This is a genomic window from Streptomyces sp. NPDC002838 (assembly GCF_040295365.1).
GTDB lineage: Bacteria > Actinomycetota > Actinomycetes > Streptomycetales > Streptomycetaceae > Streptomyces.
Genome location: NZ_JBEOVF010000031.1, coordinates 1 through 57,671 on the forward strand (window position 1 = coordinate 1; position 57,671 = coordinate 57,671).

Genomic DNA, 57,671 nt, shown 5'->3' on the forward strand with positions numbered 1-57,671 from the left:
GCGACAACCGCTCCCGCACAGCGACCACCGCCGCCTCCACCTCACCCACCGACAACCCGCTCAGATCCGCGAAACCGACCTCCACCTCACCAACGTCCGCCAACACCTGCTGACGCCCGTCCCCACGCACCACCGCACGCAACATGCCGTGCCGCGCCACCAAACGCCTCAGCACCGCCGACGCACGCACCGGATCGAAATCCCGCGACTCCAGCTCCAGATACACATGCGTCGACACATCACCCAACTCGAACAACCCCGACCGCCCCAACCAATACGCATGCTGCACATCAGTCAGACCGAACGGCTCACCCCACCCCGCCACATCGGAACGCAGGGTCAGTTCCCTTTCGGCCTCGGCTAACGGCGCCTCGGCGGAGGAGACGATGCAGCGGTCGACGGCCGTGGCGAGGGCGCGCAGGCTGGGCATGGCGACGAGGTCGGTGAGCGCTATGGAAACGTCCAGCTCGGCCTCGATCGTGATCTGGAGCTCGGTGGCCTGAAGGGATTCCAGGAAGACGGATTCGTCGAGGTCGGCGGGTGCCTCGTGGCCGGTGATGCGGCGGTAGCGGTCGCGCAGGTAGGCGCTGATCTCCCGCATCCGGTCAGCCGGGGGGAGAGCGAGCAGGGCGCTGCGGTCGAGGGCGCGTATGTCGACGTTGCCGTTGCTGATCGGGGGCACTGGATCCTCCTGAAGGCGATGCGGGGAACGAACGCCCAGGGCCACTCGCCGGGCCTGGGACGGCGCCCCGCGCGGCGTGCGGGCATGCGGGCATGCGGGCATGCGAATCCCGGCCAGAGTCACGCGTGGCCGAAGCCGCCCAACAGCCCTGAATGACTGCCGGGAAGGCCGGACGCCCGAGGACGCTCACCGTGCTCTTTCGAGGGGGCTAAGGGCATGGCTCTTCGGACGCGTCGTGCTGGGATTGGCCGCTCGCGGTCCCCGGGGGGACGGTGCAGGGGATTGTCCGACCCGTCGAAGGAGCGACTGTGGAAGGCCCGTCCCGCTCAACCAAACGGCAGGTGAGGCGCACCCTGTTGCGCTTGGTGCCGATACTGGCCGTGCTCGTCGCGGCCGGAGCGTTCATCGTCGCGAACCGCACCCAGGCCATCACCCCCGACGGAACGCGCGTCACGCTCGCCATGGCACTCAAGGAATACCGCGATCACCCCTCGGCCCTCCGGAACGACCTGGGCCAGATCACGCGTCCGGTCGCGCCGAGTAAGGAGGTCAAGGGGTTCGCCAAACCGAAGGCCGGCGTCTACACGTACCGGACCGACGGCTCGGACTCGATCATCTACGACGGGGACAAGTACGAGCGTCCCTTCCCGAAAGTGACCCACGCCCGGGTGCTGCATGCCTCTGGCTGCGTGTGGGAGCTGTACTTCACCCCGATCGAGGAGCACACCGACGCTCACCGGCAGTGCAGCGGCAAGGGCGAATACCTGTGTCTGGCCCATATGCAGAAGGTGAGTTTCGCCGGTATCGAGGGTGACGAGGCCCACAAGTGCAATCCGGCCATGGTCCAGGTGGGCGGTGACGCGGTGAAGCCCGGTGGCAGGGAGGAGACCATCTGCGTCGCGCACGGAAACCGGGCCGCTATCAAGATCAAATATATCGGCGACGAGACCGTCACGGTGGACGGGGAGACCCGGGAAGCCCACCATGTGAAGATCGACAGCTATGTGAAGGGTGACGGTCTCGACGGTGATGCCGTGGCAGACGTCTGGTTCGACAAGGAAGACGGCTTGTATCTGAAGGTCGTCAGGTCGGCGGATGTGAACGTGGACCGCGGCGGCGGCAACAAGGGCACATACCGGGTCGAGGCGTCGTACATGCTGGAGTCCCGGACGCCCAAGGTCTGAGCGCTCCGTTTCCTCCAGGCCGTGCCCGTGCGCACGGCCACCTCTTCCCGCACAGACCGCGGCGGGGCCACCCCGGCCAGAGGGGTGGCCCCGCTGCGGCGTTCGCCGGGTGGATCACCGTACCGGTGAGGTCGTCTCCTCCCGGATACGGTCCAGCACCGGCTCGGGGTTGTCGGCGACGAAGAAGTGACCTCCGGGCACAGTGTGCAGATCGAAGGTGCCGGTGGTGTGCAGCCTCCAGAGAGCGCACTGTTCGGTGGGCGCCCGGTCGTCGTCGACACCGGTCATGGCCACAATCCGGCAGTCCAGGGGCCGTCCGGGGGTGTAGCGGTAGGTCTCGGCCGCACGAAACTCCGCCCGCAGGCCCGGTTCGGCCGCCTCGCGCAGCTCGGCGTGGTCCAGGAGTTCCGGCGGGGTTCCACCGAGCGCGCACACCTCCGCCCAGAACTCGGCCGTGGGCAGGCCGGCCAGTTTCCGCCCCGGCGACGGCAGGTGGGGGGCGACGTGGCCGGTGGCGAACAGCACCGCCGGACCCTGGCCGCCGCGGGCGCGCAGTGCGCGGGCGGTCTCGAAGGCGACCAGCGCGCCGAGGCTGTGGCCGAGGAACAGATACGGGCGGCGCTCGGCGGCCAGGTGGTCGGCGCATGCCTCGGCCAGGGCGGTCACCGAGTCCGGCGCCGTCGGTGCCCTCCCCGGGAACCTGGCACCGCGGCCGAGAACACGCATCTCCACGGAGGTGAGCCGATCCCCCCAGGAACGGTAGGGGGAGTCGGCGCCACCGGCGTGGGGGAAGCAGTACAGAAGCATGGGGGGTTACTCCTCTGTGCGGGGCGAGCGGCGGGCCCGGCTCAGTCGCCCACCATGCGGGTGAAGGCCGGGACGACGAAGATCTGCGTGACGACGGTGAGCCCGACGAGTACCGCCAGGGCCTTCAGCAGTGCCTCCGTGACCGTGCCGCTCTCCGGCCCCGTCATCAGGGCGCGGATGCCCTCGATGACATAGGTGAACGGATTCCATGTGGTGAGCGAGGCCAGCCAGTCCTGCAGCAGGTACGGCGGGGCGGCGGCGGGGCTGGCGAACAGCAGCAGCACCGAGAGGGGGGCCATGGCGAGCGGGGCCTGCGGATTGCGGGTGCGCAGTGCCACGACGTAGAAGACGCCCCCGTACGCGACCGACCAGAACGAGGAGAGCACCAGGAGCAGGATGACACCGGCCGGGCCGGAGTCGATGCGGGCCCCGAGAAGCACGCTGACCCCGAGCACCACGAGGCCGGCCGGCACCACCCGGAGGGCGTCGAACATGAGCCTGGACAGCAGCAGTGCCAGAGGGCGCACGGGTTGCAGCCGTAGCCGGTCGAGGAATCCGCTCTGCGCGTCGAGAACCAGGGCGGTGGCCGAGTAGCCGGAGCCCATCATCCCCGTGAACAACAGCAGTCCGGGCGCCATGTAGGCGGCGTAGGGGGTGACGGGGAAGCCCGGGATGAAAGCCATGCGCTCGTAGCTGGACGCCACGAGGGTGATGAGGAACATCGGGAAGAGGACGGGGAAGACGAAGGCGATCACGGGGCTTCGCAAGCCCTCGCGGAGGTTGCGGTTGAGCAGGGTGAGGGTTCCTGAGAGAGCGGACATCAGATTCCTCCTCGGCCCGTGCCGACGGTCCTGGCGAGGGCGGCCGCGGCGACACTGCCGTCGTCTCCGGTCCTGCGTTCCAGCCCTTCACCGGTGAGACGGATGAAGACTTCTTCGATGGTCGGATCGGTCACGGTGACTCCGGCCAGGGGGATGCCCCGGTCGTGCAGCCTCCTGAGCAGGGACGGCAGGATGTCGTCGCCCGCCGGCAGGTCGATCCGGAGAACGTCGTCGGCGGACCGGCAGGCGGCCTCGCCGACGACGGAGGCGGCCAGTTCGAGGGCCTCCGGGGTGGCCGGCAGGGTGAGGACCTTGCCACCGATGCCGTTCTTGAGCTCCTGAGGGGTGTCGATCACAGCAACCGCACCCTTGTCGAGGATGGCGATGCGGTCACACAACTCGTCGGCCTCGTCGAGGTACTGGGTGGTGAGGAACACGGTGCCGCCGCTCTGCCGGTAGCTGCGGACGAAGCCCCACAGGGCCCGCCGGCTCTGCGGGTCGAGGCCCGTGGTCGGTTCGTCCAGGAAGAGCACCTCCGGACCGTGCAGCAGGGCGAGTGTCGCGTCGAGGCGACGTCGCATGCCCACCGTGTAAGTGGCGACGAGCCGATCGGCCACCTCGGTGAGTCCGAACCCGGTGAGCAGTTCCTCGACGCGCTCGGTGCGCCGGGCGGGGCGCATCCGGCGCAGGGACGCGATGAGGTGCAGATGCTCGCGGCCCGTCATGAGGGGGTCGAGCGCGGCCTGCTGGAGTGACAGACCGATACGGTCGCGCACCTGCGATCGGTGCTTGACGACATCGAGTCCCAGGACCCGAGCCTGGCCCGATGTCGCACGGGTGAGGGTGGTCAGGATACGGACCGTGGTGGTCTTGCCCGCTCCGTTGCGGCCGAGGAAACCGAACACTTCCCCCTCGGCCACCTCGAAGTCGACCCGGTCCACGGCCACTGTTCCGTCGTCGAACGCCTTGTGGAGGCTCCGCGCCTCGATGATGGACATGCCGTTCAGCGTCTTGCCTCGGGTTCCCGCTGAACAGCGCTGTTTCGGAGCGTCGTTCGTGCCCCGCGCGGCATCCGTTCTAGGTGGCCGTTCGGGCCCGTCGGGCGTGCTGTGACTCGGCCGTCCCGTTGGCCCTGGGTGCCGCTGCGGCGCTTCGGTACAACGGTGGCACCGGACCAGACCGAGGGGATGTCGTGAGCGTCTTTCCCAGCGCAGAGTGGCTGAATTCGTACGTCGGGCTCATCAATTCCTCAGAGGAGTTCGAGGAGGCGGCACGCACGTTTCAGGCCGAGATCGCCTTCGTCTTCGAAGCGGAGGAGGACCGAGGAGTGCAGGCCGACATCTGGTGCCATACAGAATTCGGCGAAGGAAAATGCAAATCCGCCATCTACGATGTGGGCCCGGACGGTGCGGGCAACACCACTTTCGTGATCAGGGCGCCCTATTCCGTGTGGAAAAGCGTCATCGAGGGCGAGACGGACCCCATCGAAGGGATGCTGGACGGCGACCTCCTGGTGACGGGCCATTTGCCCACCCTGCTGAAATACGTGCGAGCGACGGACGAACTGGTGTCACTCGCCGCCCAGGTGTCCAGCAGCTTCGTCGACGAGATGCGCTGAGCCACGGCGACCGTGGCTGAAGCCGCCCGGCCGGGTGTTCACACCGGCGGGGCGGCTTCCGCGTGTGCGGCCCTGTTGGGGGGCGGCTCCGGTGCACCGCTCGGCGCCCGGCGGGCTGCGGGGTGGTTCAGCGCGCGGTGGCGACGACGTCGAGCTCACCCGCGAGGTACCGGTCACGGCAGGTGCCGCGGCGCTTCTTGCCCGACGATGTCTTCGGCAGGGTGGTGGGGCGGACGAGGACGACTTCGGCGGGGGCGTGCTGTGCGGCCCTGCGCAGCCGCTCGAACAGGTCGTGGGCGAGCCGGTCCTGACTCGCGGCACCGCCGGTGCCCTCGGCGACCACCACCATGCGCTCCTGGTCGGGGAGGGAGAACGCGATGACGTTTCCCCCGCGCACGCCGGGGACCGCCTCGGCCACGATCTCGTAGTCCTCCGGGTAGAGGTTGCGCCCGCCCACGATGATCAGGTCCTTGGACCGGCCGCAGATGTACAGCTGGCCCTCGTGCAGGAAGCCGAGGTCACCGGTGTCCATGTGTGCGCCGGTGAGACGCCCCATGCCGTCAAGAGGCGCGTCGGGACCGGTCCAGTAGCCGTCGGTCACACCGGGGCCGGTCACGCGCACCTCGCCGATCTGTCCGTCAGGCAGGGGCTCGCCGCCAGGGCCGTGCACCGTGACTCCGGTGCCGGGCAGTGGGCTGCCGCAGGAGACCAGCGGGCGGGCCGGAAGCTCGTGGTCGCCCGACTGGCGCGGTGCCCGGTCGGGGTCGAGCACATGGACCGGGGTCGTGGCGGACGCCGCCGTCACGACGAGCGTGGTCTCGGCCATACCGTAGGTGGGGCAGAGCGCCTCGGCGGGCATGCCGCTCTTGCCGAGGACCCGGACGGTTTCCTCCACCGTGTCTGCCGTCACCGGTTCCGCGCCGTTGATGGCCACCCGCAGCCGGGACAGGTCGAGTGCCGCGGGCCGCAGCTGCTGCGCCCTGACGGCCAGCCGGTAGGCCGAGTTGGGGGCGGCGGTGATCTCGGCGCGGTGGGCGGTCACGGTCTCCAGCCAGCTCGACGGCCGGCTGAGGAAGTTCTCGGTGGGCATCACGACGGTGTGCACCCCCTGCACCAGCAGGCCGACCACCGAGACGATGCCCATGTCGTGGTAGAAGGGCAGCCAGCTGACGTAGGTGTGCCCGGGGCGCATGCCGAGTGACGCCATGCAGGCGGAGACGTTCCCGACCAGCTGACCCTGGCGTACTGGAACGGCCTTGGACGACCCGGTGGTACCCGAGGTGAACTGGAGCAGGCCGAGGGCGGAGCCGTCGGGCACCGCGGGCTCGGGCGCCTGAGGACCCGACAGTGTGGATTCGAACCCCAGCACCCGGCACCCGGAAGGCACCCGGGTGCTCAACTCGGGTGCGCGATCGGTGAGTAGGAGGTGAGCTCCCGATGTGACGATCCGGTGAGCGAGCAGCCCTCCGGTGGAGGCCGCGTCGTCCGGACGTTCGTGCGGCAGCACCACCGGCACGGCACCGAGCCGCCACAGCCCGAAGAGGTTCAAGAGCAGTCCCACAGACGTGGGCGCGAGCACGCAGACGTGCTCCCCGGGGCGGACACCCGCATGGTGCAGCCGGGCCGCTACGCCGGTCGACATGTCATCAAGTTCGGTCAGTGTCAGGCGGGTCGGCCGCATGGCCCGGTCGAGCACGGTGAGTGAGCCGCCTCGCCGCGCCGAGTGGCGCAACGCGGCCGGTATCGACAGCTGTTCGGTTCCCAGGGAGTCGGCGGTCATGGGACGTAGCCCTCTCGGGTAGCGGGAAGCACCGGCGTTGTCCCACGCTATGCGGATCACCGCCGACTCGCGTCCGTCCTTGGGAGACGCCGTCCGGGGGTGCCCGAAAGGCTAGTGGATTCACTGCCCCCGTGCCTCGACGTTGATCGCCGAAAATCGGATGGCGTGATTCATTCGGACAGATCCGGAGGCGGCAGTGGGCGGTCTTGCCCGCGCGCCAAGTCGTCATCTACTGTCTTCCCGATCTACTAGCCCAGCGTAGTAGAACACGGGGTGAAGCGTCTTCGACATCATACCGGCAGCGCTCTAAACGACGTTGAAATGCGCCAATGCCGACAGCGGTCGACGCAGGCAATCGGTCCCCTGTCCGCCGTGACCACGAACTCACGGCGCCGCCCCATTCCCGAAATTGTTCAGCGCGCGATTCCATCCAAAGGAAATCTTCCCGGCCGAGTAATCAGGAGAAAAGTCGTGACCGAGACAGCTCGCACCAGCGCCCTCGAGTACTCATCCACGACCCACGACGGGCTGGACATCGCTCTTTTCGTTCCGAACGAAGTGGCGAGGTTCGGCCTGCGCACCATGCTGGCCTCGATCAGGGTGCGACATCTGATCGAGGCCACCTCGTTCGAGGAACTCTCGGAGCACCTGCAACGAGCGCCCGTCGATGTCCTGATCATGTCCTGTCCGGGTCAGGACGTCACCCAGCAGGAAGAGCCCCTCCGTGAGATCTCCGCGATGAACGTCAAGGTACTGTTCCTGCTGGAGAGCGCATCGGAGCGCATGATCATACAGGCGGCCTCGCTGCCCGTCGACGGCTTTCTCGTGCAGTCCGAGCTGACCAGGAACGCCCTGGCCGACGCGCTGCGCCGGATCAGCAACGGCGAGCTGTCCATGCCCTCGACCCTCGCGCGCGAGCTGCTGTCCCAGGTACGCGAGCGAAACGGCGCCAAGGCGCCGCGTCCGGTGTCCCTGACTCCGCGGGAGCAGCAGGTGCTCTCGCTGGTCGGGGACGGTCTGAGCAACAAGCAGATCGCTCGCCGACTCAGCATCTCCGAGCACGGCGCCAAGCGGCATGTGGCGAACGTCCTGGCAAAGTTGAACAGCCCCAACCGAACCCTGGCCGTGGTGACCGCGCTCAAGGAGGGGCTGCTTCCACCTCAGGCCTGAGCGGTGGCCCGCCGCGTCACCGCGCAACGGACACGGCCGCCCAGCGAACAGCAGACCGGATCATGGCACCCGCGCACCGGGCGTCCCGGCGGGGCGCCATGACCGCAGCCGCAGGCTGTTGCCGACGACCAGCAGTGAGCTCCCCGACATGGCGACTGCGGCAATCATCGGGTTGAGCATGCCGGCGGCCGCGATCGGGATGAGAAGAATGTTGTACGTGAATGCCCAGGTCAGGTTGGAGCCGATGGTCCCCATGGTTCGCTTGGCCAACTCCAGGGCGTCCACGACCGCCAGCGCGTCCCTCCGCATCAACGTCACCGACGCGGCTCCGACGGCCACGTCCGTACCGGTCCCTACGGCCATGCCGAGTTCGCACCCCGCCAGCGCGGCCGCGTCGTTCACGCCGTCACCCACGACCGCCAGAACGCGGCCCGTGGCCTGCAGGCGCGCCACGACCTCGGCCTTGTCCTCCGGCGACGCGGAGTGCCGTACCTTCTCGATGCCCAGCTCATCGGCAACCGCACGGGCCGGCCCCGGGCCGTCCCCGGTCAGCATCATGACCTCTACGCCCAGCCTCCGCAGCCGCGCCACCAGTTCGACGCTGCCCTGCCGCAGCGTGTCCCCGAGTGTCAGCACGGCCACGCACGCGCCGTCGATCTCCACCAGGACCGCTGTGCGGCCTGCGGCGTCGGCCCGGTCCCTGGCGTCCCGCAGCACGTCCGGCAGCCGGGTACCGGAGGATATCCGTCGCACGCACAGGGCGTGACCCTCCACGGTTCCGCGCACCCCTGTGCCGGCCATGGCGGTGAACTCCGAGACGGCGCTGGGAGCGCGGCCCGCCACAGGCGCAGCGGCGGCGATGGCACGACCGACGGGATGCTCGGACAACTGCTCCACGGCCGCCGCCAGTCGCAGAACGGCGGCGGCCGACCAGCCGTCGACGGTCACCGTGTCCAGAAGGCACATCTTGCCCGAGGTGAGTGTTCCAGTCTTGTCCAGCACCACGGTGTCGACGGCCCGTAGTCTCTCCAGCACCTCGGGGCCCTTGAACAACACGCCGAACTGCGCGCCACGTCCCGTGGCCGCGAGCAGCGCGGTGGGGGTGGCCAGCCCGAGCGCGCAGGGGCAGGCCACCACCAGCACGGCGACGGCGGTGGTGACAGCACCCTGCGAACTGGCGCCGGCGCCCAGCCAGAAACCCAGGACGGATGCCGCGAGCGCGAGCACCACAGGCACGAACACCCCCGCGACACGGTCCGCGAGCCGCTGTATCCGGGCCTTGCCCGCCTGGGCCTCCCACACCAGTTGGGTTATCCGGGCGAGCCGGGTGTCGGCCCCCACCTCGGTCGCCCGTACGACGAGGCTCCCGCCGGCGTCCAGTGTTCCGCCGGTGACCCGGTCGCCCGGTCCGACCTCTCGGGGCACGCTTTCGCCGGTCAACAGGGACAGGTCGATCGCGGCGCTGCCGCTGACGACCACGCCGTCGGTGGCCACCCGCTCCCCCGGCCTGACGAGAAACCGCTGCCCCGGCACCAACTGAGCAACAGGAACGCGCCGTTCGACCGGCGGTTCGCCGGGCGACCCGTCATCGAGGACCGTGACATCCTTCACCACGAGCTCGGCGAGGGCGTGCAGCGCGGAGCCCGTCCGGCGCCGCACCCGATCCTCCATCAGTCTGCCGCACAGGACGAACAGGGGGATGCCGACGGTCGCCTCCAGATAGACGTGGTCGTGTCCACCGTCCGTACTCAGGGAGAACGGCATGACCAGCCCCGGCGTGCCGGCGGTGCCCAGGAACAACGCGTAGCACGACCACAGGTACGAGGCGGCGATGCCCAGACTGACCAACGTGTCCATGGTCGCGGTCGAGTGCCGCAGGGCACGCAGCGCCCGGCGGTGGAACACCTCGGCGCCCCACAGGGCCACCGGGGTGGCCAGCAGGAAGCAGACCCACTGCCAGTTGCGGAACTGCAGCGCGGGGACCATGGACACGAGCAGTACGGGCAGGGCCAGAACCGCGATCAGCACCACCTTGACGCAGTCCTCGTCGCGGCACCCGGTCGCAGGGGGCTCGGGTGCGCCTTCGTCCGTGATCCGGTCGGCCGTGTATCCGGCGCGCCGCACGGCATCGAGGAGGTCCCCCACGGGTACCCCGGCCGGGTGGACGACTCGGGCTCGGCCAGTGGCGAGGTTGACGCCACAGGTGACGCCCTCGATGCGGTTGAGCCGCTTCTCGACGCGGGCCGCACAGGAGGCACACGTCATTCCGCCGACGGCGAGATCGGTCGTGAGCAGCGAGCCGTCGCCTCGGGTGGTCACCTGGCCTTGCCCGGCGTCCGTCGGCGCCGCGGGGTACATCCCGGATCCGGTGCTCATCGGGTGTGCTCCGCGGAGTGCGATACCTCGTCCCGGGGGTAGTGCCACCCCGGACGCACCTCCGGTGGCACCGGCCCAACCGCGCGCCCGACCATGTAGAACACGGCACACAGCGTCCCCAGGACCAGTACGAATCCGATCGGTCTGCCATAAGCGAAGGAAGATCGCAGTCGCTGTTCTGCATCCATGGCCAGCTAGTCGCGTCCACGGGGCGTGGGGTTCCCGCACATCCCGGATCGCTCCGGCGTGCGTTCCTGTGATCCAGAACGTCCCGTAGGCGCCCCATTGGCGTCAGGCTGTACTCCTGGACGCCTCGACGCCTCGACGAGCACGCCCGCTGCGAGACGGTAGGAGCCCACTCGGGTCATGGCCCGCGGAGTGGTGCAGTCGCCTCACTCCTCGCGGGTTCGCAGGTCGAGGCGGTGATCGGCCTGGCACCCGGCGCCGAGCGGCCAGCCCCTTCCCGGAACGAAGTCGCCCAGGATGCGCACCCGTTCGGCAGGCGCCTCGCTGCGCGCCGTCGGGCGGGCCAGGCGGCTGTGCCCGCGCCCCGAGCCGCATTCCCTGGGCATGCGGCGGTTGCCACCACTCAACAGCCGACGCACGTGTCACCACCCCCCGTGTCCGGGGCCATCGCGTCGCCGCCGCTGACGGCAGCCAGCGGCGGCACATTCTTCACCGGTCAGCGGGCCGGTCCGCGGCCGACCCGCGAGTTCCGCTCCGGGTCAGGCGACGCGGCCGGCCTTGAGTGCGGCCGCGATCTCGACGGCACGGCGCGCCTGGTGGCGGGCCGCCTGCAAAGGAACCTCGCCGGGCGCGCCGTCGCCGGCCACGTGGGAGGTGCCGTAGGGGTTGCCCAACTGGTTCATGATCGGGTCGGTGTAACCGGGGGGCACGATGACGCCACCCCAGTGGTAGAACGTGTTCGCCAGCGCCAGGAGAGTGGACTCCTGACCGCCGTGCGCGGTGCCGGAGGAGGTGAAGGCCGAGTACACCTTGCCCGCGAGCTTGCCCTGTCCCCACAGCGGACCAGTGGTTTCGATGAACGCCCGCAGCTGGCTGGCCGGGTTGCCGAAGCGGGTCGGGGTACCGAAGAGCACCGCGTCGGCCCAGTCCAGGTCATCGTGGCTCGCCAGGGCCACATCGGCGGTGTCCTGAAGGTGCTGGGCCCACTCCGCCCTCGAGTTGACCGCCTCCTCCGGGGCCGTTTCCGCAACCTTGCGCAGTCGCACCTGCGCGCCGGTCTTCTCCGCACCCTCGACGAACGCCTGCGCCAAGGCGTGCACGTTGCCCGTGGCGCTGTAGTAAATGATCGACACATTCACGGATTCCGACATCGGTTCCCTTCCTTCTTCACCGGGATACTGTTCCGTTCACCAGTTACGACGACGCAGCCCCGCGCAATGTGAGGCGACCCGCCCACCTCACATTTCACTGCGATGTCTCGTCGAACTGAACGGGGACACAACGACCGAGGGAGTCGGCGACACCATGACCAACCCGCCCGAGTCCGAGCACGGCCCGGCCGATCCGGGCCTGAGCGCGATCATCAGCGAGCGGCACCAGCTGATCAATCTCACGTACCGGCTCCTCGGCTCGCTGACCGAAGCCGAGGATGTCGTACAGGAGACCTACACCCGCTGGTACGCCATGTCTCCGCAGCAGCGGGAGGCCATCGAGTCCCCCGGTGGCTGGCTGACGACCGTCGCCAGTCGCATCTGCCTCGACCTGCTCGGCTCGGCACGGGCCAGGCGGGAGCGCTACGTGGGCGAATGGGTCCCGGAGCCACTGCCCGCGGCTACGGAGTGGATCAGCGGGCGGTGGGGCGGCGGCACCACGGCCGACCCGGCCGACCGGGTCACCCTCGACGAGTCGATCACCATGGCCTTCCTCGTCGTGCTCGAGTCGATGACGCCGGCGGAACGCGTCGCGTTCGTCCTGCACGATGTCTTCCGCTACTCCTTCGCCGAAGTGGCCGATATCGTCGGCCGGACGCCAGGGGCATGCCGCCAGTTGGCCTCGTCGGCCCGCCGCCGCATACGCGGGTCGCAGCCCGCCGCAGCGCCGGCAGCCCGGCGCGCCGACATCGTCAGGACCTTCAAGGAGGCCTGGGAGGCCAAGGACATCGACGCCCTCATCCGCCTGCTGGCCCCCGACGCCACGGCGACGGGCGACGGTGGTGGACTCGTGCCGGCCGCGATCCGCCCGGTCGAAGGCGCCGAGCAGATCGCGCGCTTCTTCGCCGGCCGGATGGACGCGGTGACCGACCTGACGCTCGTGGAGAGTACGGTCAACGGTCAGCCCGGCCTGGTCGCTCAGGTGGACGGCGTCCCCGTCTCGGTGCTGGCGTTCGACGTCGCGGAGGACCGGATCAAGCAGATCTGGTCGGTACTCAACCCCGACAAACTCCGGCTCTGGAGGACGGGCTGACCCGCACCCGGGCACCCTGGTGGCGAGGCCGGCTGACGATCGAGGGCGGCCGGCCTCACTTCTGAGCCATCAGCAGATACTCGTGCGAACGGTTCGTCCGCATCGGGTCGTCCTCGTCCTTGGCCGGCCAGTCGTAGAGGTGGACGCGCTCGTCCCCCAGGGTCAGATGGCGGCCGAGCACGCGCGCGGCGTCCCAGGCCAGCGGGACGAAGCGGTCCGCGACACGACGGTTCTGGACGGCGACGACGGCGTAGGCGCCCGGCCGCATCACCCGTGCGATGGCCGCGAAGGCCTCGTCGAGCGCCGCCAGATAGGCGTCGTAGTCGCGCAACGCGTACATCTGGCCCGGGTCGGGCGATTCGAGGTCCAGATTGGTGCCGAAGTACGGCAGGTCGCACAGGACCAGGTCCACGGTGCCGGGGTCGAGTGGAGGCGTGCGGGCGTCGCCGCAGAGCATGCGCTGCTCCGGGTAGCGCGCGACGCGCTGCCGTGCTTCCTGCGCTCGGGACGGGTTGATTTCGATGCCGACCCCAAGCCGTCCCTCGGCCGCGCAGGCCACCAGTGTGGTGCCCCAGCCGGCGAAGGGATCGAACACCAAGTCGCCGGGCTTGCTCAACTCCGCGATCAACGGCCGCAACTGGCTGACGAGACCGCTCTGTCCCGCGGCCTCCTCCAGGGCGAACTCCGGGTCCTCGTCGCCGAGCACGCGCCAACTGGACATCCCCATGAGGGTCACGCAACCTTTCTGGTGGAGCCGGTTCGGGAGACGGCCGGTTCGGCCTCGGGCAGCACCGGATGCACCGATGCCGGAGGCAGCCCGCGTTCGAGGCGCAGCACGCCCAGCGCGGAGCCTGCCGTGGCCACCGCGAGAAGCAGCCACATCCCGGTGGCCGACACCGACAGCAGCGCCGTGAACACGGTCGGCGCGAGCGCGATGGGCACCGCCCACGACAGCTGGTAGACCGCGAGATGGCGGCCACGGGTCTCTTCCGGCGCGGCCTGGGCCACCAGCGCGGAGGCCGTGGCGCCGTGCAGCAGTTCGCCCGCGGTGAACGCCGCGGTCGCCGCGAACACACCGGCGATCAGTACGGCCCCGGTCGACAGGTTGCCGAGCACCGCGAAGGTGACGAAGGACAGCGCGAAGATGCCCGCGCCGAGAGCCACCGCACGCGTTCTGCGGTACTTGACCAGGACCCGGGTGACCGGAATCTGCAGCACCGCGATGCCGACCGTGTTGACCGCGTACAGGACGCCCACCAGCGATACGGAGGCGTCCAGTTCACGGGTGAGATACACCGGGAGGGCCACGGGCAGCACCATGTACCCGAAGGCCGTTGGGATGTTCAGGAGCGTAAGGCCCAGGAACGGACGGTTGCGTGCCACCATCCGGTAGCCGCCCTTGCGGGAGACCCGGCCGCCCCCGGGCCGTGTCGACGTGCCGGTGCGGATCGTGCTGAGCAGCCCGGCAGACAGCAGATAGCCGGCGGCTGCCCCGAGCACGACGAAGTAGAACCCGGACTCGTCGAGGGCGAGGGCCGCGCCCGCGAGGAGTCCGCCCACGCCCATCCCGGCGTTGCGCAGGCTGCGCTGCAGGGCGAGCAGCTTGTCCCGCTCGGTGCCTTGCACGATCTCCGCCACGAAGGACTGGATGGCCGGCGGATAGGAGGTGTCGCCGAGGGCGACCGGCAGCATCACCGCGAACATGGCCACGCCGTTGTCGACCAGGGGATAGGTGCAGAACGCCGAGGCCCGCAGCACATACCCGCCCACCAGCACGGTGCGGGCGCTGAAGCGGTCGATGAGGACGCCGGCGATCGGGTTGCTCACCAGGCCGATCACCGCTGCCGTGGTCACGATGGCACCGACCTGGGTGAGCGGCAGACCGGTGACGTGGTGGAAGTAGAGGAGCGACAGCGGCAGGTACATGCCGCTGCCGGTCGCGTCGACGACCATGCCCAGCATGTACTTGAAGCGGACGGACGACAGCTTCCGCATCATGATGCCTCCGCCGGCTCGGCGCCGTTCCCGGGCTGTGCCGGGGTGGCGTCCTCGGACAGCGCCACGATCTTTGTCTCGGCGATGACCCGGGCACCGAGGGCGCGTAGCCGGCGCTCGCACTCGACGCGGGTCGGGGCCGAACCCACCGCCGCCGTGAGGAAGTCCGCTGAGCCCGCGGCCGGGGCGATCACCTGGCCCTCCTCGGCGAAGAGCCAGAAGCCCTTCACCCACTCCTCGTCGGGGACGGCGGGGAGCGAGCGCACCAGGCCGGGCCGCTTCATGGTGAGCACTTGTCCCGACATGCAGCGCGGTCGCAGCGGCGCCCCGTCGCCGGCGGCGCCCTCGATCACGGGCAGCGAAAGACCGGCCTCCGCACGGGTCACCTGCACGGCGAGCTGGATTCCGAAGAGGGTCTCGAAGACCTCCCGGATCTTCGCACCGCCCGACCGGCCCGCGATCTCGCACAGCACCAGACGGTCGTCGGGCGTGTGGAAGACCTCCGCGTGGAAGGCGTGGGTGCGCAGCCGGGAGCCCTCGGGCTTCAGGGCTGCCAGGGTCTGCTCGATCAGCGCGAGCAGCCGGGGGGTGAGCGGATCGTCCACGTCCAGGGTCAGGTCGACGCGCGGCCCGGGGTCGGCCCCGAACGAGGCCAGGTCGTACTGGTACTGGGAAGGCCAGGCAGCCACGGTGCGGCCCTGCACCACCAGCCCGTCGACGTGGCACATCCGCCCGGGCACGTAGGCCTCGATGAGCAGGTCGTCCCGCGAGCCGTCCCGGTAGGCCCGCGCCAGCCGCAGCTCCAGCTCGTCCCGGTCGGCGACGATGCTCAGGCCGATGGAGTTGTAGCCCGCCCGGTTCTTCAGCACCACGGGGAAGCCGTGCAGCCCGGCGAAGTCGCGGGCCTGCCGGGCGGTGCCCGGCACGGTGTGCGGGGCGACCTCGATGCCGGCCTGCCGGGCCAGCCGCTTCATCAGGGCCTTGTCGCGGAACGGTGCGATGTCGGCGCTCCACGCCCCGTCGAGGCCGAGGCGCTCGCGCAGCTGGGCGGCCAGGGCCACGTCCGCCTCGTGGTGGGCGATGACGTGGGTGATCCGGTACTCCTCGGCAAGGGCGAGCGCGCGGGCCGGCACCGCCTCGTCGTCGAGGGTGCCGAAGAGTTCGAGGTGGGTGAAGTCGTGATCGGCGGCTCCCGGAGTCTTCTCGCCTGCCAGCTCGATCTTGTCGCGGGCGGCGAGGACGACGATGTCGCCGGGATATGTGCGGCCGTCGAGGCCGGGGGCGTTGCCGTCCAGCCACTGGCGGTAGGGGAAGGCGGCGAAGGGGTTGCGGTGCAGGATGAGGACGCTCATGACCAGATCACCGTCCGGTCGCTCACCGGGGCGACTTCGGCCAGGCCCGGCCGGCCGTAGGGATCCCTCACCCGGACCTTCACCAGGTCGCCGATGAGTTCGGCGCCGCGCCGGATCGCCGCGGTGGTGTCCTCGCCGGTCACGGCGACCAGGCCGAGTCGGTCCCAGTTGTCCCGCAGGGGACGTACCGTCTCCCCGGGCTTGGCACTGATGCGCACCGCCAGCACATCGGCGAGAGCCTGTGCCTCGGTCACGCCGTCCACCGACTCCACGATGTCGCCCGGCCGGCCCACCACCGACCGCACGGCGGCCCCGCCGCGCGCCTCGGGCCGGTCGGGGAGTTCCTCGGCCAGGCCGAACAGCGCGGCGAGGGCGAGCTTGACGGTGTCGATGCCGTAGACGCTGTGCACCAGGTCGGTGATGGCGTCACCGGCGACCCGGTTGTGGCTCTCGATGACGCGGGGGCCGCGGGCGCCGATCCGGATCTCGGTGTGGCAGACGCCGTCCTTGACGCCGAGCCGGTCCAGGAACCCGATGACGGCCGCACGTACCCGCTCGTCGACCGCCGCACCGAGCCGGGCGGGGACCGCGTGCCCCAGTTCGGCGAAGTGCGCGGGGTCGGTGAACTTCTCGGTGATGGCGATGACCACATGGCGTCCGGCGGAGCTGAAGGACTCCACGCTGTACTCGGGGCCCTCGAGGTACTCCTCCATCAGGAAGTCCTGAAGCAGCAACAGCGTCGAGACCCGGTCCGTCCTAGTGCCGGACAGCCGCCGCACCTCGGCCCAGACCCGCTCGGCGTCGGCAGGTCCGTCGAGGCGGTGCACGCCGATGCCGGCGGTGGCGTCGGTCGGCTTCACGATGAAGGGGTAGCCGTGCCGCTCCCCGAAGGCGTCCAGGTCCTCGCGCACGCGCAGCGGCTCGGCGCGGACCGCGTCGGGGTCGAGCCCGGCCAGGTGCTCACGCATGACCACCTTGTCGCGGAAGCGCCGGGTCACCTCGTGGCCGGTGCCGCCCAGGGCGAACAGGTCGTTGACGCGGGCCGCGTTCTCCAGACCCGGCTCGGTGATCGAGATGGCGGCGGCGAAGCCGGGGGAGTCCCGGAGCCGCTTGGCTATCGGCTCGACCAGGTCCCAGCGGGTGTAGTCGACGACCTCCACATGGTCGGCGAGGCGCTCCTGCTCGGCGGTGACCTTGGTGGGGTGCTGCAGCAGCAGGACGTACAGGCCCAGTTGCTTGGCCTTGGCCACTGTTTCGTCGGTGGCGCCGACGAGCAGCAGTGAACGCTCAGGATTCATGTGTCGGTTGCGCTCCGTTCCTGTGTACGGGCTGGCGTCCGTGCGCGGGCTCTCCGCGGGTGGCGGGATGGGCAGGTGGCCGACCCGCACCCGGTGCGCTGCCGCACGCGGGCGGATCCCCAGGGTCCGCCGGCATCGCGAGGGCGAGGCGTGCACCCGGTTCATCCGGCCCGCCGCGCAGCGGTGCCGCCCGTGGCACGGGGGCGCGCCTCGGGGACCGCCTGGGCCTCGGACCACCAGCTGAGGTAGCGCTCTCCGGTGTCCGGGAAGACGGTGACGACCGTGGCACCGGCCAGGTCGTGCCGGCGCGCGAGTTCCACGCAGCCGTACGCGGCGGCGCCCGACGAGACGCCGGCCAGCAGTCCGGTGGAGGCGGCGATGGCGCGGGTGGTGGCCGCGGCGTCCTCGTCCTCGACGGCGATCACCTCGTCGATGACCGTGACATCGGTGACCGGGCTGGTGAATCCGCCATTCAGGCCGGGGATGCGGTGCGGTCCCGGCTCGCCGCCGGACAGCAGGGGCGAGCCCGCGGGTTCGACGGCCACGACCTTCAGCTCCGGGTTGTGCTCCCGAAGACAGCGGGCGACACCGGTCAGGGTGCCGCCGGTGCCGACACCACACACCAGATAGTCGACTCGGCCGCCGGTGTCCCGCCAGATCTCCGGGCCTGTCGTCTCGTAGTGGGCCCGTACGTTGTCGGCGTTCCGGTGCTGGGCGGCATACCAGGAGCCGGGGGTCGCGGCGTGCAACTCCTCGGCACGTTCCACGCAGCCGGCGAAGCCGAGGGTGTGGTCGGTGAGTTCCACCTCGGCGCCCAGCACGCGCAGAGTCAGCAGGCGCTCCCGCGAGGCGTTGTCGGGAAGCACGATCCGGCAGCCGTAGCCGCGGGCGGTGGCCAGCGCGGCCAGGGCGATGCCGGTGTTGCCCGAGGTGGACTCGATGATCGTCGCACCAGGCCGCAGTGTCCCCGCCTCCTCGGCGGCGCGCAGCATGAACAGGGCGGCGCGGTCCTTGATGCTGGACAGCGGATTCGCCGCCTCCAGTTTGGCCAGCACATGTGCTCCGACGGGCAGCCCGGCGAGTCTCAGCCGCAGCATCGGGGTGTCGCCCACAAGTTCCTCGAGTGAGCCGACGACACTGCCGGTGGATAGTTCGGTCACAGGGCCCTCCGGATCAGTTCTGCTCGACACGTGCCGCGGGTTCGGTGCGCCCCCGTGGGCACATGCTGGTCCAGAATCTGCCGCTCCCTGTGCGGGATGACCACGCGGCCCATGGTTCGGGTTGCCGCACTGCATTGATTGCGGGGGTCACCCGCGGAGCCGCACGTGACTCGAATCCGTACGTTCGAGCCGGAGGTCGAAGACCTATCCGAGTACGGGGGTACGTTGATGAAGAGACAGGACACCGGCGAGACATGTCTGTCCGATCTGCTGAATGCCCAGGCTCGTGCCCGTCCCGGCGACATCGCCGTCATCCACGAAGGCGAGTCGCTCACCTTCCGCGAACTGGCCGACCAGGCCGATGACGTGGCTCGGTACCTGCGCCACCTCGGCGTCGGCGCCGATGACTGCGTGGGGCTGTTCGTCGAGCCCTCACTGGATCTGATGATCGGCGCCTGGGGCATTCTGCGCTCGGGCGGAGCCTGTCTTCCGCTCTCGCCCGATTATCCGGAGGAGCGCATTCGCCATATCGCGCAGGATGCCCGCATGGCCGTCGTCCTCACTCAGGGCTTCCTGCGGAACCGGCTCGCGGAGTTCCTCGCCGCAGATACCGTCGTCATCACCCTCGAAGACGTCGTGGAGTTCATGAAGGGCCGGTCCGGCGCGGATGCGGCCGAGCTGCCCGACGGTCCGCGCACCACGGACCTGGCGTACATCATCTACACCTCGGGCAGCACCGGGAAACCCAAGGGCGTGGCGATCGAGCACCGCTCCATCGTTCACCAGATGCGCTGGCTCGCCGACGCCTTCGCGCTCGACGCGGCCAAGACCGTTCTGCAGAAGACCCCGATCAGTTTCGACGCCGCCCAGTGGGAGATCCTGGCCTCCGCCTGCGGAAGCCGGGTCGTGGTCGGGTCCGGCGGCATCCACCGGGACCCCATGCGCCTCATCGAGACCGTCACCCGCCATGCCATCACGACCTTGCAGTGTGTGCCGACGCTCCTTCAGGCCCTCGTCGACACCGACGAACTCGACCGCTGCACATCGCTCACCCACCTCTTCAGCGGCGGCGAGGCGCTGTCCCGGGCGCTGGCGAGGAAATTGACCCAGGCGCTGCCAGGGACCACCCTGGTCAATCTCTACGGCCCCACCGAGTGCACCATCAACACCTCGGCCCACATCGTCGCCCCCGCCGCCCTCGGCGAGGGCCCCGAGACCCTTCCGATCGGCACGCCCGTGCCCGGCCTGCGCTATCACATCCTGGACGCCGAGGGCCGTCCTGTGGCGGCCGGCGAGACGGGCGAACTGCACATCAGCGGCGTCCAGTTGGCGCGCGGTTATCTGCACCGGCCCGAGCTCACCGCCGATCGCTTCCGGCCGGTCCCGGCACTGCGGCCGGGACCGTCTGGCGATGAGCCCGGTCACGACCGGCTGTTCAGCACCGGTGATCTGGCCTACTGGAACCCCGACGGCACCGCCCAGTTCACGGGCCGGGCAGACAACCAGGTCAAGCTGCGTGGCTTCCGGATCGAGCTGGACGAGATACGCCTGGCCATCGAGGCCCACGACTGGGTGAAGAACGCCGCCGTGCTCCTGCGCACCGATCCGCTCACCGAAGTGCAGAACCTCGTGGCGTGCATCGAACTCAGCCCCCGGGAGGCCGTGTTGATGGACCAGGGGGAGTTCGGTGAACACCATGTGTCGAAGTCGTCCAAGCTCCAGGTCAAGGCACAGCTGTCGGACCCGGGCGTGCGGGACGCGGCCGATCTGTCCGGGCGGCCCACCTCACGTCTGCCCGGCGCCACCGCCAGCCCCGAGCAGCGGCGCCGGGCCTTCGCCCGCAAGACCTACCGCTTCTACGAGGGCGGCCGGCTCAGGGTCGCGGACGTGCTGGCGGCGATCGGGCGGCGGACCGAGGGTGCCGGATCGCGTCGCCCCGAAGAGCTGACCTTGCACGAACTAGGCGTGATACTCCGCGACTTCGGGCAGCACCACAGCGACGAGCGGCTGCTGCCGAAGTACGCGTACGCCTCTCCCGGATCCCTCTACGCGACACAGCTGTACCTGGAGCTCGCCGGGATCGCTGGCCTGGCGGCGGGTTGCTACTACTACCACCCGGTCCATCACGAGCTGGTGCTGATCCACCGCATCGAGGCAGCGGCCCGCCCCGGGGTGCGCGCACACTTCATCGGCCGCAGATCGGCGATCGAGCCGGTGTACAAGAAGAACATCCATGAAGTCCTGGAGATTGAGGCCGGGCACATGGCCGGCCTGTTCGACGAGGTGCTGCCCATCCACGGCCTCGCCCTCGCCGAGGCGACGTACGACAACGGTTTGACCCAGCTCCTGGGCTGCGGCGAGGACGACCACTACCTGGGTTCCTTCGAGCTGGTGCCCTGGACGGCGGCCCACGCGCAGGCACCCGCGCAGCGCTCCCTCGACATCTACGTGCAGTTCCATCCTGGCAGCGACGCCGGGCTGCCCAGCGGCCAGTACCTGTACCGGGAAGGCCGACTGCACTGGATCAGCCGCGAGCTGGTCTCCAAACGGCATGTGGTCGCCATCAACCAGGCCGTGTACGACCGGTCCGGGTTTGGCATCACCCTCGTCAGCCGCGCCGCCGAGCAAGGCAGGGAGCGGCTGAGCTATCTGGACCTGGGCCGCGAGGTGCAGCACCTGATGATGAACACCGGCAACCTGGGCCTCATGCCCGCGGGGTACAGCTCGCGCGCCGGAGATGACCTGCCCGCCGCCAGGCGCATGACGGCAATCCTTCGGGAGACTCCGCAGCCCACCGGGCCTTCGTACTTCTGCGTCGGCGGCAAGGTCAGCGAGGAGCAGCTCCGCCACGAAGGCATGTACGAGGACCAGGTGCACATGAAGGGACCGGAGGAGCTGATCAGGGATGATCTGGCCTCGTCCCTGCCCGAGTTCATGCTCCCGAGCCGGATTCTGGTACTGCCCGAGCTGCCGCACACCCCCAACGGCAAGCTCGACACCAAAGCCCTCGAAGGGCACGTCGACGAGGCGGCGGCCCGTGCCCATCCGGTGGTGGAGCCGCGCAATCAGATCGAGGCGCGGCTGTGCGGTCTGTGGAGGACGGCCTTGAAGCGGGACTTCGTCTCCGTGCACGACGACTTCTTCCAGCTCGGCGGGAATTCGCTGATCGCGGTCGCCTTGGTCAAGCGGATCAACGAGGCATTCGGCTGCAACATGCCCCTCCAACTGCTGTTCAAGGCGACCACGGTGGCGAAGCTGGCCGAGGCGGTGAGCACCAGAGCCGCCGTCGCCGCCTCCCGGGTCACCCCGCTGCGGTCCGAGGGCAGCGAGCCGTCCGTGTTCTGCTGGCCGGGGCTCGGCGGTGTCACGATGAACCTGCGGCTGCTCGCGGCCCGTGCGCCCGGGGACCGGCCGGTCTACGGCATCCAGTCGCACGGCATCAACGAGGGCGAGACGCCGCTCGCGTCCATCGAGGAGATGGCTGCCGACGATGTGGCGGCGCTGCGGCGCGTCCAGCCGGAGGGGCCCTACACGCTGTGGGGCTACTCCTTCGGCGCGCGGGTCGCCTTCGAGGCGGCGTGGCAGCTGGAGCAGTCGGGCGAGCGGGTGGAGCAACTGTTTCTGCTGGCACCGGGATCGCCGCGGGTGGCCGGCGCCCCGCAGGCGGCACCGGGCACGGCCGTGGCCGACTTCGCCGATCCCGTCTTCACCACCATCCTCTTCTCCGTCTTCGCCGGCACGGTCCGCAGCCCGGCCCTCGACGAGTGCCTGCGCCGGTCCACCGACGCGGAGAGCTTCGCGCAATTCATCGACCGCCAGTTCCCGCAGCTGGATCCCGGGCTGATCCGCCGCGTGGTGGCCGTGGTCTGCCGTACCTACGGATTCACCTACGACCACGTCGACCCGGCCACACGCCGGGTCTCTGCGCCCGTCACGGTGTTCCGGGCACGTGACGACGCACCCTCCTTCATCGAACACGCACTGGGCCACACGACGCCACCGCCCACCATTGTCCAGCTGGAGACCGACCACTACGGGGCGCTGCGCGACCCGGGCGTCGGCGAGCTGGTCAAGGCGCTCCAGCGCGCCACGCCACGACCGACATCACGCCCGGCAACGCGGACAAGGATGCTCTGATGCCTCACGTGACCATTCAGCACTTCCCGAAGTCCCTCACCGCCGAGCAGCGGTCGCGCCTGGTGGAGCAGGTGACGGCCGCCGTGCAGGAGGCGTTCGAGGTAGAGGAGCGGGTGATCTCCCTCGCTCTCGTGCCCATCGCACCGGAGGACTGGGACGCACATGTCTACCAGCCCGAGATTGTCGCGCACCGCGAGCGGTTGGCGAAGGCGCCGGGCTACTGAGCGGGGCCCGCTCGACATGCCTGACTCCTCACGGCCGGGCCGCCCCGGCAGCATGCCGGTACAACACCGACCTGACGCGGCGCCACTAGAGTATCGAGCCAGGATCACTGGGGTGACCGGGAATTGGGGTTGCGACTTCCGGGGCGTTCACCAAGGATCTGAGGGCGGTAACTGCCGGCACGGTGCGGACCACCTGTGGCCGGCTGCCGCACTGGGGGCCGGTCATGAGGGGGCCGGGGGTTCGAGAAACGGGGGAACCGTATGCGCGTGCGCCGCTGCAGGCTGGAACCAAGGCTTCGTGCAAGACCGTCGGAATCCGATGAGCAAGTGGATCTCCGTCGGCGGTTGTCTCCAACCGGCGGTCAAGAAGGCGATCGCGGGCACGGGCCACGAGCGGTCGCAGAACAACCGTGGACCGACGGCGCTCCCGGTGGCCGAGAGCGGACCGTTGACCGCCGGATGTCCGAGGGCTGCGGACGAGGCGGCGCTGAGTTCGCCGCTGGTCGCGCTCATCGCCCCCGCAGACTTCCTGGCTCCGGTCCGCGCCGGGATCGGCGAGGCAGGAGAGCCCCCCGCACGGCACGCGACGTCTCTTCGGTCGTACCGCACAAACACACCCTCCGTCCTGACCACTCCCACCAGGTCCGCGGCCCCGGACCTGCCCGCCCCGGCGGGCGCCCTCAGCCGCGCGCTGGTCACCATGGGCCATCGCCCGGCCGGGGCCCGGCATCGCACGGAGCAGACGCGGCGTGAGTGGGAGCGGCTGACCGGCGGCTCTCCACCCGGCGTCGGCCTCGCCCATGGCCCCATCGTCGCCCCCGGCCGGGTGACCACCCACCCGGCACTCGCCGGTGTCCGGATCGTCGTTGAGCGGGTCGCCGCCGTCCGCGGCTTCCGCCGTAGGAGGGCCACCGCGCGACGTCCCACTCTCCATGCTGGTCGGCGCCTCCGGCACTCCTGCGGTCGGCATGGCCGGGTCGAGCGCGCTGGTCGCGGCGCGGCTCTGCCAGAGCGCTTATGTCCTGCTGCTCCCGGGCACGGCCCCGCTCCGACCACGCAGCCGCCCCCGGTCGCCCCGCGCAGGCCGGAAGAGCGTAAGGTGCCCTCCCTTGCGCCCAGCTCGATATCGGCCAAGGTTGCGGGCGCCCGTGGCCCTGGCTTCGTGTCCAGGTTGAGTCCACGGAAAGGATGACGTCATGAGCGCAGGCAGCGGACAGACGCGGGAGGCCCTGTCCCCCGCCGACTCACCGCTGGAGTCCCTGCTGCGGATCGCCGACACTCTCAGCAGCCTCGAACGGTACGCCACCGAAACCGCGGGTCAACTGCTCCTTGCTGAGGGCACTGACACCGAGGGTCCGGGGCGGATCCGATACGTGGAGGGCCCGGGAACCGTCCAGGAGGCGATCAGCGACGCGCTGTGGCGGGCGAAGCGCGAGATCCTCACGGCCCAACCTGACGAACCAGGCCCCGGAGCCACGCTGGACTGGGGCTATGCGGCGGTCCGCGACCCTCTGACACGCCAAGTCGCCATGCGGACGCTGTTCCAGCACAGTGCCCGGTTCTCCGAGCCCACGAAGAAATACGTGCAGAAGGTCATGGAACACGGGAGCGTGGAGGTGCGCACGCTCCCGGAGTTCTTCGACCGGCTGATCGTCGTCGACGGCGAGGTCGCCTTCATCCCCGGCGCCGAACGCCCCCACAGCGCGGCGATGATCCGGGACGGCGCCGTCATCGCGTTCCTCAGGGGCGTCTTCGAGAAGGCCTGGGTACGGGCCGAGCGGTTCCCTTTCCGTCCGGTGCGGGCGGCGGATGCCGCCCGCGAGGTGGTACCCGATGTGCGTCAGGCCATCAAGGCCCTGCTGGTCGAGGGCCGCTCCGACAAGGCGATCGCGCGCCGCCTCGGCATGAGTCTGCGGTCCGTGCAGGGGCACATCGCCTCTCTGCGCGAGCAGTACGGCGCCCAGCACCGCTTTCAGCTCGGCTACCGGATGGCACGCGGCGAGTACGCCGTCGCGCACACCGCCCTGGCCGAGTCCGCCCCGGATCCCGCCCCCGCCATGAACGTTCCCGCCCATGGAGAGGCCTCCTGACATGACTGCCATCAACTCCTCTGCCCACTCGAGGAGTTACTTCGGCGGGTTGCTTGCTGGTCTGCCCAGCGTCGCGTGGGAGCGGCTCAGCACCTCGCGGGTGTCGGCGGGGTCGATGACGTTGTCGGCGAGGCCTCGCTCGGCCCGTAGCGGGCGTACGGCAGCTTCGAGCCGTGCCGGATCTGCCTGCGACGCCTGAATTCATCCCGAGGCGAAGTGACACACACCCCGAGGTCTCCGCGTGGGCATCCGCGCCTGCTCACCTGCTCGAACTCCAGGAAGAATCCCGGGTCCACGAGCAGCTCGATGCGCTCCCGGGCCGTCAGGTTGCCCATGGCGTACTACGCCACGGTCGCCTTCTCGCTGGGACCGGCAGACGAGGCTCCCGCGCAATTATCGGCACCCTTCGCCCAGCCGGTTCGGCATCGTATGACCAGGAAATGGGTGTAAGCCCGACACTCCGAGGCTCAACCTTGACAGCAATCTTTCCGATAAACATACTCGAGAATGCATGGGGGCCGACGGGGTTCGCGATTGCCTTCGCACCGCCGGGGGGACGTTCGTGAACCGTGATGACTGTGTTCATTTAGTCCATCTGCACAGACGTCCCGGTGCCGCCTTTTTCGCTCGCTGGTGGTACCGGAGACATGGTTTTCAGCGCCGAAACACAGCTGCTCAGGGCAGCACCTGGGGCAGGCGCCATACAGCCTCCCGCGCGTCGCCCGCCGGGAGTTCACAGATTTCGCCGCCGGTGTCGTCCTGTCGCACCAGACAGCCATCGGCACGGGACAGATGGAGGATCAATGTCCGAGACCGCTGAGTCGGCAGATCTTCGCTCAGCCGTCGAGGAGTCATCTCATCGCGGGGCGTACCGCACTCGCGTGACAAGGTCCGGTCTGTCCGGACCGCGCAGGAGGATGAACTCCCGGACAGGGAAGTTAATTTCAGCGTGGGGACAAGCCGGCACGACAAGGGAGACCTCGACTGGCGCTTCACAGTCTTGAGGGCTGCCGATCCGTTTCCCAATGTGTCGACCACGCTGTCCATGCCACGCGGCCTGGCAGACTCCTTCATTGTCTTCGCCCGGCACGGGAGACTGAGACGTCCGCCGAGGAGGGACTTGTTCCTGCGAGCGGAGTGAACACTCTCCGCCCAGGGCGACCCTCCCTCACGACACACCCGCCCACCGCAGTCTGCTAAGAGGGACTCGACGAACTACGGGGGAAAGAAAATGAAGATTCAGGTACTGGGTACGTTAAGTGCCGAGGTCAACGAGGAATCGATTGTCCCAACGGCCGGTAAACCGCGGCAGATTCTGTCCCTGCTCGCCCTCTCTCCCGGACGAGTGGTGCCCGTTCCCACACTCATGGAGGAACTCTGGGGAACCAAGCCGCCGCAGAGCGCGCTGGCCACCCTCCAGACCTACATCCTTCAGTTGCGCCGACGCCTCGGCAGCGCCATGGGGCCTGACGCCCCCGGCACGGCCAAGGAGGTCCTCGCCACCCGGCACGGCGGCTACGTGATGGAGATACCCGCCGAGAGCGTCGACGTGCACGCTTACGAACGCATGGTCGCGGAGGGCCGGTCGGCCTTCGATGCCGGCGACGACGCCATCGCAGCCGACCGCTTCCGGCAGGCGCTGACGCTGTGGCAGGGACCGGCACTGGTCGACGTGCGGACCGGGCCCGTCCTCAAGATAGAGGTCATGCGCCTGGAGGAGAGCCGCCTGGGTACCGTCGAGCGGAGGATCGACGCCGATCTGCGGCTCGGTCGGCACTCCGAACTCCTGCCGGAACTCACGGAGCTGACAGCGCGTTACCCACAGCACGAGGGTCTGCACTCGCAGGCCATGCTCGCGCTGTACCGGTCAGGCCGGCAGGCGTCGGCCCTCGATGTCTACCACAAGCTGCGCATCCGGCTGATCGAGGGGCTGGGCGTCGAGCCCTCGCCGCAGGTGCAGCGGCTGCACCAGGCAATGCTGGTCGTCGACCCCCAACTGGACGTCGTCGCCGGACCGCGGCGTAGCTCGACGTTCGACCTCTACGCCGCCTGAGGCCCACAACACGGCCGACGGCTCCCAAGGGAGGCCGGCCCTCCGGCGGGACCTTTGTCCTTGCTCGGCATGCGCCGCAGCACGGTCGCTGCGGCCTGCGGTGCCTGCCGGGTCGGTGGATTTGACGGTTGCCATGAGCAGGGAGTTGGGCGCATGTGCGTGCCGTGCTCCACCGGGCAGGGGGCGGATCCCCCGCCGCGTGGCGCCCTGCGGAGTCGAACGCGAGCGCCCCCGGGACCGAGGGCCGTTCGCCCCGCCGTCGACCGTGGGCAAGCCGCACGGCGTCCTCGCCTTGTGGGGTGCTGATCGCCGCATGGCGACGATCCGTCCACAGCCTGAACGGCAACGAGTGCCGACACGACGCCGCGCCTGAACTCCCTCGCGCAACGGGCCGCCAGGCATGTACGTGGTCACGAGCTGCCTCAGCGATCTCGCGCGGCTCACCCGGCCGCCGCGACCGCTGCTGTCAGAGGGCGAGACCGCGACCGCGCCCGAGGCCGGCCGCGGAAGGCCCCCGGGCAGCTCAGTCCCGCTTGGTCGCGCAGATGACGACGCGGTTGATGATGGCGTCCGCTGGAACGTCGGTGGGATCCTTGGCGCTCACCTTCGTGATCTCGAACCCGCTCTCCTCCAGCCAACTCCGGTATGTGGACAGCTTCTGCAATCCGCCACGTCCCACCACGCAGCCGAGGATGTAGGCAGGGAAGAAGTCGGCCTGGTAGTCGTCGGTGTCCCTGATGTCCTCGGGGTACACGGGCGCGAGGACGACGATCTGCCCGCCGGGCTCCAGCGCCCGGTGGGCGTTCTTGAAGATGGTGAGGACCTCGTCCTTGTCGTACATGTCCACGAAGTGCTTGAGCAGCATCACGTCGAAACCACCCGGAAGGCACTCCAGGACGTCACCGCCCACGAACGAGCAGTGCTCCGCCACACCTTGCGCCTCGAAGTTCCGCAGGCACTCGGCCTCCAGGGCGGGCCGGTCGAAGGTGGTCACCCGCAGACCGGGCGACCCCTTCAACTGATAGGTCATGATCGCCCCCAGCCCGTTGCCACCCCTCACGTCGAGCACCCGCGCCCCGGCCGGGACGTCGAAGCTGCGGAAGAACCAGGGATAGACGCTGGCGGTCTCGTTCTGAGCCAGCGGCCCCCACGCGGCGCGCACCTCCTCGACCTCGGCCGCCGCCTCGAACATCGTGCCCTCGAAGCCGTAGAGCTCCTTCAGACCGACCACGCTGCCGGTCGACACACTGTCGGCGAGGTAGTACAACTGGCGCAGCATGCCTGTCTTGATCATGCCCATAAAGGTCAGGACGCGCTGGAGGTCTGTCTCGGCGACGTCTGCGAGCGCACCGAGGGTGTAGCCGCCGGTGGCCTCGTCCCGGGCGACGAAACCCTCCTTCACCAGCAGATACAGCAACTGCTCCACAGCGTCGGGCTTCGCGCCCACGGCCGCGCCGATTTCGGCCGCGGTCAGGCCGGCCTCCTTGCGCAGCGCCTCCACCATGCCGAGCTCGAAGCAGGCGTAGAGGTTCATAAACCGTGTGGGTCCCACCATGTACTCGCGCATCCGGGCGAGTACGGCGTCAGGGTTGGACACAGGAATCCCTTCGCATCGACATCCGGGGCGGCTCCCGCCCCAATGCTCCCAGCGAGTATCGGCAGCGTTACTGGAGCACCGGTAGAGCGGCACTGTGGCGCGGCCCGGTATCCGGCAGTTCGCGCTGTCTCTGCCGAAGTCGGTTCGCCCGCCGGACGTTTCACCAGGGCGGGCCAGGCCTTGGGCGCGAGCACCGGCAACCGTAGGACGGCACACCCGGCGTCACATCACCTGCCGTAGCGCCGGTTGCGGGCGGCATACGGACGCAGCGCGCAGCAGGACGCTGCTCGTGCGGCCCGGACCTTGGCGGGCCAGGCCCTTTCCGGCGGCTCCTGGACGTACATCGCTGTGAGCGCCGGGTGGGGCCGGGAGTCGCGGCGGGGTCGCGCGCGTTCGCGCACGACGCAGAAGAACGCCGCTGCCGGGGCTCGTAGCGGTACTTCGGGGTGGAGGGTGATGTGTTCCCGGACGGGCGCGGGACGCCGGAGCGCCGCCGTGACCACGCCCGGGCGGGCCGAGCCCTCACGTGTCCGGGACCGATGTGCTGGTGGGGTGGCCTGCGAGCGCCGGCCGGCGGATCCGGTGGGTGACGCGCGCAGTGCCCCCGGGGCGCCGGGGAAGGTGCCGGACTCAGGCTTTGCGGTAGGCGACTCGCATGGCCATGTCCGCCAGTTCGCTGCGCCAAACCTGATCGATGGGCGCGTCGGCGATGGCCTTGCAGCCCCGCTCGACGAGGCCGGCGATGTGCCTTTCGACGTCGGCGGGAACACCTGTGTCCACAAGGCGGCGGCGTACTTCGTCGGGTGTGTGGCCCGGCTCTGTGATCAGGCTGTGGATGCGCTCGTCGCGCTGCATCGCCCAGCCCAGCAGCAGCGTCATCTTGTGCTGGGTGAAGTCGAGTCCGGTGGGCTTGCCGGTGTCCGTGGAGTCACCGAAGGCGTCCAGCAGGTCGTCACGGAGCTGGAACGCCTCGCCCACCGCCTCGCCGTACTCCTCGAAGGCAGGGGCGAGCTCGTTGCGGCCCGCCACGTTCGCGCCCACTACGAGGGGCCGGTGGATGGTGTACCGGCCGGACTTGATCCTGGCGATCAGGCGGGAGCTATGGGGGGCGGCCGAGAACTCGGCGGCCGCGTGGACGTCCAGGTACTGGCCGATCATCACTTCGGAGCGCAACCGGTTCCACTCCGGGACCACCGACCTCGGCGCCTCGGCCATCAACTCGTCGGAGTAGACGAGCGCGAGGTCGCCGACAAGTATGGCCACACCCTCGCCATACCGGCGTGGCTCACCTCGCCATCCGCGGCTGTCGTGCAGTGCCGCGTGCTTCGTGTGGACGGTCGGCAGTCCGCGCCGTTGGCTGGAATCGTCCAGAACGTCGTCGTGGACGAGGGCGGACAGGTGCAGCATCTCCAGGGCCGCGCCGGCTGCCACGATCCCGGGGTCGTCGGGGTCACCGCCGGCGGCGAGATAGCCGGTGACGCAGAAGGCCGGCCGGATGCGCTTGCCGCCCGACGTGATCAGCTCGGACAGCGCATTGATGGGGACGACCGCCCGTGGGTGCACCCCGGCCCACACATCACGCTCGGCCGCGAGGAGGGAGTTCAGCCTGTCCTCGATGCGGCGAAGCAGGTCGGTGCTGGTGCGGCGAATGTGGCCGACGGCCTCCTGGCCGGTGTCGATGGTCACATCGGAAGTCAAAGGTATCTCCTCGGGTTCGGATGGTGGGGCTCTTGAGCGGGAGCGCGGTGCCCTCCGACCAGGCCGCCGCGGCTCGGCCGAGTGCACGCCTGACCTTGGTGACGACGCCTGCACTGGGTGAATCTGGAGTTCCCCTGTAGCGGCGATCGACTGCGAATGCAGAACGTTGACACCCTGAACTGCACCATGGAAATCTCCCTGTGCGTCCGGGTCGGAATCAAGTCTTCTGCCGCGACCTCTCGCTCGTCCCATGGGCCATCGAATCGACTGCGACTGTGCAATCCACATGGGCAGCTCACGACATCCGTGATGGTCGCCGGGCAAGCCACCTCAGAATGGAGATCGAATTGGAGTTACACGCCTGCCCCGAAACTCCGACTCAGGGACCCGGCGAGGCGACCGAATCCACCCTCTGCGCCTCGCGCATCCTGCAACTGGAGAGCAACCTGCGCGCGCTTCCCGGTCTCTACCAGGAGAGTCTGCACCACGTCTCACCCATATCCAGGCGAATGCACCACACGCGAGTGTCCGGAAGCCGGAGCACGGATCACCTGAACATGTCCGCGCTCGACGCCCGGCACAACATCCTCGCCATTCTCGAGTCGTGGGCCGAGTTCGTTGCCGACACGCTCGGTGGAATCGCCCCCACACGCTCGGTTCCACACATGGCACATTTCCTGCTGCGCAACCTGGAGTGGCTCACCGAACAGCCGCCCGCGACTGATTTCGCAGAGGAAATCGAGGGTCTCCGTCTGGAACTGCTGCGCACCATCGACCCGGAACCCAGTGAACCTCACGTGTTCACCTGGGAGTGTGTGGTGACCGACTGCGCCGGAAAGATCACCACGTCGTCGCAGCACGTGGGGACCGCGGACGGGACAAGCATCCGGTGTTCGTCGGGACACACCTGGGAATTGCACGAATGGGTCACTCTGCGGCCGCTCGTTGAGCGGCGGCGGAAGGCTGTCGGCACATGAGGAAACCACCGCACCACCGGCTGGTGCCCACCAAGGTGGCCGCACTCGCCGCGGGTGTGTCCGAAGCGACGATCCGCAAGTGGGTGAGCCGCGGCAAGCTCACCCGCTACGGCACACCGGGCCGGTCCGCGTTCGACATAGACGAACTCACGCAGATCGCCATACGACGACGGCGTTAGACAACAGGCGCACATCGTGGCCGCCCCAGGCGTCCACCGCCTTCGTCAGGACCTCTTACCGCCCGCCCGTGGAGGGCATGACCGGGACAGCGCGCGGTCTGTCAGCGGGCCCGCGGCCCCGGTGTAGGCCTCCGGCTCGAACAGGTCGGTCAGCCGGGCGTCGGCGAGAACGGCCGACGCCGGGCTGTCCTGCCGCAGAACATCGGCCAGCGGCTCTCCGGTGCGCGCCGAGCGGGCGGACGCCTCGTTCAGCAGGTCGCGTGCCTGGGCCTTGCCGAGCAACGGGGCGAGCACGACGGCGATCCGCTCGGAGACGATCTGTCCCCCGGTGATCCGGGTGTTGGCGCGCATCCGCCACGGATCCACCGACAGCTGGGAGACGAGTTCCACCGCCTGGTGCGCCGCGCCCCCGGCCAGCCGCAGCAGGGCGCGCAGGGGCTCCCATTCGGCGTGCCAGGCGCCGGGGGACCGCTCGTCCTCGCTCAGCAGACAGCCCAGCACCGTGGCGGCGAGCTGCGGAGCTTGCAGAGCGGCGGATCTGATGGCCGTCGCCAGCACGGGGTTGCGCTTGTGCGGCATCGCCGAGGACGCGCCCCGACCGCTGGGCGCCGGCTCGTGCAGCTCGCCGACCTCGGTCCGGGTCAGGGACAGCACGTCGACGGCGATCTTGCCGAGGGCTCCGCACAGGAACGCGGCAGCCGTGGCCGCATCCACCACGGGCGTGCGCAGCACGTGCCACGGCACGAGGGCCGCGGACAGCCCCAGTTCGGCCGCGAACGCGTCCGTGAGCTCCCGGACGTAGACGGCCGGCTCGGCTTCCGGCGCGTGGGCGAGGTATCCGGCCAAGGTCCCGGCGGCGCCGCCGAGTTGGACGGGAAGCCCTTCGGCGCTCAGTGCGTCGAGCTTGTGCACCGCGTCCAGGACGAGATGGCGCCAGCCCGCGGCTTTGAGCCCGAAGGTCGTCGGCACCGCGTGCAGGGCCAGGGTCCGGCCCGCGATCAGGGTGTCCCGGTGTTCCCGGGCGAGTACGGCCAGCTCCTCCTCGACGCGTTCGAGGCCGGCGCGGATCAGCCGCAGGACCCGGTCGACAACCAGGACGGTCGCCGTGTCGAGGATGTCCTGACTGGTCGAACCCCGGTGCACATACCGGGCCGCGTCCGGGTCCCGGTCCGCCACCAGCGCGGTGAACTCCCGCACCAGCGCCACCACCGGATTGGCGGACTCGCGCACCTGCCGGGCCAGAGCGACCAGGTCGAGCCGGTCGGCCCGCGCGGCCTCGGTGATGACCTGCGCGGCGGTCGCGGGCACTGTGCCCAGCCGGGCCTGCGCCCGGCTCAGTGCCGCCTCGGCGTCCAGCATGGCCTGAAGCCACGCCCCGTCGGATACCGCGGCCGTGACGGGAGTGGCCGCCCAGACGGGGGACAGCAGACCGGGGTCCGCCGGCACCGGCGCCAAGCCGGCCTTCCCCGCCTCCGCAGTGAGGCTGGTGTCAGTGAGCATGGGTGAGTCCCTGTCCTGTGTGAGATTCCTGTCCGCCCTCGCCGCGACAGGCGAGGGCCGCGCGGGCGAGGGCGTCGGAGTCCGTGAGTGTCACTGAGTTGACGCCCGGCCGGATGCCGGCAGCCGTCACCCAGTGCACCGACTCCGTGGGCACGCCGAACGCGAAGCGGCGTGGATGCGGCTCGCCCGCCGCGTCGATCAGGTGGAACGGCCGCCCGGTGACGGCCAGTCCGTCGCTCTCGTACGCGCCGCCGGAGCGCGTGCGGACGCGGTAGGTGGTGCACTGCCCGGTGGCCAGCAGATGGCGCAGCAGCGGATCGTCCGTGCGGCTCAGTGTGATGTCGGGCAGGCGTGCCTCGACAAGTGCGTCCACGCGGAGCTCCGAACCGGGCACGAGCGGCGAACCGGCCGTGTACCCGTTGTTGTCGACTGTCACCCGCAGGCCCGGCCCGACCACCTTCAGCACCCCGGCCTCGATCAGGGCGATCATCTGCTCGACGCGCTGTGCGGGCGGTCCGATCGACAGAAACGCGTTGAGGGGGGTGTACCAGTCGTCCAGGTCGGTGCGGTACGAATCGCCGTGCAGGGCCCCGTGGTCGACGGCGAGGCGGACCTCGTTGCGCAGGTCCCGCAGGACGTCGAGGGCGGCCTTCAGCGGGCCGCTGACGTTGCCGCACCTGGCTTCCGAGACGTCCCTGCGCAAGTAGTCGAGGAGCCAGTCGGTGAAGTCGCCCGGGCTGGCGAACTCCTTGTCCCGGTACGGGCGGGCGATCAGTTCCCAGTCCCACCGGTACTTCTCGCCGATGCCGTACGCCGAGAGGACGGCGTCCTTCTCCCGCTCCCCCGGTCCGGCCGCCAGGAAGTCGTCCTGGAGCTGCCGCGCTCTGGCAATGTGCCCGCGGGATGTGAACAGCGTCCGGTAGTAGACGGCCTCGACCTCCCGGGAGATCAGCGGCCACAGATCCTTCCTGAAGTCGAGGCCGGAGTGCTCGTGGGTGCGGCGGAGCTCCGCGATCCGGTCGGCTGTGAACAGCAGCGGCTCGTGCCGGCCGTGCGGGCCCTTCTCGTTGTCGCCCCGGGCCTGGTACGGGACGCCGCGCCGGGACCCGGCGTAAAGGTACGGCTCGCGCCCGCTGGGGTGGTAGACGAGCCGACCGGCGGCCCGCGAGAAGGAACCGCCGCGACCGGTGGTGAGCTCGGCCATGTAGTCGAAGAAGTTCAGCCCGAGTCCGCGCAGCAGCACCTTGGTTCCCGGGGACAGCACGTCGAGGTCGACGTCTGCCGGGTTGGCCGGCGGGATGCGGACCAGTCCCGCCCCCCGTACCCGGGAGGCGAACTCCCGCTCGGCGGTGTCTTCGCGGGCAGGCAGGTGCCCTTGACACAGGATCACGGCGTGCAGTCCCGCAAGCACTGTTCCGTCGCGGAGCACCACCCGCTGCAGGGATCCGTCCTCGGCGTCCGGATCGTCGTCAAGGGCTACCGCGAGGGAGGCGTGCGCGGTGACGGTCAGCCCCGGGGGCGCGCCCTCGACGGTACGCTGATACGCCCATTGCAGGTACCAGCCGTAGAACGCGCGGGTCGGGTAGGTGTCGGGTCCCAGCGCGCGGGCTTCATCGAGGACGTGGGCCGGATGGCCGTCGCCGAACTGGCCCGCGACGAGCGCCACGGCCCATTCGTACAGGCTCGGCCCCGGTTCCAGGGGACCCCGCATGTCCACGGAGACATCGGTGAACACCGATATCTGTCCGGCCACGGTGTTCATGAGCAAGTGAGGGGACTGATCGGTGCGCCACACCTTGCCGGGGCCGGGCGGGTAGGGGTCGACCACGTGGACGTGGACAGTGCTGCCCTCGGGCTGCGACCGGGCGTTGGCGCAGAGCCGTTCGAACACCGAGAGCCCGCGCGGGCCGCTGCCTATCAGGCCCACGGTGCAATGTCTCGTTGTCATGGTTCCTGCTTCTGCCGATGTCTGGAAACACTTCGCGGACCGCGGCCCTGCGCCGGGCGGCCGACAAGGCGCCGAGCGGGCGCCGACTTCACCACTCGACCAGCGCGAATCCCGCCGCCATGCCCCCGCCGAAACCGGCCAGGAGGACCAGGTCACCCGGTCGGAAGGCTCCCGTGCGGGCGGCTTCTGCCAGAGTGATCGGGATGGAGGCGGCTCCCGTATTGCCGTAGCGCGTCAGCGTGAGGTGCATGGTGGCCCTGGGCAGGGCCAGTTCCGCGAAGAGGGAGTCGAGCATGACGCCGTTGGCCTGGTGCGGGACGAAGTGGCCGATGTCGTCGGGGCCGACTCCGCTCTCGTGGAGGAACTGCTTGGTCAGCAGCGGCAAGCGTTCCTCGACGAAGCTGCGCACCGCCCGGCCGTCCATCGTGAAGTACTGGAGGCCGGCGTCCAGGGCGGCACGGTCGGCGGGCAGTCGGCTACCGCCGGCCGGTACCTCGATCAGGCCCGACAACTCGCCGAAAGTGTGCGCGCTGATACTGCGGATGCGTGCTCCCCGTCCCAGGCCCAGAACCATCGCACCGGCACCGTCACCGAACAGAACGACCGTCCTGCGGTCGGCCGGGTTCAGGATGCGCGAGTACACGTCGGCGCCGATGACCAGCGCGTGTCCGCCCCGCCTGGTGAGGATCCCCTCGGCTGCAGCCAGCGCGAACACCTCGCCGGAGCACACGGCGTTGATGTCGAACGCGGCCGCGTCGACGGCCCCGAGCAGGTGCTGAACGTAGGCGGCGGTGGGCGGCTGGGGCCGGTCGGGTGTGGAGGTGGCGACGACGATCACGGACAGCTGGCCGGCGGTGATACCGGCCGACCGCAGCGCGGCCCGCCCCGCCGATGCGGCGAGGTCCGAAGTGGCCTGCTCGGGGGCGGCCCAGCGGCGTTCCCGGATCGCGGTCTTGCGGATGACCCAGGCGTCATCGACCCCCGCCGCCGCTCCGGCCTCGTCATTGGAGACAACTCGATCCGGCACATGAGCACCGGTACCGAGGACCCCGACTTCGGTCATGCGCCCGTCTTCCCCTCAGGTGGTCTTGGATGGGCTGTGTGCACGGCCCCGCGGAGACGCGGCCGTCGCCGGAGCCGGTACGTCGAGGCACTGGCCCCGCGAGCAGGCACGTGTGTGGAAGGGCGTTCGGCTGATCCTCGTCGCAGCGCTCGACCCCGTCGGCCTGTGCCTGCCGGTGGCGTGCGGGCGGTGACCTGCACGTACCCGATGTGCATGGGTCAGCGTGTCTCGTACATGCGCTTGTGGCCGCGCAGGGCCGCCAGCCGGAAGGGGCCCGTTGTCTCCGCCGGAGTGCGGTGGTCTGCGCCGTCGGCCGGGAAGGAGTGCTCGTGCAGCCTGCGGTAGCGGGCGTATTCGACGGGCTTGCGCCGGTCGATCGCCGCGCGGTGCGCTTCGGAGCGCAGGTGTTCCCGGTAGCCGCAGACGACGGAGCCGGCGAAGAACTCGGCGACGCTGCCCGACCCGTAGCTGAGGAATCCGATGGCCTGCCCGGTCAGGTCGTCCGCCTGGTCGAGCAACGCCGCCAGAGCCAGGTACACCGAAGCGGTGTAGCTGTTGCCGATGACGTTGTTATAGGCCGTGGTCAGCCCGAGGTCTCGGGTGACGCGGTCCTCGTCGATGCCGTACCCGCAGTAGTTCAGCAGCTGACGGTGGGCCTTGTAGGCCATCTTCGTGAACGGCTGGTGGTAGCAGAACGCGGCGAACTCGTCGAGTGCGCGCCCGCCCTGCTCCGTGTAGTCCTTCCAGCTGCCCTCCACCGCCAGCAGATACGCGCTGATGGACTCCTGCCCGTCGACCAGCGCGGCCTCACGGTAGTTCGGCCGCCAAAAGTCCATGACGTCGGCGGTGAACACGCCCGACGGCTCCTCGATGCGCACCAGCGCGGGATCGGCGCCGACCAGCATGGCCACGGCGGCGGCGCCCTGAGTGGCCTCGCCCGGACTGTCGAGCTCGTACTTCGAAATGTCGCCGGCGACCACGAGAACCCGTTGCGCCGGGTCACGGCGCACCAGGCCGATGGCGAACTGAAGGGCCGCCGTCGCCCCGTAGCAGGCCTGCTTGAGTTCGACGACCCGGGTGGCGGAGGGCAGTCCGAGCAGCGAGTGGACGTATATGCCGGCCGACTTCGCCTGGTCGATGGAGGACTCCGTAGCGAAGATGATCGTCCGGATCCCGTCACTGCCGTGCCGCTCGATGATGGGCGCGGCAGCGGCCGCGCCCATGGTCACGATGTCCTCGTCAGCGGCGGGCACGCTCATCGACCGCTGGCCGATGCCTTTGTGGTACTTGTCGACGTCGGTGCCGTTGTGCTGGGAAAGGACCGCGTGCGGCAGGACGAACTCGGTTGTTGCGAACGACAGATCGTGAATTCCTATGGCTGAATCGTTGGCCATTTCCCCTAGACACCGGCCTTTGCTGTGTTGTGGTCGCGTTCCAGCTGGACGTGTGCACGCATGAGTTCACCCGGATTCGTCTGGGCCGCGAGGAGTGAGAGTTCACCGCACAACACCGTCGCCGCCGCGATGACGGCCAGCCGGCGCGCGTTCTCCCCGGGACCGCGCTCGGCCCGGCAGCCGAGCCGGGTCAGGTTCGACTCCACGAAGTCGAGCCCCTTGCCGTTTCCGACGGAGCCCACGATCAGGTTGGGCAGCGTGCAGGCGAAGTAGAGGTCCCCGTCCCGGTCCTCGGCCATGACAACGCCCTGCGAGCCTTCGACGATGTTGGCCGCGTCCTGGCCGGTGGCCAGGTAGAAACCGAGAAGCATGTTCGCGAAGTGGGCGTTCGCCGAGCGGATGCCACCGGCGAGCAGGGTTCCGAGCATGTTCTTCCGGATGTTCAGCTCGACGATCCCGGCGGCCGTTGTGTGCAGGACGTCCTCGACCACGTCACGCGGCACGAGCAGCTCGGTGACCACGTTCTTGCCGCGGCCGAGGATGCCGTTGATCGCGGTCGCCTTCTTGTCCGTGCAGTAGTTCCCGGAGATCGATCCGTAGGAGATGCCCGGAATCGTCTCCAGCAGGTGCCCCAGAAGCACGTCGGAAGCGAGCGTGGCCATGTTGTGGCCGGAGGCGTCGCCCGTGCTGAACTCGAACCGGATGAACAGCAGGTTGGCGTTGATCTCGTGGCGTATGCCGATCAGCTCGGCGAACCGGCTGCACGTGCGCACGACCTCGCGCAGCTCGCCGATGCGCGCGTCGATGGTCCGCGCGGCCGTCAGCGCGGTCTGCGCGTCCACCGCCTCCACGAGTACCGACCGGGTCATCCGCTCGTCCACGAGGGTGGCGACGATGCCCCGCTCGGACAGCATGGATACCTTCGCGCCCCGGCCCACAGAGGGCCACAGCGGCGACTCGTAGGTGGCGAGCGGGACCGGGGTTTCGGTGGTGGCCACGTTCCCCGAGATACGCAGGGGGCCCACCCACCGCATCGGAACCCCGGCGATCGCGTTGTCGGTCATCGTGTGTTTCCCGTCATTTCGTGAGGGACGTCAAGGCCGCTGGAACGGCGGGCGAACGGCCGGGGGTCGATCCCCCGGTCGGCGCAGAAGTCGCGCAGCTCCCCGTGGATCAGCAGATCGCAGTGCGTCAGGTCGGCGGGGGTGCGCGCGCCGAGCACGGTCAGGAGTGCGGCCAGTTGGTCGAGCCACGTCGCTATCCGCGCGATCAGCGCCTCCACACCGCCGTCGAGCAGCGTGCGCAGGAATGTGCCGGAGACGCCGACGCCGGATGCCCCGAGCGCCAGCGCACGGGCCACGTCGAGCGGGTTGCGCACGCCACCGGAGGCGAGGACGGGAATCGGGGCGTCCTGCGTGTCCAGGAGGCAGGCGATGGTGGACTGTCCCCAGCCGGTGAGGTAGGCGTAGTCGGCGAGTTCGCGCCGGCCGTTCTCGATGCGGGCGAAGTCGGTGCCGCCCCGGCCGCCGAGGTCGGCGACCTGCACGCCCAGGCTCTCCAGCAGTCGGACGGTCTCGCGGCTCAGCCCGAAGCCGACCTCCTTCACGATCACCGGGACGTCGACGCCGGCCACGATCTTCTCGATCTGCGGGGCCCAGGACGAGAACGACCGGTCACCCTCCGGCATCACCGTTTCCTGCACGGTGTTGACGTGGATCTGGAGGGCGTCCGCCTGGAGCAGGTCGACGGCCCTCAGCGCCTTGTCGACGGAGGCCGTCGCGTTGACATTGGCGATGACGAACCCGTCCGGGTTCTCCTTGCGCAGCACGCTGAACGTCTCGGCGCTGTCCGGGTCCTTGAAGTAGGCGCTCATGGACCCGGACGCGATGGGCACGCCGGTCTCGCGGGCGGCGATGCCCAGGTCCCGGTTGATGACGCCGGTCCGCTCGCTGCCGCCGGTCATCGCGTTGATGTACAGCGGCACCTGCCAGGAAATGCCGGCGAAGGTGGTGGCCAGTGAGATGTCCGGCCGGTCGAGGCCGGCCAGGGCGTGGTGAATGAACGACACCTCGTCGAACTGGTTGCGTCCGCAGTGCTGCTGCTGTTGCTCGACAGCGAGCCGGACGTGGTCGTCCTTGCGTTGAGCGATCATCCTTCGTTCCCTTCCGCGGCGGGACGGACCGGCAGGGGCACCACCCCGGCCGAGGCCCACCGTTCGTGCAATCGGGCTATGTCCCGCGGGGCTCCGGCGTCCAGCAGCGCGATGCCGCAGTCGCCGCCGCCCGCCCCGGAAGGCTTGGCCGCGCCTCCGACGGCTTCGGCGGCCTCGCACAGCGCCGTCAGCCGGGGCGTGAAGACACCCAGAGCGACCTCGTCATCCAGTAGCGCCAGCTCCCGCCGGGCCCGCCGGATCTGCTCCAGCAGCCGTCGGCCGTCGCCTCGCTCCAGTGCGTCGATCGCCGTGCGCACGCAGTCGGTGGTCGTGCGAATGAACCTTTGGTGGGCGGCGGTGCCGCGCCAGGGCCGCCGGTGCAGGTCGGACACCAGGGCCGCGGTGGAGGCCGGGGTTCCGGTCCAGCCGACCTCCAGCGAGAGGCTCTCGGGCACCGGCAGGCGACGCACGTCGAAACCGGGCCAGGGCGCGCGAAGCGCCTCCCCTGCACCACGCCTGCGGGCAAGGGCCAGTACGGCGGCCCGGTCGGGCGCCCGGTAGGCGATCCAGCCGCCCCAGGTGCTGGCGGCCAGGTCGCCGCCGGAGCCCTTGGGGTCGATCTCGGCGGTGGCGAGCAGGGCAAGCCGGAACCGCTCCTCGTCGGACAGCGTGAGGCCGCAGAACGCCGCGACGGCGGCCACGGTCGCCACGGTCACCGCGCCACTGGAACCCAGGCCGTACTTGGTGCCGTTGTCGTGCAGGCCGCTTTCGACCGACACATTGAACACCGGAGCGGGAAAGCCGCGTTCGGCCAGCAGCCGGGCCACGGTCTCGATCGCGGATGTCACGTGGGCGAGTTCCGCGCGCGCATCCTGCTCGTCGTCCGTGCCGTACGGGCTGAGCCGACCGTCCCGCCACTGCCGGCGCTCGCCGCGCGGGCCGAGATCGGAGGAGATCTCGACGCCCCCCTCGGCTGGGCCGGTCACGGTGACGGTGACGTAGCGGTCGACCGCGACGAGAATCGCCGGATTGCCGGGCTCGACCACCGCGTACTCCCCCGCGACGAACAGCTTGCCCGGCGCGCGGCGGACGACGGTTCGCTGACGGGTCATCGGCCGTCCCCGCGCAGCAGGCGGGCGCCCGGCCCCGGCTTGGCGACGAGCACCGAGCCGTCCGGGACGGTTTCGCTCATCGTCTCGGCGACCCGGTCGGCGTCCGTACGGCGGCACAGCACCTTGACGTTGGGTCCGGCGTCCATGGTGGCGTAGGCAGGGATGCCCTCGCGTCGGAGCCGGAGCACGCTGTCGAGGACGGTGAGCGTGGCCGGCGACAGGTAGCGCACGGCCGGCCGTGCCGCGAGCATGGTCGCGTGCATGCCGAGCGCATTGCGCTCCGCGATCTCCCCGACCGCCTCGATGTCTCCGGCGAGCAGTGCCGCCCGCATCTCGGTCAGGTCCCCCTTGCTGGAGACGGCCCACGGCTCGTACAGCGGGGAGGTGTCGACGGTCCGCCGCATGGCCTCCCGGCTGGACACGGCCTTGGGGCCCGCGTTGACCACGGCGATGACCAGTGCCGGATCGAGGTCTCCCGCAGGCACAGGCTCGGCGTGGGAGCTGAGGTCGGCTTCCGTCGCCGTGCCGGAGTCCAGGCCGGCGTGCCACATGGCGAAATCGCCGAAGATCGACCGGGACGCCGACCCGGAGCCGCGCCGGGCCAGCCGAGACAGGGCAGTGGCGTCCAGGTCGAGCCCGTACGAGGCCGCTGCGGCGACGGCGAGGGCGGCGAAGCCGCTCGCGGACGATGCGAGGCCCGCCCCGGTGGGGACGGTGTTCTCGCTGTCCACAACGGCCCTGTGCGCGCTCCCGGCCCGTTCCCTCACCAGGTCCAGGAAAGCGACGACGCGGCGCAGTGCCTCGCCCTCGGCGGGCCGGCCGTTGAGGGTCACCTTGTCGTGCCCGGCCCCGGGGGCGAGGCGGACGCAGGTGGTCGTCGGAAAGACGTCCAGGGTCATCGACAGGCTGTCGACACGGGGCAGGATCAGGTGTTCGTCTCGCTTGCCCCAGTACTTGATCAGCGCGATGTTCGGATGCGCGACGGCGGTGGCACGTCCGGCGGTGCCCCGCTCCTGCGCGCGGACGAGGGTGGTCGGGCTTTCAGAGTGCATTCTCGGCAAGCCCTCTCAGCGGCACGACCCAGCTCTGCACGGCGCCCGCTGCGTGAAGCTGCTGGGTGACCTCGCCGGCCTGCTCCGGCCGGGCCAGGGCGATGACGCAGCCGCCCAGGCCACCGCCGGTGATCTTGGCTCCGAGGCTGCCCGCCGTGAGCGCGGCTTCGACGAGGGCGTCGATGCCATGGGTGCTGAGCCCGGCCGCCCGCAGCAGATCGTGGTAGTCCGTCAGCCGCGAGCCGAGTTCCTCCGGCCTGCCGCCGGCGAGGGCGTGCCGGGCCTCTTCGGTCAGCCGCGATGCGCGGTGCACGAATCTCTCCTTTGCTCCGTCGTGCTGCTGGAATCCTTCGCGCAGCAGCTCGACCGCGTCCCTGGTGCGGCCCACGACGCCGCTGTCCGCGATGACGAACAGGCCCTGGCAGCCGATGCTCAGTTCCCGGGCCTCGCCCCGCTGGAACAGCAGTGGGGCGGACGCGCCGACGGCCCGTGCGTCGACGCCGCTGGAGCGGCCGTGCGCCATGTTCTCGGCCGTCTGCACCAGGTCGAACACTTCGGTCTCGGTAACCTCGCGGCCGTAGAGATCGGCGAGGGCATGGACGACCGCACGTGCACAGGCCGCGCTGGAGCCGAGCCCCCGGCCGTGTGGAATCGCGCAGTCGATGATCACGTCGAGGTGCGGGCTGTCGTCCACGCCCATGGCCGCCGTGAACTCGGTGATCAGCCGACGAAGGCCGTCGGATGCCTGCGTCACCATCGGCCGCGACGGGGAACCGGTCATCGTGAAGGACACGTTGCCCGCTCCGTCGGTCCCGCGGCAGGACCAGCGGGCGCTGGCCGTGACCGTCAGCTGCGGAATGGGAAGAGCGAGCGCCGGAGCCCCGTACACGACGGCATGCTCCCCGAGCAGAATGGCTTTGGCGTGGGCGCGACCGATACCGACGGAACAAGCCCGGCGGTCTTTTGACACTCCCTCCGCTGAGGTCGGCAGCGTCAAAGCACTCAACTCCCCTTGTCGTTTCTGCGGTGAGATCGCATCATCCAGCGGTTCAGGAGAACATCAGAAGAACTGCCGCCGTCCTTGCGGCCGGCGGCAGCACCGTCGGCATGGGGTGAGCGACGGTCGAGCGGGCGCTCTCGGCGGTGTGAGCGCCGGTGCGGCGGGGCGTGGTCCCTGAGGACCGGGCGCAGGTGCCGCGGAGTCCGCCCCTCACTGGTCAGCGCAGCTGGGGGACCATGAGAAGGCGACGGGGATGAAGCGTGGTCTCCGGCGCTGTGCGGACATGACGGTCGGACTCGGTGGTCAGCTTCCATTCCTGCGTCACCACATCGAGGATGACTTCGAGTTCCTGCCAGGCGAACAGCTCCCCGACGCACCCCTTCGATCCGATTCCGAAGGGGATGTAAGAGGCGTCCACCTTGCTGGGACGAATGGAGAGCCACCGGTCGGGATCGAACCGATGCGGATCCGGATAGCATTCGGGGTCCCGGTGCAGCAGGTAGGAACTGAATACTACATTCGTTCCCGCAGGCAGCGAGTAGTCGCCGAGCATGACATCCGAAAGTGCCTTCCGGCAGGAAATCCATACCGGGGGATAGAGTCGCAGAATCTCCATCAGGAACCGGAGAGTGTAGCTGGACGCACCATGGTCGTGCACGGCGCTTCCGCTTCGCCTCTGCATCAGGTCCTTGAGGAGCCTTTCCTCGGCCGAAGGATTTCTGGAGAGCACGTACAGAGCCCATGACATGACGGAGGCCGTGGTGACCGTGGCCGCAGTCAGCATCATGGCCGCCTCTTCGCACACCTCCTCCGCCGTCAGGACACGGTTCCCCTTGTCGTCGGAGTCCGCCAGGAGCGCCGAGAGGTAGCCGACCGTCGATTCCGGAGAAGCCATGAGGTCGGCGATGCATTCCGCGAGCAGTTCCCGAAATTCCTTGCGCGCCTGGGACAACCTCCTGGACGCGCCTGGCCGCGCCGCTCGGGCTGCTGACTTCCCATAGAGCGGCTTCCTGATCATTTCCCAGGCCAAACAGGCGAGACGCTCGCTCAACGCCTTCGTCGTCTCGGGCGGCAACCCGGCGATGAGCGTGCCCACAGCGATCGCACAGGTGATCCGGCACATCTCGGACTGGATGTCCACAGCGTCCCCGGCTCGCCACGAGGACACGATGTCACGAACGATGTCACGCATGGTCGGAACATATTCGTCGACCTTCGTCGACCGCAGATAGGGATTCGCCAGACGCCGGTAGTGCCGGTGCATGGTCTCGTCTTCCGAGAGCATTCCCACCCTGCTGAGGTTTCTGGCCTTCCGAAAGAGTTCACCCTTGCCGTAGTTCTTGCTCTCGCTCACCAGTATCCTGCGAACCAGGACTGGGTCCCTGACGAACACGGCGTCGAGGCCGTCCACTGTCAGGCGGCGGAGCCGGTGTCTTCGAAGGAGACTCTCCATTCGGCTGAATTCGAACACGGGACTCCCGTGTTCGCCCGGATCGTCCGCGCTTAAGTTTGCCGAGTTAGCCCGACTCATTATTGCACTCACCTCTCGTACGCAATTCTGCGTGCGGTCCGTGACTGACTTGAACTGTGGTATCGACGGACACGGAGCGCGGCGCGCGGCCGGCTCGGGTCGCGCGGGGTGTCGTGGTGCGGGCGGGCAGGACGCTGCACAGCAACCGCCGATGCGGCGGAGTTACAGACCGAGTACGCACCTGACCGCCGAACCGCCTCGCCGCGTGAGCAGTTCACAACAGGGAATCCCGCGACGAGCAGGAGTCCCTGAGGATCGGCCGCCGCCCGGCGGGTGAACCGCTTCCGGGATTATGCGGATTCCTTGTCACGAGCGGCGATGTAAGCGGCGTTCAGCCGGCTGACGGAGCGCCAGCGATAGTACGACTGGAGTTTGTAGTACTCCTCGCCGGCGGACGTCACGGCTGCGTAGACCATCTTGGGGTCGTCGACACCGTACGGAACGCTCTTCACGAAGTGCTCGATCTTGGTGCCCAGCCGGGCGAAGTACGCCATCGGAGTCTGTGTCTTCACACCGTAGGAGATCCGCTCGATTTCCATGGAATCCCAGTTCTGGGTGGTGTAGAGCCCGAACGACTTCTCGCAGAAGTTGAACATCTGCTCGCTCGGGCTCGGCAGCCCGATGTCTTCGTGCATCGCCAGGACGGTCTCCCTCTCGAAGCATTCCGCAGGTGCCGCGAGGTACACGTTCATCGTTCGGCTGCGGTAGTCGATCCCGATCACATCCACTTTCTCAGCCAGGCCGTAGCGGGTGAAGAAATCGACGTTCTCAGCCAGACTCCGCGGCATCGACTCCAGTTCGGTGAGCCGGGCCAGAGTCTCATGCTCTCCCGCTGGAAAGTACACCCAGATCTTCTTGAACCCGGAAGTGACTCCGAAGTCGATGCCGTAACTGTCGATGGGGCAGAGCTGCTGGATGTCCGAGAGCAGGTTGCCGATGGGGTGGCCCGTTTTCGCGATCAGGCCCTTCGACAGGGCGACGGCGTACGGGTCCGCCTCCTTGGGAAGGGTGAAGCGAGCGTCGAAATCTCCTTCATGCTGCGCGTTGGTGGCCACCCTGAAGGCGATCACGGCCTGGGGAAGCGCGTCCTCGAACGCGGTCAGGATGGGCCAGACAATGTCACGCGAAGCAGTCACGTCCAGCAGGTCGGCTGACTTCTCAATGGCTGAGTAGACACTCGCCACATCGACATCGACGGTACTCGGCATCATTACTCCCAAGAGTTAATCTCGGTCCCTGTTTTGCATTACTCACGTTGGGCTCGTGAGCCGTACGGGGTGCCTTCGGTCATCCCGTACAGCTTCGGATCCTGTCGATCAGGCCGAGTTCCAAGCTGGATGGCAAGGTCATGAACCGCCAGGAACCCACCCCTTTCGAGCGGATGGTTTTCCACCGCCGTGGCGGCCTGCTGGGAATGGATCACTCCCGGTCCTTGAGTTCGTCCTTGAGCCGGTCGGCCAGCGCGAGGCGCTGCACCTTGAGCGTGCCGGTGCGCGGCAGTTCGGCCTCGGGGATCTGGACCGGGTCGGCCAATTGGGGAAAGTCGGCGACGGCCGCACGCCAACGGTCCAGGTCCAGCGGCTGGTCACCGTGGGTGCAGAGCACCGGGACGGCCTCGGAGTGCGGGCCGTGGACCACGACCAGCTCGCTCAGCTCACGCAGCTTGGCGAGGACCAGGTCCTCGACCTCGAGGGAGCTGCGGACCCCGGGGATCATGTCGACCTCGCGGTCGAGCATGTGCAGGCAGCCGAACCTCGTGAAGTAGCCGACGTCTCCGGTACCCCACCAGTCGCCGTCCCGGTTGCTGACGTAGCGCTCCTGCTCACCGAAGTACGTCTTGGCCAGACCGGGCCAGGAGACCTGGATGCGGCCGGGGTTTTGCTCCGTTGGCCGTTTTCCGTCGCGGCTGACGACGCGGACCTTCGCCGAGCCCACGGGCATCTGCCAGCCGACGCAACGGCCGTTGGCCTTGTGGGCGGAGTGGCGGAAGTAGGCGCGGCCGACGGCGGGTCCGACCTCGCTCTGCCCGTAGATCTGGAAGAACAGAGCGCCCCTCCGCTCGGACGACTTGAGCAGCCGGCTCATCGTCCCGGGATGGATCGCGTCGAAGGTGCTGCTGAAGTACTTCACCGAGGCGAACGGCTTGCGCGGGTCCTCGGCCAAGCCCTCCCACGCCATCAGTGAGTTGGGCAGCGCCTCGACGAGCCCGGGCCGGTTCTCGAGGAGCAGCTCGGCGACCGTCTCAGGGTCCGACTCGTTCATGAGCAGCACCGGCATCTCCTTCAGGAGTGCCAGGGCCATCGCCGCGACGTTCCGCGAGTGCACGAAGGGGATGTGGATCGCGACTTTCTCCCGCTTCCGCATGAGGGAGAGCAGCCGCCACTGCGGCTTGAGCCGGATGCCCTGGGTGCGGGGCGTGTGCACGACCAACTTGGGCACCCCGGTGGTGCCGGACGTGTGGGTGATCACGGCGGCCTGGTCGATGGGCCGCACCACGGGCGCGACCCGCGGCGACCCGGCAAGAGCACCCAGCGACACGGTCTGCGGCCGCTCACCGGACACGATGATCACCTGCCGGGTCAGATCCGCCAGAGGCAACTCGGCCAGTACATCGAGCTTGGGTTCATCGGTGAGCAGGTTCGGCCGGTCGACCCGCTTGAGCAGGGCACCGACAGTCACCGCGTCCAGGCTGGGCGAGAGCAGCACGGGCACCGCGCCGATCCGGGACGCGGCGCAGGCCAGCACCCACACATCGGCGTTCGCCTGCTTGTGGAGCACGACGTGCTCGTCGGGCCGCACACCGGCGGCCCACAGGCGCGCCGCCAGGTCATCGACCAGCTCGGCGAGCCGGGAGACCGTCAGGTGCCTGCCCACCTCGGGAAGAACGTCCAGATCGTGGTCGAGAGTGATCGGCGTCGCCCCGTTGACGGCCGCGGCCATGGCCGGCAGCAGGCCGATGTGAAGACCGCGCTTCTGTATCGATTGATAGGCCACGGAGCCTTTCATGGGGCTGTCTCCTTTACAGGGATCGATGGACATGCGGGCTGTCGCCGGCTCGGTGCGGGTAGCCGGGGCACATGCGGCGAGCGCCGCGGCCCACGGCTGCGTACCGCCCGGGGTACCGAAGTCCGTGACGGCGCTCGACTCGTCAGAAGTAGGGACCGAAGCGGCCCCACGCCACCGTGACAGCCAGGGCCCTTCTGATGGATCTCCGCGGGAGAAGGAGCGGCGTTCGGTGCGTGCGATCGGCGTGCGGTGCGGAGGGTCATGTGGCGGAGCCACCTGGCCCTCCGCACCGTGCGGCGAGCGTGTGTGCCGGGCGTCGCGACGCTGCGGAGATCCATCAGAAGGGCCCTAGGGCCGGCAGGCCCACGTTCACCGCGATCGACCGGGCTTCCTCGCTGCTGATGTGCGTGAAGGCCGGTGCTTCGTCTCCCGCCTACCGGGCGATGACCAAGGTGGCGGGCGGCGCGGAGTGGAACGAGACATTCGTGAAACCGGCCTTGACGAGCCAGTCGTGGTAGTCGGACCGCCGCCAGGTGCTGCCCTGCTTGCTCTTGAGCAGCATCTCGGAGGCGAACAGCAGCGGGAAGGCCGGTCCGCTGCGATCGTCGTCGACGACGTAGTCGTTGACCACCAGAGTGCCGCCGGGCTTGAGGGCCTGCCGGAGCCTGGTGAAGACCTCCACGTTGCTCTCCGGTCCCTCCTGGTGAGCGATGTGGGAGTACACCGCGACGTCGTACGCGGCGGTGCCGAATTCGGTGGTGTGGAAGTCACCGTCGATGGTGGTGAACCGATCGGCCACGCCGCGTTCCGTCAGCAGCCGACGGGCGATCGCGTTGATCGGCTCCCAGTCGAGCTGGGTGGAGCGAGCGGCAGGGTTGGCCTCCAGCCAGATACCCGAGTAGATGCCTGAACCACCGCCCACGTCGAAGATGGAGATCTCGCCGGCCTCGGCCAGCCCGAGCACGTCGGCGGCGATCGTCGCGGCAGGCACCGACTGCGCGGCGATGCCCTTGACGATCCCCTCCCAGTGCGGGTTGTTGGCCACCTCCACCACCGGGTTCGCCACCGGCCCCCCGACGCGGACCACCTCGGCCAGGTCGGCCAGACTGCCCATGTGGGTCAGCTTGAGCTTGGCAAAGCTGCTCAGCGAGCCGGGCTTGTCGTCGACCAGGTAGGCGGACGCCTCGGCGCTGTTGCGGTAGCGGCCGTCGTGCAGCTCGACCAGACCGACGCTGACGAGTCCATCGAGGAGGGTTTGCGCGCCCCGTTCGGAGATCTGGGCCCGGTCGGCCAGCTCGACGGCGGCGCCCGCTCCGTCCTCCAGATGGGTGAACAGCGAGTGGGTGGCCGAGGCGGCGAGGATGCCGGTGGCCCAGTAGCCGTTGATCAGCCGCATGACGGTGTCGGGCGACGGCTGATTGTTCGTCATGCTGCCCCTCCTGGGGACCGGGTGGACGCCGAGTGGGTCCGAACGGCGCTGCGCAGGGCATCCGCGACCCGTTCGACCTGGTTCGAAGTGAGTTCCGCGTGCATGGGTACGGCGAGGTTGCGCGCGAAGAGGTCCGCCGAGACCGGGCACTTCTGCTGCGACTGAAACACCGGCTGCACGTGGGTCGCCCACGCGCCCTGTCCGCAGCCGATCCCCTGACCACGCAGCTCGGCGGCGACCGCCGAGCGGTCCACGCTCGCGCCCAGCGTCACGATGTAGGACTGCCAGGCGTGGGTACGGTCCTCCGGCACGAACGGCACCGTCAGGAGTTCCTCGTCGCCGAGGAGCTCGGCGTACTGCGCGGCGACGACGTTGCGGCGGGCCAGCAGCTCGTCGATCCTGCCCAGCTGCACCTGCAGGATCGCCGCGGCGATGTCGGACAGCTTGTAGTTGTAGCCGATCTCGGTGAATTCCGGGATGGGCAGGCCGACGACCTTGCCCATGTCGAAGATGCTGCCGATGCCGAAGGAGGAGCGCAGCCGCGCGTCCGCCCCGATCTTCGGGTCGCGCGCGAGCAGCGCACCTCCCTCACCGCTGGTGGCTCCCTTGCGCCCGTGGAAGGACAGGCAGCTCACCTCGGCGAGGGCGCCCGCCTGGCGGCCCTGATAGGTGGCGCCGACCGCGCAAGCGGCGTCCTCGACGAGGAACAGGCCGTGGCGGTCGGCGATCGCCTGCAGTTCCGCGTAGTCGGCGGGGATGCCGAGCGTGTCCACCGCGATCACGCCGACGGTGCGGGGGGTGATCAGGTCGGCCACCGCCTGCGGGTCGACGGTGCCGGTGTCGGCACGCACGTCGGCGAAGACGGGTACGGCGTCGACGTAGCGCACGGCCTGGGCGGGAGCCGGGAAGGTGTAGTCGGCGACGATCACCTCGTCGTTGGGTTTGACGCCGAGAGCGAGCAGGGCCAGGTGGAGCGCGGCACCGCAGTTGCTCGCCGCGACGGCGTCACCGACCCCGTACTTCTCGGCCAGCTGGGCCTCCAGAGCCTTGCCCTTCGGGCCCTGGCCGGCCGGCCAGCCGGAGGCGAACACCTCGGCGACGGCAGCCAGTTCCTGCTCTCCCAGGCTTGCGTGGACCAGAGGAATCGTCTCCATCGCGGTCATCTCTCGCTCCGCTTCGCGTTGGTTTCCTGGCGGGGAATCCCGGCGTTCGGCGGCGGCTCGAAGCTCAGCGGCGTGATCTGGCTGACGTCGTACCGCCGGCGCATCGCCTCCACGGCCGCAGGGTCCACCGCGGTACCGCGCGACCAGATCTCGGCGATCTCCTCGAAGTAGGCCTCGTGATCGGGCGAGGGATAGCTCTGGAAGAGCATCTTCACCGGCTTGTCCGTGGCGTTCCGGAACGCGTGCGGGGTACCGGGGGGTACGAACATGCAGCTGCCCTCACCGGCGCGGACGACACGGTCACCCTTGGGGGACTTCCAGTGGTGCCAGGTGTCCGCCGTGCGCTCGGTCGGCTCGAAGCACAACAGGTCCAACTCGCCCTCCAGGACGTAGAAGAACTCCTGGGAGTGGCTGTGGACATGCGCGCCGACATCGAATCCGGGCGGAACGATCACCTCGAAGATCGATATGGAGGATCCCATCTCCTTCGTGGCCTTGAAGGTCACCTCCTGTGCCGGGGTGGCCAGCTTTCGCCCGCCACCGGGCGGGATGATGAGGTCGGTCATATGCTCCGCTTTCTTTGTTCGCGCGTGGGCTCAGGCGAAGGTCCGCGGGACGCCGTCGGCCGCCCAGGTTCCGAGCACCATCTCGGCGGTGATGCCTGGACCGAAGCCCGCGATCAGGCCGGTCGCACCGGGCGCCGGTGTGTCGTCCTCGAACAGCCTGCGGGCGGCTTCGAGTACGACGGCGCTGGCGATGTTGCCGTACTCGTTGAGGGTCGACCAGCTGTGCCGGAACACATCGCGGTCGACTTCGAGGAACTTCGCGAGGTCGTCGAGGATGCGCGGACCGCCGGCGTGAATGATGTAGAAGTCGAGCTTGCCGACGTCCCAGCTGTGGTCCTTGGCCAGCTCGCGCAGGACCGGGGCGAGCGGCTCCATCGTGCCGGGCACACGGCGGTCCAGCTGGAAGTGGAAGCCGGTGTCCTTGACGGCGTAGGAGATCCAGTCCTCGGTGCCCGGGATGAGGTAGGAGGCGTTGCGCTCCAGGTCGATGCCGACGCCCCCTTCGCCTCGTACGACAGCGGCGGCGACCGCGTCGCCGAACAGGCCGTCCGAGAGCAGCGAGCCGATGTCGTCCGCGTCGGGCTGGTAGCAGAGCGAGCACAGTTCGCAGGAGACAATCAGGACGTTGCTGCCGGGGTGGGCCGCGCAGAAGTCGTGGGCGCGGTTGATCGCCGCTCCGCCCGCCGCGCAGCCCAGCTGGGCGATGGGTATCTGCCGTGTGTCGGAGCGGAAGCCCAGGTTATTGATCAGCCAGGCCGTCAAGGACGGCATCAGGAACCCGGTGCACGACACGTAGATGATCGCATCGATGTCACGGACTTTCAGTTCGGCGTTGGCCAGGGCCTGCTCAATGACCTGGGGCGTGCGCTTCTTGGACTCGACCTCGTAGATGCGGTTGCGCTCCTCGAAGCCCGGATGGTGGAGCGTCTTCTCGATGGGCTGGACGATGTGCCGCTTCTTGACACCGGTGTTACGGATCAGACGGAGCGCCAGAGCGAGTTGTGGCTTGCCGGCATGGGCTCTCGCGGCGAACTGCAGAGTCTCTTCCAGTGTGATGACGTGTTCAGGCGCATTCATCGCCGGCTTGCATAGCCTCGGCATATCTGGGATCCACTTCCTAAGAGTCTCGACAGCAAGGGCAGTGGGGCGTTGCGCTGATGGCAGATCGTTTCGCCGCCATCCTTGGTGTGGTCGTTGACAGGTGCTGCACGGCGGCCCGCCAGCCCCGTGGTGAGTCGGGCGGGCAGACACAACTCCCGGTCGAACGCCGCACGGCCCTGACGGGCGGTCTCATCGACCCTCGGCACCGCAGGCTTCTTCGCTGGTTGACGCGCTGCCGGACAGCACCGGCCACACGGCCGCGTCCGCATCGCGTCGACACGCCTTGCGCAGCTGCGGAGGGGGTGGGCCGGGTCGCCGTCGGGCGGACTACGGGACGAAGCGTTCGCTGTGTCGGCCGGTCGGACGAGAGCGTCGACGGCGGACCTGCGTCTGTCCTTTGAGGGAAGGGACTTCAGCTGCCCGAACAGTGCAACCGACGGCTGTGGATCACAGGGGGATTGGTCTCGCCTGCAGAGATTGACGGGGCGTCAGTCAATCCACTGCCTTGCGGCTGTTTTCGGGCAGGGGAGGCGTGCGGAAATCGTGACACGGGGGGACCCTCCGCGCCAAGAACACCATCGCGTGACACAGGTCACACTGCCGGCTGACTCTCTCACTGCGCCACGCGGCGAGGGGTTGAGTCCTGAGAAGTGGTGTACGGGCTCCCACCTGATCCGGGCGTTTGCCCCGGCGTCGGAGTGAGTGGCCGGATACAAGAACGGCCACCGGCTGATCTTCGAGATGTCGAAGCTCGAAGGAGATCAGCACGATGACGCACCCGACAGTGTGCCCCTGCATGCCCTCGCCGAAGACAACCTCGCCGCGGCGAGTCCCGATCTGCTGCGTGCGATGGTCAAAACGCTCGCCGACGCCCTCAGGTCCGCCGAGGCCGACGCCCTGTCGGGCTCCTCGAACGCCGCCGCAGGACCGAGCAGGCCCTCATCAGCGTGGTCGCCACCGCTTACCCGTTGGGCGTCTCCACCCGCCGCGTCGAGAAGCTCGCCGAGTCCCTCGGTTTCACGCAGCTGTTAAAGCCCAGGTCTCGGCCATGCCCCGACACTTGGACGAGCAGGTTGCCGCGGTCCGCAACCGGCCCCTGGATGCCGGCCCGTATGCGTTCGTCTGGTGCTGTATCCGAAGGCGAGGGTCTGGGTCCTCGTGCCGTTCCTGATCTTCCTGCCGCTGCGACTGCCGGCCTGGCTGGTGCTGGGCTTCTGGTTCGCGCTCCAGGCGGTGTACTCGTCCGGCGAGGGCGTGTCCGACGCCGGGACGGTGGCGTACGCGGAACGTCGTCGGCTTCCTCGCCGGCATGCTGATCGCCTGGCGCCGCTGCGCCCCGGCACACCGCCGCCACCGGAGCCGCGCGGCCTGCTGTTCGGCAGGCGGGCACGGCCCCGGCACACCTGGTGAAGGGCGTGACTCAGCGAGCGGTCTGCGTGTGCACGTACTCCACGAGCCGGGTCAGCGCGTCCGGGTCGGTGGACGGCATGACGCCGTGGCCGAGGTTGAAGACATGGCCCTCCAGGCCCGCCGCCGCGTCGAGAACCTCCCGGGTCTTCGCCTCGACCGCCTCCCGGGTGGCGAACAGCACGGTCGGGTCGAGGTTGCCCTGGAGCGCCTTGCCGGGGCCGACGCGGCGGGCGGCCTCGTCCAGCGGGACGCGCCAGTCCACGCCGACGACGTCCGCGCCGGCCTCGCCCATCAGCTTCAGCAGCTCACCGGTGCCGACGCCGAAGTGGATGCGCGGGACGCCGTACCCCGCGACGGCCTCGAAGACCTTCGACGAGGCGGGCATCACCGAGCGCCGGTAGTCGGCCGGGGCGAGGGCGCCGACCCACGAGTCGAACAACTGGACGGCGCTGGCGCCCGCCTCGATCTGCACCTTCAGGAACGCGGCCGTGATCTCCGCGAGACGGTCCAGCAGGTCGGCCCACAGCTCGGGGTCGCCGTACATCATCGCCTTGGCGTTCTCGTACGTGCGGGACGGGCCGCCCTCGACGAGGTAGCTCGCGAGGGTGAACGGCGCGCCCGCGAAGCCGATGAGCGGGGTCGGGCCGAGCTCGCGGGTCAGCAGGCCGATGGCCTCGGTGACGTAGGAGACGTCCTCGGGGGTCAGGTCGCGCAGCTGGGCCAGGTCGGCGCGGGTGCGGATCGGGCGCTCGACGACCGGGCCGACGCCGGGCTTGATGTCGAGGTCGATGCCGATGGCCTTGAGCGGGACGACGATGTCGCTGAAGTAGATCGCCGCGTCCACGTTGTGCCGACGGACCGGCTGGAGCGTGATCTCGGTGACCAGCTCGGGACGCATGCAGGACTCGAGCATCGGGATGCCCTCGCGCACCTTGCGGTACTCCGGCAGCGAGCGCCCGGCCTGCCGCATGAACCACACCGGGGTGTGCGGCACGGGTTCGCGCCTGCACGCCTTCAGGAAGGCTGACTCGTACGTCGCTGTCGGCTGCTGGCCCGTGGGGCTTCCGTTGGCACTCACGACGGAAAGTCTCGCACGGGCACGGGAGAACGACGGCCCGGGTGTCCGCTCGCGGCGTACGCCGACGCGGGTGTCCCTCCCTGCGCTGGGGCCCCGTTCCGCTTAATCTTCCCCGCATGGCTGCGGCTCAGGGACGACTGTCGGACGGCGCTGGCGGAATGGACGAAGCGAAGGACGCGGAGGAGGGCGCGGAGCATGCGAGCAGTACGGCTCCCCCGCCCTTCCGGGCGGCCGTCGACGCGCTGAGAGCCGCGCGGCCGCGGCCTCAGGTCGAGGTGGAGCCGACCCGGCCGCCGCAGCGACTCGCCCCCTTCTCGTACGCCCTGGAGGCCGCGGTCGTCGACGGCGAGGAGGACCTGGCCGACGGCCGGCTGGTGCTGCTGCACGACCCTGCCGGGCACGACGCCTGGCGGGGCACTTTTCGGCTGGTGACACTGGTGCGCGCGGAGCTGGAGCCGGAGATGGCGACCGACCCACTGCTGCCCGACGTGTGCTGGTCGTGGCTCACCGGCGCGCTCACCGCGCGCGGCCTGGCGTTCGGCGAGCCGAGCGGCACCGTCACGCGCGCGAGCTCCCACTACTTCGGCGGCCTGTCCGAACGCCCGCCCGCCTCGCAGATCGAGATCCGTGCGTCCTGGACGCCCGGGGAGGGCCTGGGCGGCGTCCCGGACACGGCGGCGCACCTGGCCTCCTGGTGCGATCTGCTCGCCCAGGTCGCGGGCCTGCCGCCGGCCGGGCCGGGGGACGCGTCGGTGGTGACACTGCCGCAGCGGCGGGGGCCGCAGTCACGCTGAGCCTGTCGGATCCCTTTGTCGATACGGCCACTTTCGGCCGCATACCGAAGCAGACCGAAACCGTTCGATCTTCGAATGATCGATCGCGTGTCCGAATTGCACGAATTGTTACTCACCAGATCGTGATCATTCCCTAAAGACGGACGCCTCTGGTGCCGAAGACGTCTGTGACCTTGAAAGCACCATTCGTCCCGGCTTCATCCCCAAAAGCCGACCCCGTCCCCCACCCAGGAGGCCTGGTGTCCGTTCTCCTCGAGCAGCCCGCAAGCCTGGTCGCCTACCGCCCGAACAAGCCGACCGCCATGGTGGTCGTGGCCGACCCCCGCGTCCGTTCCACCGTCACCCGCCACCTGTGGGCGCTCGGTGTACGCGACGTCATCGAGGCCTCGTCCGTCGCGGAGGCTCGTCCCCGCATCGGCAACCCCCGCGACATCTGCGTCGCCGACGTCCACCTACCCGACGGCTCCGGCCTGACCCTTCTGTCGGAGACCCGCGCCGCGGGCTGGCCCAACGGGCTCGCCCTGTCCGCCGCCGACGACATCGGCGCCGTGCGCAACGCCCTCGCCGGCGGCGTCAAGGGATACGTCGTCACAGGCACCCGTACGAACATCGGGCTCCCCACCCGACCGGGTGCCGCTCCCATCGGAGCCGCCGCCGCCCGTATGCACCGCCGCCCCCCGGGTGCCCCGAGTCACCCGGGTGGCTACCGTGAGCTGTCCGGCCGCGAGGTCGAGGTGCTGCGACTGGTCGCGGAGGGCCAGTCGAACAAGGCGATCGGCGTCTCGATGGGCCTGTCCGCCCTGACCGTCAAGAGCCACCTCGCCCGCATCGCCCGCAAGCTGGGCACCGGTGACCGCGCCGGCATGGTCGCGGTGGCCCTGCGCACCGGGATCATCCACTGACGCCCGTTCTTCACACACGTGGACCGGATCGGCCGCTGATCCTGGTTCACGTGTCCCATCCCGTCGTGAACCGGATCTTTCACCGAGCTGACTGGTTTGCGACCCTCAGGCGCCCGTCGACGGAACGTTCCGTCGGCGGGCGCTGTCCATACACAGATACCCTTGACATGTGACCGACGCCCAAGAGACCGCAGCAGACAGCTCACTGCGAACCACCGGAGGCGCCCCTCCGGACGACGGCGGATCTTCTGTTACGGGGGCGCCTGATTCCGAGCCCGGCCCTGAACCCATCCCTTTGCTGGAGCCGCGCGAGGGCATTCCGTCCGTGGTCGCCGACGAAGAGGCGCTCGCCGAGGTGATCGCCGCCTTCGCGGCCGGCTCCGGACCCGTCGCCGTCGACGCCGAGCGGGCGTCCGGCTACCGCTACGGCCAGCGCGCCTACCTGGTGCAGCTGCGTCGCGAGGGCGCCGGGACCGCGCTGATCGATCCCGTCGCCTGCCCCGATCTGTCGGGGTTCGGCGAGGCGCTGTCCGGTGTGGAGTGGGTGCTGCACGCCGCCACCCAGGACCTGCCGTGTCTGCGCGAGATAGGCATGATGCCCACGCACCTGTTCGACACCGAGCTCGCCGGCCGGCTCGCCGGGTTTCCGCGGGTGGGCCTCGGCGCGATGGTCGAGGGCGTCCTGGGCTTCGTCCTGGAGAAGGGGCATTCGGCCGTCGACTGGTCGACCCGGCCGCTGCCCGAGCCCTGGCTGCGATATGCGGCGCTGGACGTGGAGCTGCTCGTCGACCTGCGGGACGCGCTGGAGAAGGAGCTGGACCGGCAGGGCAAGCTGGAGTGGGCGCAGCAGGAGTTCGACGCGATCGCCTCGGCTCCGCCGCCGGAGCCTCGTAAGGATCCGTGGCGGCGTACGTCGGGAATGCACAAGGTGCGCAGGCGGCGGCAGCTCGCTGTCGTGCGCGAGCTGTGGCAGACCCGGGACCGGATCGCTCAGCGGCGGGACGTGTCGCCGGGCAAGGTGCTGTCGGACGCGGCCATCGTGGAGGCCGCGCTCTCCCTTCCGGCCAACGTGCACGCGCTGGCCGCGTTGAACGGGTTCGGGCATCGGATGGGTCGGCGGCAGCTGGAGCAGTGGCAGGCCGCCGTCGATCGGGCCAAGGTGCTGCCCGACACGCAGTTGCCGCAGCCGGGGCAGCCGGTGACCGGGCCACCGCCGCCGAGGGCCTGGGCCGACAAGGATCCCGCGGCCGCGGCTCGGCTGTCGGCTGCGCGTGCGGGGGTGTCCGCGTTGGCCGAGCGGCTCAATATGCCGCAGGAGAATCTGATCACGCCGGATACCGTGCGGCGGGTTTGCTGGGAGCCGCCCAACGTTGTCAGTGCGGAGTCGGTGGGGGCGGCTCTTGAGGGGTATGGGGCTCGGCCTTGGCAGGTGGGGCTGGTGACTTCGGTGCTTGTCGCTGCGCTGGCCGCGTAGCTGACGCCTGGCATACAGCCCCGCGCCCCTGGAGCCACCTCACCTGGTCGCGCCTCTCATGAAGCCGTTGTAGATGAAGCGTTGCAGGCTCAGGAACACGATCAGCGTCGGCAGGATCACCAGGATCGCTCCCGCCGAGATGATCTCCCAGTGGGCGCCGTACGGGCCGCGGAAGCGGAACAGGGACGTCGAGATCACGCCAAGATCCTCGGAGGGCATGTAGAGGAAGGGGATGTAGAAGTCGTTGTAGACGGTGATCCCCTTCACGATGACGACCGTCGCGATCGCCGGTTTGAGGAGCGGGAAGATGATCTTCCGGTAGATCGTGAAGGCGTTGGCGCCGTCCAGGCGGGCGGACTCGTCCAGGG

Annotated in this window: 46 protein-coding genes and 2 pseudogenes (1 of these 48 running past the window's edge); 15 read left to right on the forward strand and 33 right to left on the reverse strand. The window is 69.3% G+C overall.

The annotated features are described in order from the left end of the window. Positions 1-682, reverse strand: a 682-nt coding sequence (locus ABT063_RS32265; protein WP_351063231.1) for a phosphopantetheine-binding protein, incomplete at its 3' end; no start/stop codon positions are given. Between the two features lie 362 nt (positions 683-1,044). On the opposite strand from ABT063_RS32265, the gene ABT063_RS32270 reads away from it, so the two are divergent. Further along, entirely contained in the window at positions 1,045-1,866 is an 822-nt protein-coding gene (locus tag ABT063_RS32270; protein ID WP_351063233.1) for a hypothetical protein, read from the forward strand. Positions 1,867-1,980: 114 nt separating this feature from the next. On the opposite strand, the gene ABT063_RS32275 is transcribed toward ABT063_RS32270, so the two are convergent. The 3 genes from ABT063_RS32275 to ABT063_RS32285 are packed head-to-tail and all read right to left on the reverse strand — an operon-like array spanning position 1,981 to position 4,492. Then, complete coding sequence (locus ABT063_RS32275; RefSeq protein WP_351063235.1) at positions 1,981-2,673, reverse strand: thioesterase II family protein; 693 nt, start codon at positions 2,671-2,673, stop codon at positions 1,981-1,983. Between the two features lie 41 nt (positions 2,674-2,714). Then, on the reverse strand, positions 2,715-3,494 hold the full coding sequence (locus ABT063_RS32280; protein WP_351063237.1) for an ABC transporter permease: 780 nt from the start codon (positions 3,492-3,494) through the stop codon (positions 2,715-2,717). Beyond that, positions 3,494-4,492 (reverse strand): ATP-binding cassette domain-containing protein, encoded by a 999-nt coding sequence (locus tag ABT063_RS32285; protein ID WP_351063238.1) that lies wholly within the window; start codon positions 4,490-4,492, stop codon positions 3,494-3,496. Before ABT063_RS32285 ends, ABT063_RS32280 begins: the two co-directional genes overlap by 1 nt. A 194-nt stretch (positions 4,493-4,686) precedes the next feature. On the opposite strand from ABT063_RS32285, the gene ABT063_RS32290 reads away from it, so the two are divergent. After that, positions 4,687-5,112, forward strand: coding sequence for an SCP2 sterol-binding domain-containing protein (locus tag ABT063_RS32290; protein ID WP_351063240.1), 426 nt, complete (start codon positions 4,687-4,689; stop codon positions 5,110-5,112). A gap of 127 nt (positions 5,113-5,239) precedes the next feature. Here the strand turns inward: ABT063_RS32290 and ABT063_RS32295 are convergent, their stop codons facing one another. Beyond that, positions 5,240-6,892: an AMP-binding protein gene (locus tag ABT063_RS32295; RefSeq protein ID WP_351063242.1), complete on the reverse strand. Its 1,653-nt coding sequence runs from the start codon at positions 6,890-6,892 to the stop codon at positions 5,240-5,242. Positions 6,893-7,264: 372 nt separating this feature from the next. Between ABT063_RS32295 and ABT063_RS32300 the strand changes: the two genes are divergently transcribed. After that, positions 7,265-8,062 carry a response regulator transcription factor gene (locus ABT063_RS32300; RefSeq protein WP_351063244.1) on the forward strand — a complete coding sequence of 266 codons (798 nt, stop codon included), beginning with the start codon at positions 7,265-7,267 and terminating at the stop codon, positions 8,060-8,062. Positions 8,063-8,122: 60 nt separating this feature from the next. Here the strand turns inward: ABT063_RS32300 and ABT063_RS32305 are convergent, their stop codons facing one another. From ABT063_RS32305 to wrbA, 3 genes are all read right to left on the reverse strand, one after another. Continuing rightward, on the reverse strand, positions 8,123-10,438 hold the full coding sequence (locus ABT063_RS32305; RefSeq protein ID WP_351063246.1) for a heavy metal translocating P-type ATPase: 2,316 nt from the start codon (positions 10,436-10,438) through the stop codon (positions 8,123-8,125). Between the two features lie 392 nt (positions 10,439-10,830). Continuing rightward, positions 10,831-11,010 carry a hypothetical protein gene (locus ABT063_RS32310; RefSeq protein WP_351063248.1) on the reverse strand — a complete coding sequence of 60 codons (180 nt, stop codon included), beginning with the start codon at positions 11,008-11,010 and terminating at the stop codon, positions 10,831-10,833. Positions 11,011-11,163: 153 nt separating this feature from the next. Then, entirely contained in the window at positions 11,164-11,775 is a 612-nt protein-coding gene (wrbA, locus tag ABT063_RS32315) for an NAD(P)H:quinone oxidoreductase (protein ID WP_351063250.1), read from the reverse strand. 154 nt (positions 11,776-11,929) lie between these two features. On the opposite strand from wrbA, the gene sigJ reads away from it, so the two are divergent. Next, positions 11,930-12,868 (forward strand): RNA polymerase sigma factor SigJ, encoded by a 939-nt coding sequence (gene sigJ / locus ABT063_RS32320; protein WP_351063252.1) that lies wholly within the window; start codon positions 11,930-11,932, stop codon positions 12,866-12,868. Between the two features lie 55 nt (positions 12,869-12,923). Here sigJ and ABT063_RS32325 read toward each other — a convergent pair whose 3' ends face one another. The 5 genes from ABT063_RS32325 to ABT063_RS32345 all read right to left on the reverse strand — a co-directional run bounded on the left by ABT063_RS32325 (position 12,924) and on the right by ABT063_RS32345 (position 18,673). Beyond that, the gene (locus ABT063_RS32325; protein WP_351063253.1) at positions 12,924-13,589 is read right to left on the reverse strand and encodes a TRM11 family SAM-dependent methyltransferase; all 666 of its coding nucleotides are present in this window, start codon (positions 13,587-13,589) and stop codon (positions 12,924-12,926) included. 11 nt (positions 13,590-13,600) lie between these two features. Then, positions 13,601-14,866, reverse strand: a complete 1,266-nt coding sequence (locus ABT063_RS32330; RefSeq protein WP_351063255.1) for an MFS transporter — start codon at positions 14,864-14,866, stop codon at positions 13,601-13,603. Next, complete coding sequence (locus ABT063_RS32335) at positions 14,863-16,215, reverse strand: ATP-grasp domain-containing protein (RefSeq protein ID WP_351063256.1); 1,353 nt, start codon at positions 16,213-16,215, stop codon at positions 14,863-14,865. The genes ABT063_RS32330 and ABT063_RS32335 overlap by 4 nt, the downstream gene beginning before the upstream one ends. Next, the gene (locus ABT063_RS32340) at positions 16,212-17,513 is read right to left on the reverse strand and encodes an ATP-grasp domain-containing protein (protein ID WP_351063257.1); all 1,302 of its coding nucleotides are present in this window, start codon (positions 17,511-17,513) and stop codon (positions 16,212-16,214) included. Before ABT063_RS32340 ends, ABT063_RS32335 begins: the two co-directional genes overlap by 4 nt. Positions 17,514-17,674: 161 nt before the next feature. Then, positions 17,675-18,673, reverse strand: a complete 999-nt coding sequence (locus ABT063_RS32345; protein ID WP_351063258.1) for a PLP-dependent cysteine synthase family protein — start codon at positions 18,671-18,673, stop codon at positions 17,675-17,677. 228 nt (positions 18,674-18,901) lie between these two features. On the opposite strand from ABT063_RS32345, the gene ABT063_RS32350 reads away from it, so the two are divergent. From ABT063_RS32350 to ABT063_RS32365, 4 genes are all read left to right on the forward strand, one after another. Continuing rightward, entirely contained in the window at positions 18,902-22,810 is a 3,909-nt protein-coding gene (locus tag ABT063_RS32350; RefSeq protein WP_351063260.1) for a non-ribosomal peptide synthetase family protein, read from the forward strand. After that, positions 22,810-23,034 (forward strand): tautomerase family protein, encoded by a 225-nt coding sequence (locus ABT063_RS32355; protein WP_351063262.1) that lies wholly within the window; start codon positions 22,810-22,812, stop codon positions 23,032-23,034. The genes ABT063_RS32350 and ABT063_RS32355 overlap by 1 nt, the downstream gene beginning before the upstream one ends. Positions 23,035-24,230: 1,196 nt before the next feature. After that, positions 24,231-25,124, forward strand: a complete 894-nt coding sequence (locus ABT063_RS32360; protein WP_351063264.1) for a LuxR family transcriptional regulator — start codon at positions 24,231-24,233, stop codon at positions 25,122-25,124. Positions 25,125-26,355: 1,231 nt separating this feature from the next. Beyond that, positions 26,356-27,177 carry an AfsR/SARP family transcriptional regulator gene (locus ABT063_RS32365; RefSeq protein WP_351063265.1) on the forward strand — a complete coding sequence of 274 codons (822 nt, stop codon included), beginning with the start codon at positions 26,356-26,358 and terminating at the stop codon, positions 27,175-27,177. A 523-nt stretch (positions 27,178-27,700) separates the two neighbouring features. On the opposite strand, the gene ABT063_RS32370 is transcribed toward ABT063_RS32365, so the two are convergent. Then, positions 27,701-28,774 carry a methyltransferase gene (locus ABT063_RS32370; protein WP_351063267.1) on the reverse strand — a complete coding sequence of 358 codons (1,074 nt, stop codon included), beginning with the start codon at positions 28,772-28,774 and terminating at the stop codon, positions 27,701-27,703. Between the two features lie 630 nt (positions 28,775-29,404). Next, complete coding sequence (locus ABT063_RS32375) at positions 29,405-30,472, reverse strand: polyprenyl synthetase family protein (protein WP_351063268.1); 1,068 nt, start codon at positions 30,470-30,472, stop codon at positions 29,405-29,407. A 335-nt stretch (positions 30,473-30,807) separates the two neighbouring features. On the opposite strand from ABT063_RS32375, the gene ABT063_RS32380 reads away from it, so the two are divergent. Then, complete coding sequence (locus ABT063_RS32380; protein ID WP_351063270.1) at positions 30,808-31,449, forward strand: hypothetical protein; 642 nt, start codon at positions 30,808-30,810, stop codon at positions 31,447-31,449. Further along, the gene (locus ABT063_RS32385) at positions 31,446-31,628 is read left to right on the forward strand and encodes a hypothetical protein (protein ID WP_351063271.1); all 183 of its coding nucleotides are present in this window, start codon (positions 31,446-31,448) and stop codon (positions 31,626-31,628) included. Before ABT063_RS32380 ends, ABT063_RS32385 begins: the two co-directional genes overlap by 4 nt. 45 nt (positions 31,629-31,673) lie before the next feature. On the opposite strand, the gene ABT063_RS32390 is transcribed toward ABT063_RS32385, so the two are convergent. The 16 genes from ABT063_RS32390 to ABT063_RS32465 form a co-directional block, all read right to left on the reverse strand. Continuing rightward, positions 31,674-33,128, reverse strand: a complete 1,455-nt coding sequence (locus ABT063_RS32390) for a nitrosuccinate lyase (RefSeq protein WP_351063273.1) — start codon at positions 33,126-33,128, stop codon at positions 31,674-31,676. Further along, complete coding sequence (locus tag ABT063_RS32395; protein WP_351063275.1) at positions 33,118-35,076, reverse strand: FAD/NAD(P)-binding protein; 1,959 nt, start codon at positions 35,074-35,076, stop codon at positions 33,118-33,120. Before ABT063_RS32395 ends, ABT063_RS32390 begins: the two co-directional genes overlap by 11 nt. Positions 35,077-35,164: 88 nt before the next feature. Beyond that, the gene (locus tag ABT063_RS32400) at positions 35,165-36,139 is read right to left on the reverse strand and encodes a 3-oxoacyl-ACP synthase III family protein (protein WP_351063277.1); all 975 of its coding nucleotides are present in this window, start codon (positions 36,137-36,139) and stop codon (positions 35,165-35,167) included. Between the two features lie 218 nt (positions 36,140-36,357). Then, the gene (locus ABT063_RS32405; protein WP_351063279.1) at positions 36,358-37,533 is read right to left on the reverse strand and encodes a hydroxymethylglutaryl-CoA synthase; all 1,176 of its coding nucleotides are present in this window, start codon (positions 37,531-37,533) and stop codon (positions 36,358-36,360) included. A 5-nt stretch (positions 37,534-37,538) separates the two neighbouring features. Then, positions 37,539-38,597 (reverse strand): hydroxymethylglutaryl-coenzyme A reductase family protein, encoded by a 1,059-nt coding sequence (locus ABT063_RS32410; protein ID WP_351063280.1) that lies wholly within the window; start codon positions 38,595-38,597, stop codon positions 37,539-37,541. Continuing rightward, the gene (gene fni / locus ABT063_RS32415; protein WP_351063282.1) at positions 38,594-39,685 is read right to left on the reverse strand and encodes a type 2 isopentenyl-diphosphate Delta-isomerase; all 1,092 of its coding nucleotides are present in this window, start codon (positions 39,683-39,685) and stop codon (positions 38,594-38,596) included. Before fni ends, ABT063_RS32410 begins: the two co-directional genes overlap by 4 nt. Beyond that, positions 39,682-40,797 carry a phosphomevalonate kinase gene (locus tag ABT063_RS32420; protein WP_351063284.1) on the reverse strand — a complete coding sequence of 372 codons (1,116 nt, stop codon included), beginning with the start codon at positions 40,795-40,797 and terminating at the stop codon, positions 39,682-39,684. Before ABT063_RS32420 ends, fni begins: the two co-directional genes overlap by 4 nt. Continuing rightward, positions 40,794-41,849: a diphosphomevalonate decarboxylase gene (gene mvaD, locus ABT063_RS32425; protein ID WP_351063285.1), complete on the reverse strand. Its 1,056-nt coding sequence runs from the start codon at positions 41,847-41,849 to the stop codon at positions 40,794-40,796. Before mvaD ends, ABT063_RS32420 begins: the two co-directional genes overlap by 4 nt. After that, positions 41,839-42,819: a mevalonate kinase gene (mvk, locus tag ABT063_RS32430; protein ID WP_351063287.1), complete on the reverse strand. Its 981-nt coding sequence runs from the start codon at positions 42,817-42,819 to the stop codon at positions 41,839-41,841. Before mvk ends, mvaD begins: the two co-directional genes overlap by 11 nt. A gap of 247 nt (positions 42,820-43,066) precedes the next feature. After that, complete coding sequence (locus ABT063_RS32435; RefSeq protein WP_351063289.1) at positions 43,067-44,320, reverse strand: cytochrome P450; 1,254 nt, start codon at positions 44,318-44,320, stop codon at positions 43,067-43,069. A gap of 350 nt (positions 44,321-44,670) precedes the next feature. Next, positions 44,671-45,588 (reverse strand): aromatic prenyltransferase, encoded by a 918-nt coding sequence (locus ABT063_RS32440; RefSeq protein ID WP_351063291.1) that lies wholly within the window; start codon positions 45,586-45,588, stop codon positions 44,671-44,673. Between the two features lie 211 nt (positions 45,589-45,799). Next, positions 45,800-47,386 (reverse strand): class I adenylate-forming enzyme family protein, encoded by a 1,587-nt coding sequence (locus ABT063_RS32445; RefSeq protein ID WP_351063293.1) that lies wholly within the window; start codon positions 47,384-47,386, stop codon positions 45,800-45,802. A 433-nt stretch (positions 47,387-47,819) separates the two neighbouring features. After that, on the reverse strand, positions 47,820-48,815 hold the full coding sequence (locus ABT063_RS32450; RefSeq protein ID WP_351063295.1) for a class I SAM-dependent methyltransferase: 996 nt from the start codon (positions 48,813-48,815) through the stop codon (positions 47,820-47,822). Continuing rightward, a complete protein-coding gene (locus tag ABT063_RS32455) occupies positions 48,812-49,969 on the reverse strand; it encodes a DegT/DnrJ/EryC1/StrS family aminotransferase (RefSeq protein ID WP_351063390.1) in 1,158 nt (385 codons plus the stop codon). The genes ABT063_RS32450 and ABT063_RS32455 overlap by 4 nt, the downstream gene beginning before the upstream one ends. A 5-nt stretch (positions 49,970-49,974) precedes the next feature. Further along, a complete protein-coding gene (locus ABT063_RS32460) occupies positions 49,975-50,544 on the reverse strand; it encodes a cupin domain-containing protein (protein ID WP_351063297.1) in 570 nt (189 codons plus the stop codon). Positions 50,545-50,574: 30 nt separating this feature from the next. Further along, positions 50,575-51,645, reverse strand: a complete 1,071-nt coding sequence (locus tag ABT063_RS32465) for a type III polyketide synthase (protein ID WP_351063299.1) — start codon at positions 51,643-51,645, stop codon at positions 50,575-50,577. Between the two features lie 741 nt (positions 51,646-52,386). On the opposite strand from ABT063_RS32465, the pseudogene ABT063_RS32470 reads away from it, so the two are divergent. Together ABT063_RS32470 and ABT063_RS32475 are read left to right on the forward strand one after the other, a co-directional pair. Next, a pseudogene (locus tag ABT063_RS32470) lies at positions 52,387-52,771 on the forward strand (transposase); the annotation flags it as partial. Continuing rightward, a pseudogene (locus tag ABT063_RS32475) lies at positions 52,768-53,055 on the forward strand (rhomboid family intramembrane serine protease); the annotation flags it as partial. The pseudogenes ABT063_RS32470 and ABT063_RS32475, both read left to right, overlap by 4 nt. A 10-nt stretch (positions 53,056-53,065) precedes the next feature. Here ABT063_RS32475 and hemE read toward each other — a convergent pair. Further along, a complete protein-coding gene (gene hemE / locus ABT063_RS32480; protein ID WP_351063301.1) occupies positions 53,066-54,133 on the reverse strand; it encodes a uroporphyrinogen decarboxylase in 1,068 nt (355 codons plus the stop codon). A 116-nt stretch (positions 54,134-54,249) separates the two neighbouring features. On the opposite strand from hemE, the gene ABT063_RS32485 reads away from it, so the two are divergent. The 3 genes from ABT063_RS32485 to ABT063_RS32495 all read left to right on the forward strand — a co-directional run bounded on the left by ABT063_RS32485 (position 54,250) and on the right by ABT063_RS32495 (position 57,303). After that, positions 54,250-54,927 (forward strand): DUF3000 domain-containing protein, encoded by a 678-nt coding sequence (locus tag ABT063_RS32485; protein ID WP_351063303.1) that lies wholly within the window; start codon positions 54,250-54,252, stop codon positions 54,925-54,927. A 239-nt stretch (positions 54,928-55,166) separates the two neighbouring features. Further along, positions 55,167-55,829 carry a response regulator transcription factor gene (locus ABT063_RS32490; RefSeq protein ID WP_030041211.1) on the forward strand — a complete coding sequence of 221 codons (663 nt, stop codon included), beginning with the start codon at positions 55,167-55,169 and terminating at the stop codon, positions 55,827-55,829. A gap of 169 nt (positions 55,830-55,998) precedes the next feature. Beyond that, on the forward strand, positions 55,999-57,303 hold the full coding sequence (locus tag ABT063_RS32495) for a ribonuclease D (protein WP_351063305.1): 1,305 nt from the start codon (positions 55,999-56,001) through the stop codon (positions 57,301-57,303). 39 nt (positions 57,304-57,342) lie between these two features. On the opposite strand, the gene ABT063_RS32500 is transcribed toward ABT063_RS32495, so the two are convergent. Continuing rightward, positions 57,343-57,671, reverse strand: the 3' end of a protein-coding gene (locus tag ABT063_RS32500) for a carbohydrate ABC transporter permease (protein ID WP_351063307.1). It continues 502 nt past the right edge of the window; 329 of the gene's 831 nt are visible here — the last part of the coding sequence; its start codon lies beyond the right edge, outside the window; the stop codon is at positions 57,343-57,345.

Coding starts and splice junctions, on each gene's coding strand:
- ABT063_RS32285 (WP_351063238.1), bottom strand. CDS start 4,492: ATGTCCATCATCGAGGCGCGGAGCCTCCACAAGGCGTTCGACGACGGA.
- ABT063_RS32295 (WP_351063242.1), bottom strand. CDS start 6,892: ATGACCGCCGACTCCCTGGGAACCGAACAGCTGTCGATACCGGCCGCG.
- ABT063_RS32455 (WP_351063390.1), bottom strand. CDS start 49,969: ATGGAGACGATTCCTCTGGTCCACGCAAGCCTGGGAGAGCAGGAACTG.
- ABT063_RS32420 (WP_351063284.1), bottom strand. CDS start 40,797: ATGACCCGTCAGCGAACCGTCGTCCGCCGCGCGCCGGGCAAGCTGTTC.
- ABT063_RS32465 (WP_351063299.1), bottom strand. CDS start 51,645: ATGCCGAGGCTATGCAAGCCGGCGATGAATGCGCCTGAACACGTCATC.
- ABT063_RS32340 (WP_351063257.1), bottom strand. CDS start 17,513: ATGAATCCTGAGCGTTCACTGCTGCTCGTCGGCGCCACCGACGAAACA.
- ABT063_RS32355 (WP_351063262.1), top strand. CDS start 22,810: ATGCCTCACGTGACCATTCAGCACTTCCCGAAGTCCCTCACCGCCGAG.
- ABT063_RS32385 (WP_351063271.1), top strand. CDS start 31,446: ATGAGGAAACCACCGCACCACCGGCTGGTGCCCACCAAGGTGGCCGCA.
- ABT063_RS32350 (WP_351063260.1), top strand. CDS start 18,902: ATGAAGAGACAGGACACCGGCGAGACATGTCTGTCCGATCTGCTGAAT.
- sigJ (WP_351063252.1), top strand. CDS start 11,930: ATGACCAACCCGCCCGAGTCCGAGCACGGCCCGGCCGATCCGGGCCTG.
- ABT063_RS32400 (WP_351063277.1), bottom strand. CDS start 36,139: ATGACCGAAGTCGGGGTCCTCGGTACCGGTGCTCATGTGCCGGATCGA.
- ABT063_RS32330 (WP_351063255.1), bottom strand. CDS start 14,866: ATGATGCGGAAGCTGTCGTCCGTCCGCTTCAAGTACATGCTGGGCATG.
- ABT063_RS32380 (WP_351063270.1), top strand. CDS start 30,808: ATGGAGATCGAATTGGAGTTACACGCCTGCCCCGAAACTCCGACTCAG.
- ABT063_RS32325 (WP_351063253.1), bottom strand. CDS start 13,589: ATGTCCAGTTGGCGCGTGCTCGGCGACGAGGACCCGGAGTTCGCCCTG.
- ABT063_RS32460 (WP_351063297.1), bottom strand. CDS start 50,544: ATGACCGACCTCATCATCCCGCCCGGTGGCGGGCGAAAGCTGGCCACC.
- mvaD (WP_351063285.1), bottom strand. CDS start 41,849: ATGCACTCTGAAAGCCCGACCACCCTCGTCCGCGCGCAGGAGCGGGGC.
- ABT063_RS32395 (WP_351063275.1), bottom strand. CDS start 35,076: ATGACAACGAGACATTGCACCGTGGGCCTGATAGGCAGCGGCCCGCGC.
- ABT063_RS32305 (WP_351063246.1), bottom strand. CDS start 10,438: ATGAGCACCGGATCCGGGATGTACCCCGCGGCGCCGACGGACGCCGGG.
- ABT063_RS32405 (WP_351063279.1), bottom strand. CDS start 37,533: ATGGCCAACGATTCAGCCATAGGAATTCACGATCTGTCGTTCGCAACA.
- ABT063_RS32485 (WP_351063303.1), top strand. CDS start 54,250: ATGGCTGCGGCTCAGGGACGACTGTCGGACGGCGCTGGCGGAATGGAC.
- ABT063_RS32365 (WP_351063265.1), top strand. CDS start 26,356: ATGAAGATTCAGGTACTGGGTACGTTAAGTGCCGAGGTCAACGAGGAA.
- ABT063_RS32360 (WP_351063264.1), top strand. CDS start 24,231: ATGAGCGCAGGCAGCGGACAGACGCGGGAGGCCCTGTCCCCCGCCGAC.
- ABT063_RS32310 (WP_351063248.1), bottom strand. CDS start 11,010: ATGCCCAGGGAATGCGGCTCGGGGCGCGGGCACAGCCGCCTGGCCCGC.
- ABT063_RS32410 (WP_351063280.1), bottom strand. CDS start 38,597: ATGACCGACAACGCGATCGCCGGGGTTCCGATGCGGTGGGTGGGCCCC.
- ABT063_RS32335 (WP_351063256.1), bottom strand. CDS start 16,215: ATGAGCGTCCTCATCCTGCACCGCAACCCCTTCGCCGCCTTCCCCTAC.
- ABT063_RS32275 (WP_351063235.1), bottom strand. CDS start 2,673: ATGCTTCTGTACTGCTTCCCCCACGCCGGTGGCGCCGACTCCCCCTAC.
- wrbA (WP_351063250.1), bottom strand. CDS start 11,775: ATGTCGGAATCCGTGAATGTGTCGATCATTTACTACAGCGCCACGGGC.
- fni (WP_351063282.1), bottom strand. CDS start 39,685: ATGATCGCTCAACGCAAGGACGACCACGTCCGGCTCGCTGTCGAGCAA.
- ABT063_RS32450 (WP_351063295.1), bottom strand. CDS start 48,815: ATGACGAACAATCAGCCGTCGCCCGACACCGTCATGCGGCTGATCAAC.
- ABT063_RS32390 (WP_351063273.1), bottom strand. CDS start 33,128: ATGCTCACTGACACCAGCCTCACTGCGGAGGCGGGGAAGGCCGGCTTG.
- ABT063_RS32445 (WP_351063293.1), bottom strand. CDS start 47,386: ATGAAAGGCTCCGTGGCCTATCAATCGATACAGAAGCGCGGTCTTCAC.
- ABT063_RS32280 (WP_351063237.1), bottom strand. CDS start 3,494: ATGTCCGCTCTCTCAGGAACCCTCACCCTGCTCAACCGCAACCTCCGC.
- ABT063_RS32440 (WP_351063291.1), bottom strand. CDS start 45,588: ATGCCGAGTACCGTCGATGTCGATGTGGCGAGTGTCTACTCAGCCATT.